Genomic DNA, 57,671 nt, shown 5'->3' on the forward strand with positions numbered 1-57,671 from the left:
AATCGCTCATGGATTGACCGTGTTCGTATATGTCCCCCCAGAGTTCGCGGGCTTCGTGTTCGGGAACTTCGAGATGGGATATAATCCTAAAAAAGTCGGAATAAAACAGAGGATTATTTTGTGATAAGGTTTCTATTCCATTTCTGAATTCTAAGAGTCCAGTCTCGTGATCGTTCAGAAGGGCGATCACTTTTGTCTTCAGATCCGGCCCGATTTTCCGGATCGATTTGAGTTGTTCGTTCATGCGGATTAGTTCCAGCCTCGCCATACCGGCGTTGTTTTCCTGAGCTTGGAGGGTTTTTTCTGCCTCTAAAAGTTCCTTTTCTCCGAGTTTGGAAATCCGCTCGTAGAGTTCGATCAATCCCTTGAGTCGTGTGATTTCGTCCTGCTGGTTCAGGTCCATTTCGGCGTACCGCCTCTTATTCACTCTCGAGCCTTAGGAGCTCGTATTTACAAAGGTATGTCTTTGTGGTTTTTTAGGTAAATCAAATTAAACCATGTCGTTTTAGAAATTGCGAATCTTTCAAATTATAAAAGTACAATTCATGCGTCTCCGATTCAAAAGCGGAAACGGCTTTTCGAATTTGCGAAACCACCTTCCGCGGATGGAAAAATCGGAACCGATCGCCGATTTTTTCCCTTGAGAACGACCGTCCTAAAGCATAAAACGGTCAGGAAGGAATAGGAATTTTATTTATATATGAAAAACGTAATGATTACTGGAGCCAGTTCGGGAATAGGAAAAGAGTTGGCGAGGATTTACGCCCTTTCCGGCGCGAACGTAGCTCTTACCGCAAGGAGAACCGACGTCTTACGGGGAATCGTCGAAGAGTTCCGAGACGCCGGCGCAAAGGGAAACGTCGTCTTCGATACTTTGGACGTTTCGGACTTCGAACGAAATTTTATCGTTCTTCCCAAATTGATCCGAGAACTCGGAGGTTTGGATACGATCGTTTTGAATGCGGGTATTTCCACAAGTTCGTCGTTCGGTGGAAGGAGTTTTGAAGCCGATAAAAAGGTAGTCGAAACCAATCTCATCGGAGCGATGGCGGGAGTGGAAGCGGTTCTCCCTTTTTTTCAAAAACAGAAATCGGGTCAGATCGTCGCGATCTCCTCGGTCGCCTCCTTCCGAGGTCTTCCCGGTTCCGGAAGTTATTCGTCTTCCAAAGCGGGTTTGTCCACGTATATGGAAGCGCTTCGTTCCGAGGTAAAAAAATTCGGCGTCAAGGTTACGGTCATTCATCCCGGATTCATCGACACTCCGATCAACAATCGGATGAAGTCCAGACCGTTCGTAATTCCGGTGGAACTCGGTGCGAGAAAAATTCATAAAAGGATTGAAAACGAAGTCCTTTCTGCTACAGTTCCTTGGTTCCCGTGGGCGATCCTCGGTTATTTGATGAAACGAATTCCGGAATTTTTATGGTCGAAGATCAATCCGAAATAAATCCTATTTCCGAACGGGAATCCCTTACCGGTCTTCCGAGGTTCCGCGTACTTTTCGTTTGTTTGGGAAACATCTGTCGTTCTCCCGCGGCGGAAGGCGCGTTTCTCGATTCGATTCGGAGACGGAATTTGGAATCTTTGTTTTTCGTGGATTCGTGCGGAACTTCCCGCTATCATATCGGTGAACTACCCGATCCGCGTACGAGACAAGCGGCCCGTAAACGGGGCATCGAACTCGTTCATCGTGCGCGTCAATTCCGCAAAGAGGATTTTCAGGAATTCGACTTCATCCTTACGATGGATAAGTCAAATCAAAAAGACGTTTTGTATCTTGCTTCCTCGGAGGAGGAAAGGAAAAAGGTGCAGCTCTTCCGCTTTTTTCAAAAGGATTCCAAAAAGGATTCGGAGGTTCCGGATCCGTATTACGGAACCCTAAAGGATTTCGACGAAGTACAAAATATCGTCTCCGAAACCGCAGAAGACTTTCTCGAATTCATCCTCTCCAAAAAACTGGATTTGAAAACGTAAATCCGGGAGGAAAATTCTCGAAATGAGCAAATCCGGAAAAAAGAAAGTTGTCGTTATCGGCGCGGGGTTCGGAGGTCTTCAGGCGGTTAAAAAGCTCTCCAAAATCGAAAACCTCGAAATTACGGTGATCGATAAAAAAAACCATCACCTCTTCCAGCCGCTTTTGTATCAAGTGGCGACCGCGGTTTTGAGCCCCGCCGACATTGCGATTCCGACGCGTTCCCTAGTAGGCGAACACGAGAACGTCACCGTGGTTTTGGGGGAAGCGACTAAAATCGACGTAACGTCCAAAACGGTTCACTACCAAAATACTTCAACGAATTATGATTTTCTAATAGTCGCCGCCGGCGCGAAATCCAGTTATTTCGGAAACGATCGTTGGGAACAACATACGATCGGACTAAAAAATTTGAAGGACGCGCTCAAAATCCGTCACAGACTTCTTATCTCCTTCGAAAAGGCGGAACTTTCGGGGGATCCCGAAGTCGTTAAATCGTTGTTAAACTATGTGATCATAGGCGGAGGTCCGACCGGCGTGGAACTTGCGGGTTCCATCGCCGAACTTTCGCATCAGATCATCCGGGACGAATTTCATCAGATCGATCCGGCTTTGTCCAAAATCACCCTGATCGAGGCAGCCCCTCGTCTGCTTATGGCGTTTCCTACGGAGTTGGGCGAATTCGCCAAAAAACGTCTGGAAAAAAGAGGCGTGGAAGTCCTCACCGGAACCAGGGTGATCGATATCGACGCAAAAGGAGTTTCCTTGGAAGGCCGACATATCGCCACGGACACGGTCATTTGGGCCGCCGGCGTTCAGGCGAACGATATCGCCGCCACGTTAGGCGTTCCTTTAGATCGCGGCGGTCGAGTGATCGTGGACGAATTCTGTAATCCGGAAGGTCATCCGGACGTTTTTGTGATCGGCGATATCGCCAATTTCGGTAAAGGTTTGGAACGTCCTCTACCCGGAGTTTCCCCCGTCGCGATGCAACAAGGAAGATATGTCGCCGCTTTGATCCGGAACGATCTGAAGAATAAAAAGCGTAAACCGTTTCGTTACATGGACAAAGGTTCGATGGCGACGATCGGAAGAACGGACGCCGTTGCTCAAATGGGTTTTTTCAAGATGAAGGGTTTTTTCGGTTGGTTGGCCTGGCTTTTCGTCCATCTTTTTTATCAGGTAGGATTTAAAAACAAGGTTACGATTCTGATCACTTGGGTTTGGTCCTACATCGCGTTTCGCGCAGAGGCGCGCGTCATCCAGGACGAGGTCAGTGCGAGTAACGGGAATCACTAAGTTTGCGGATGAAAGTACCAGGAGTTAAAAGCCTAGGTTTGCGAGCAGTAATCAGCCGAAGTTTTTATAAACGTTCAGCGAAAGTTCTGAAGTAAGAAATACGATTTTACTTTTTGAAACAAAAGGAGAATGGGGATGAGTAATCCTTTGACTGTTTTCATACGAAACGGGGATGTCCTATCGATCCGGAATTATTTAGAATCCGGAGGTTCCTTTGAAAACGTGACGGTGGTCGATCCGAAAGGTTTCGGAAGAACTCCTCTGGAATTGGCGGCGATCGTAGAGGCCGGAGGTTCGGGTTCTCCCGAAGTTACGAAGTTAATATTCGAAAAATCGAATGAAGAATCGAAGACGAGCGCGTTATACGCTTTCGCTTCCGAAGACTATAACATAAATTTTACGAAGATACTTTTGAAAACCGGAGTTGAACCCGACGGAGCGATAAAAAATCGAACCGCGCTTCAACTTGCCGTAGGAAATGGGAATCCGAAAACCGTATACGAACTTCTTCGTTACGGAGCCGATCCGGCAAAAACAGGTCAATACGGTTCTGCGATCGAAATCGCCGAAGGAAATTCCAATGAGTTATATTCGAAAATGCTAAAGTCTGCGATCGAAGGAAAGGTAAAGTCGCCTTATGATTTCGTGGATTTGGAGAGCGTAAAGGCCAAACTGAAAACCTGGGCCGATTCGATCCGAGTATTTGCGGAACAACACAAGGATCAGAAGTTTTACGTATTCGGCATCGACGCGGGTGAGTTGGTCGCTAATTCCGAAGAAGCGTTTCAAAAAACTTTGTCGAATTATTTATCCAAATACGGAGACAGATACAAGGACGAAGAAAAAGTCCGAGGACTGAAATACAATGCCGGAGATTTTTCGTTTCGCATTCCGATCGTCCAATCAGACGATATAAAGTCGGAACTTGACTTTTCGTTTTTGAATCCTCAAGAAGACGAATCTCGTATCGAAAAGGAATTGTTGCGAGACGGCTTGATTCACAACCGGGGATGGATTTTTAAGGAACTAAAAATCACGGAAGATTTTAAGATTTCCGCATTCGGTCATATTTATTGAAGTCGCGTAGACGCTACGACCTGCGTCCTGTTCGGCGTTGAAAACGGGGCATCGTCGGAGGGAAGGTGTCATCATCGACTGTTTTCTTTCCGTTCTTTCGATGTTTTATTTTTTCCTAATATGCGGATTTTATTGTGAAGATTTACGGGGTTGGTCCGGGAGGAATCGCATCTCATTTTACCGGACAATATCGATTTTATCGTATAGTTGAAGGCGATCGGTCGATGGTCGATCCTTCCGGATGCACCATCGGGACAGAGGAAAGCAGAATACGATTTGTCCTACGTCGTCTCGGGGTTTTCTTTTCTAATCTTTCGAAGAGGATTCTCCTTTGTCGGCATTCGTCGCACAAGGGGTAGTGCGGCGAATCGAGTCAGGTCAGCGGATATTGTTTTCATTTCCACGGCATCTTTCGATTGAATCGTTTCTAAAAGCCGTTTCCAACTTTTTTCTATTTCAGGGTTTGAATCCGTGCGGATACTTGTTTTGCCGTTTCAAAGCCGGTCGTTTTATTCTTTCCGGATTTTTTCTTACAAACCATCCGTTAACCGAAAGACTAAGATCGCCAAAACGGAGAAGTATGAAATTTTCGAAACGTTTCTCGTAAGAATCCGTCTCCAAAACAACTCGCTCCTCGCTTCTTTTAAAATTTTTTCGGGGGGATTGGCTGCAATTCGTTTGTCTGGCAAGAAAGCGACCATACAAAAACGAATATCGTAAACCATACGGACGTGAATATAAAAACGAGGCCCGTTTTTCCGTTTAAAAAAATTCTTGAACCTTGGCTTCCAACACACAGAATGCTCCGAAATGAATCCGGATTTTTGGAAAGGCAAGACCGTCGTGGTCACGGGCGGTTCCTCCGGAATCGGAGAGGCCGTTTTGGATCGGCTTTCCGAAATCGATTGTACTCTCATCAACTTGTCGAGGACCTATCCTCCGCTTTTTAAACGTAAAACATCCGTCGTCGCTCAGCGGGTTCATATTCCCACGGATATCGCCTCCGAAAAAGACGTCGATCACGCAGTGAAAAAAATTTCCAAAGACTTCCGAAGCGTGGACGTTTTGTTTGCGAACGCGGGTGTGACCACCCATTCCCGTTTCGACGGTACGAGGATCGACACATTCCGCAAAACGTTCGATATCAATTTTTTCGGTCCGATTCATCTGATCCAGCGTCTTCTTCCGCAGATCAAACTCGTTCGAGGTACGGTGATCGCCACTTCCACGGTAAGCGGTTTGTACGGAATTCCGGGAAGAAGCGCTTACTCTTCCTCCAAATCGGCGTTACACGCCGCGCTCGAAGCGGCGAGGATAGAACTTTCCGAACAGGGTCTTTCCTTCATCCTCTTTTGTCCTCCGTACACAAAAACCAACCTCCGCGCGAGCGGTTTGGACGGAGACGGTAAACCGTTGAACGAAGGACAACATTCTAACGCTAAGATCAAAACTCCGGAAGAAGTCGCTTTGAAAATGTTGTCGGCGGTGGAAACTCCTAATTCTAGACTCGTGATCATGGACAGCTCCGGTTTTTTTCTCAAATGGCTGCGCAATATCGCGCCCGCTTTTTTAGAGCGAACTCTATTCAAAAAACTTTATAAAGATTTTCACTAAAAGGAAACCCGTATGGAAACGAGAAGCGTAGTAAGGGAATTTCAATTCGACTATCCTTTGAGCCGCGTTTGGAGCGCGGTGACGGTTAACGAGGAATTGATCCATTGGCTCGCGGACAAAGTGACCGGTCGTCCTAAGGAAGGCGCTAACTTCGCTTGGACTTGGAAACTCGGTATGGAAGGGGATCTTACGACCAACGGCATTTATAAGAAGATCGTTCCGTTTCGGGAATTGATCCTAAGTTGGCAGGACCATCCGGCCGGGGACATCGAACTGAAGTTGGAATTCCAATCCTTAAACGATCATTCTTCCAAATTGATCGTCACGAATTCCGGTTATCCTTTGGGAGAAAAATACGACGTTTGGGTCGAAGCGGCCGCGGAAGGATGGGAAGAAGAAGGAAAACATTTGAGAGAATACTTGAAAAAATCTTGAACGGGCAGGGCCTCTAAAAAAGATGGTAAAAGGAACCTATAGGAAAGGTGATTTTACCTGTGGAACTACCGGATTTAGAAAGTTACTTTCAAACGCTCACGGATATCACCGATACCATAGCGGTCATCAATTCTCCTTACGAATCGGACTTCGACCGCGATATCGGACAACTCGAACAGTATTATTCCGATCTGACTTCCCGGCCTTGGGAATCTTCGGAGAGGGAATACTTCAATCTCTTCGCCAGCCATTTTACGTTTCATACGAAAATCGTCGAGGAGATCATCCACGAAGCGAGAAGAGTTCTTCTGCAGGAAAGAAGACAATACGTAAAACGTCTGGTCGCTTATCACAAACAAGCGGAGGAATGGTTTGCCGAGTTGCAGAGGAGACGCAGACAGTTCTCCCAGAAAGACATGGTGACGGCCTGATTTCATTTGACAGGCTTTCGCTTCCTGAAGAATCTGAGCCGGTGTCCGCATCGGCTCATTTTTTATCCGCATATTCTCCCGGGAGAATCTCTTGAAATCCAAACCCTTTCTTTGGTATCCCGTTCTTCTTTTTTTAGCGATCTTTCTTTTCGATAAACTTTTCTTTTTGGATCAAGTGCGCGATTACGTGAAACAGGAGTTCACGTACATCTACTACGACGTAAAAAAGGAACTGCTCGGCGAGATCGTTTCTAAATACGGTTCGCATGGGGAATACGCCAAAAATCCCTCCAAGAAAAAAAAGCTCATGATCCTCATGGGGTCGTCGCGTATGCTCTATTTTCAGAATTCCGAGTTGGAAGCGTTTTACCCGGAATGGGACATCTATAACCTTTCCTCCGCGGTCACGACTCCCGCGTATTATCTTTATTTTTTGGAAGGGCTCGCAAAGGGCGGAGTCGATCCGGATCTTGTGGTCGTCGAAACAGATCCGTTCCAGTTTAACAAGAACAGCACTACATTCAAAAAATCGAATTTAGCCAACAGCTTCGATCCGGTCTTCATCCTCAAATACGGTTGGATTTTAGGTAAGGAGAATTTCAATTACTACTTCGGGAATTACCTGTTCGGAGTGAGTTACAACAAACCCTACGTCGGCAACGTGATCAAACGTCTCAAAAACGAAAACCTGGAAATCGGAGAAATGCTCAAGCAGATGACGATCGCCACGTTAAAAAACGACAAAGGAAATTCCATCTCTCCGGCCGGTGCGTATGTGGAAAAGGATTTCGGCAAAATCCAGGAATCGGCGCGTAAAACCGTAGGTTGGATTTATCCTTCGTATGCTCCGTCCGAAATGCAATACGAGTTCTATCAGAAAATTCTAAATTTGCTCCAGGAAAAACGTTGGAGAGCGTTGTTCGTAAAACCGGGAGCTTCTCCTCCGATGGAAAAGGTTTTGAACGAATTGAACATTCCCGATCCTTGGTTTAAGATCGTTCGACCGATGCACGAAACCGCGGGAATTCCTCTGATAGATATGAGTCATGATTCGTATTACGCCTGCAATACGTATGCGGATAGCGGTCATATCTCCTTGGATTGTTATCGTCCTTTTATCCGGTTTATTCTGCTTCATTACTACTTGGATTCGAAGTAATTTTTACCGCCCGATTCGCCCGACCTTCGTAATTTCTTGACTTTTCGATTCGTGCCCTTATCGTTTGCGTGAAGTTTTTAATTCGTAAGGAATAATCATGAAACGAATCTTATTGGCGATGTTCGCTCTTCTTGCGGCCGCTTGTGCAAGCGCTCCCGGTGTGGAAAATAAGGGTAAGGATCAGGAGATCCAAATTCTTCCTCCCAATATCCGCGTAGAAAAATACAAGGAAACATTCAATATGAAGGCGGAAGGTCCTGTGACCACGGACTGCGCAGGCAAACCCTGTACTCCGGAACAACTCGACGGTTTAAAACCGGATCAGATCAAAAAATTCAAAAAGAACGGAGCGTGGAAGGAATACCAAGAGAAGGAAGATTCCGCGACCAAAAAGAAGATCAGCGTTCTGATCCGCACGGGCGAATACAAGGACGATAAACGCGAGGGTTCCTGGAAGACGTTATACGAAACCGGAGAGGTTCTCCGAGACACTCCATACGCGGGCGGAGTCAAGGAAGGAGAGGAGAAAAAATTCAAACGCGACGGAGTTCAAACCGAAAGCACCGTTTATAAAGCCGATAAAAAGAACGGTCCTTATTGGAAGAAAAACAACGAAGGTTTGATGGACGAGGAGGGCTCCTACAAGGACGATCAGAAAGACGGAACTTGGACGGAATACTACGCGGAACCGGGTCAGAGCGGCGCGAAAAAAAAGGTCTCCAACTATTCCAACGGTTTGAAACAAGGAGCGGAAACCTCGTATCATAAGGACGGAACCACGGTTCAGAGCGAGGGTTCGTATAAGGACGATCTAAAGACCGGTATTTGGAAAACGTATTACGACAACGGAGCGATTCAGATGGAAGGCGGTTATAAACCTAAGTTGGAACCGGGATCGGAAAAAGAGAAGGATCCCAAGGAAAAAAAGGCGCTTCGTTCCGGTTATTGGAAAGAATATTATAAAAATGGAAACATCTTTGCCGAAGGACAAAGGGAGCATACGCGTAAGGGAGTTTGGAAATTCAATTGGAGCAACGGAAATCCGGCGTATAAAGGCGATATGATGAACGAGTTCATGATGTCTTCGGCGGAAGTGTACAATAAGGAAGGTCAGTTGGTCGGGAAAGGGAAGTTGCAGTTTTCCATTCTCAATATCGACGAGGCCACGAACGAGTTGAAGGGAAGTTATAAACCCGATATTCCGTTTACCTACTACAAAAACGGAAATAAACAATTCGAAATCATAAGCGACGCCAAGGCGATCGAATACGACGAAAACGGTGTCAAGTTGGGCGAAGGTCCGATCATGCCGGGCACCAACAAGAAAACCGATTGTTGGACCGTCCGTTCCGGTAAGATATTTTACATCAACGGAAACGAAAGTAAAAAGATGGGAGAAATGCAAGGATGTAAATGATCCTGCGTCGGATCCGGTCGATCTGATTTTACTCACCGAAACGGTGCACGTAAGCGCCGGACTCGGTTTTTCGAAAAGCGGAGGTTTCTCCGCTTTTTCTTTTTCGGATGTGTGTACTTTTTTAGATTCGCCGATACTATCGGTATGAGCTCCGAAATCTTCTCCTCTCGCAAAAGGGATATCGCGATTTTCCTCCCGACCGCCGTTTTATTTTTTATTCTCGGATTTTTCGTCAAGGCGAACTGCGGTTCTTCCGGACTTCATAGAAACGCAAAAGTTACCTACAACGGTTCGTTCACACAAGGCACGCTCGTGTCGATCGATCAAAACGTGTTGAACATCGCCGATCCGAATCAGGAAATTTCCATGGACACCGTCGAGAAGATAGAATTTTTTCCGGAAGAAAAAACGTCCTCGTCCGCCGAACTTTCCGTCAACGATAAACGTTTCGCCGGAGTCTATCAACTGAACGTCGGACCGCACAAAGGTACGTTACAATTTTATGCGGGCAAAAACGGGAAGCTGCAGGGGATTTTGAAATTCTCCAATTGGGGGAAAGGTAAACCGGAGTTTCTGAGCGGAATTTCGACGAAGGAAAACCAGATCCAGTTTGTCCGGTCCTGCTCCGGAGTTCGTTGTTCGGAAATCGGAAGTAACGTTCCCTTTACTCAAAAATATACGGGAACCTTGGAAGGCCGTTCTATTTCCGGAAGTTATCGAGGCAACAATAGTTCCGGAAATTGGGACGCGAAACGTTAGTGCCGCTTCTTGGAGCGGGGAACGATCGCGGCGTTTGTAACGGGTGTTTTCGAGAACACAATCCGATTTTATAGGGAAATCCGTCGTAATTCCTACGGAAATTCTCGAAAAAGAGATGGATTATAATCCGCCGAAGTGATCGGCGATTTGAAAAACGAATTCGCTTGAAGCGGAGCGAGGGTCGTTTCATCCTTACCGTATGGAAAAAGATCCGCTTTCCGCAGAAGACGTAGAGTTTGCCAGAATCACCCTGGAAACTTTAAAAAAGGAATTGGGAAAAGAAATCACGGGACAAGACGAAGTCATCCGCAACGTTTTGGTTTGCCTCGTTTGTCAAGGTCACGTATTACTCGAAGGGATGCCCGGACTCGCCAAAACTTTACTCGCTCGCTCCCTCGCAAACGCTTTGGATCTGGATTTCAAACGGATCCAATTTACGCCGGATTTACTACCGGCCGATTTGGTCGGAACCGTCGTCTTTAATCCTAAGACGACCGAATTCGAAACAAGAAAGGGTCCCGTTTTTACGGGAGTTCTTCTCGCGGACGAAATCAATCGCGCTCCAGCCAAGGTGCAATCTGCTCTCCTTGAAAGTATGGAAGAGAAGACGATCACGATCGGCGATAAGACATATAAACTCGACAGACCGTTTCTGGTAATCGCTACGCAGAATCCGATCGACCAGGACGGCACATATCCCTTACCCGAAGCGCAGATGGACCGCTTTTTTATGAAGGTCAACGTGGGATATCCGGCTCTGGACGAAGAGATCGCGATTCTGGAACAACACGGTCGTTTGAAGCCCGACAACGGAAAAATCAAAAAGGTGGTTTCTTCGAAAGAGATACTGAGGTTGTCCGGCTTACTCGACGACGTTTTTATCGAAGATAAGATCAAATCGTATATCGTGCGTTTGGTGAGAAACACAAGACCGGAGGAAAGGACGATTCCCGAATTGATTCCCTATATACGTCACGGAGCATCTCCGCGCGCCTCTTTGAGTATATTAAAAAGTTCTAAAGCGAATGCGCTATTGAACGGAAGGACATACGTAATTCCCGAAGACGTCAAGATTTCCCTGACGGAAATTTTGAGACACAGGATTCTTTTGACCTTCGAGGCCATTTCGGAGGAATTGGACGTCGAATCGTTGATCAACACGGTTGTGGAGGCGACTCCGGTTCCCTGATCGTAACGTTATGATTCGTAAGGAATTCTTATCCATTCTTTCCAGCCTCGAACCGGGGAATAAAACCCGTTCTTTCCGTGAAAAAGCGGGAAACGCCGACAGTTCAAAACGTGGAAGAGGGTTGGATTTTAAGGATGTGCGTCTTTATGGCTTCGGAGACGATACACGCCTGATCGATTGGAACGTAACCTCCCGTTTCGGAGAATTGTACGTTAGGGAATTTTACGAGGAAAAGGAAAGACAAGCCATCCTGTTTTACGACGTGTCGGCTTCGATGGAATGGGGAGCGGGAACATATTCCAAATCGGAGAATGCATTTCAGGTTCTTGCTCTTCTTTCCCTTCTTTACGTCCAAAAAGGAAATCGAATCAAGATCGTTTCCTTTTCGGATAAGGTGGAATGGGAGACCGCGTTTCTCCGCTCCCGCGCCGAACTCCTCCCGGCTTTGAAAAAAATCGCTGGTAAAAAACTAATCGATCGCGAGTCGGATCCTCTCCTTCCGTTCCGTTATCTTAAAAATCGCGTTCATCGTCATGCGGAAGTTTATTTGTTAAGCGACTTTATCGGTTTAGGGTCTTTGAAAAAATATTCCAGTCTAAAAAAACATTATTCTCTGCACGCGATCCGTTTTCGGGATCCCTTCGAAATGAGCCCGCCTTCGGGACTTTTTTCTTTTTTTTATTCCAGGGATCCTGAAAAAAAGGAAGGCGGCCTTTTCGGTAGAACCCTTTCGCCCGAATTCGAATCCGCAAATCTGCGATCTTATTTCCAGGACGCGGTTTTGGATCTAACCGGGTTCGAGTTGGAGCCCAAAGTTTTAGTTCGGTATTTTTCGAAATGAAGAATCTCGTTAGAATATTAATATATTTTTCTATTTTAATGAGCTCATGCGGGCTGTTCGCGCAGACGGTCGAAAGTATGTCTCCGGAGCAGGTTTTTGTCGGCGAAAAATTCAGATACGAACTGCAATGGACCGAAGGGAATCCTCTCGACGTTCGGATTCCGGAGCCCGGTCTCCACTATTCCGATTCGGATCCGGATTTCCCCAGTTTTGAGGTCCTATTTTCGGAAAAAAAATCGACTTCTTTTGCGGCGGATTTTTCGTTTTACGTCACCGGCGAATATTCGATCCCCGTACATTGGGTCGATAAAAACGGAAAAATGGAATATTCAAAAAAAAGAATTTTGGTGAAAACGGCGATCACCGACAACGATCTGGGTCCTGCGGACATTCTTCCTCCGCTCGTTTTTTCGGGGCCGTATTGGTTCCGTCTGGGCGTATTCGTCGCGTTATGCGTTCTTTTGATCTCGTTCGTAATTTATTGTTACAGGATTTATTCCTCGCGCCGTTCTCCTTTGGACGCGATCGTTCAGGCGGAACCGATGCTTGAACGTCTGGAAATCTACGAAATACGGCTGATCGAACTTCTGAAAAAAAGTCCGATTCCGGCACGCGATTTCGCCAGAGCTTTGTCGGGTTATATCCGCGAAAAATCCGCTTCGCTTTCCGGAAAACGGACTTCCTCTTTTACGGAAGGAGAGCTGTTCCGATTTTTATACGATCAGTTCCCGTTCGAAGAAAAGGACCTTCAATCCTGGAAACGATTCTTAACGGAAAAAAAATTCAAACCCGGCGATGATTTACTTTCGAAAGAGGACGCGGAAGAAAAGTTCCTGTATTGGAAGGGGGTATGGGATAAACGATGAATCTGGAATACCCTTACGCGCTTTTGTTATTGCTTCCGACTTGGATTTGGACGGTAATATATTATAAAAATAGAATGTATCTTCGGAGATTGGAGATACGTCTTCCGGGAAGACGCGTCGGTTCGTTTTCTTTGTTCGAACGTTTCGGAAAGTTTTTGCCGCTCTTACGTCCGATCGCGATCAGCTTCCTCGTCGTTGCGCTCGCGGGTCCGGGCAAAAAGGTTACCTTTTTACCAGAGGAAACGGAAGGTGTGGACATCATGATCGCTTTGGACGTATCGGGTTCGATGTCCCGCAGCCGAGATTTCCTACCCGATACAAGACTGGGTGTCTCTAAAAAATTACTGCGGAAATTCATCGAAAAAAGGAATCAGGACCGCCTCGGTCTCGTTGTTTTTGCGGGTGCGGCGTATCTGCAAGCCCCTTTGACCGGAGATCGGGAATCGTTGAACGAAATTTTGAATACGATCGAAGAGGAGACCGTCGCGGAACAGGGCACCGCGATCGGAGACGCGATCATTCTCTCCACGTATCGGCTTCGTTCTTCGCGTGCGAGGTCCAAGCTCATCGTTCTGATCACCGACGGCGTTTCCAATACCGGTAAGATCGATCCCGTCACGGCGACGGATCTCGCGGAGCATATCGGCGCTAAGATTTATTCCATCGGAATCGGTAAGGAGGAGAGTTCCTATGAAATCAATTTCGAAATCCTACAGGAACTTTCCGCGAATACGGGCGGACGTTTTTTTCGAGCGGAAGATCCGGAGGAGTTGAAAACAGTCCTTTCTTCGATCGATTCGCTTGAGAAAGATCCGCTCCAAAAACCACCTCGAGAGGTCCGAGAAACCGAATACGAACTGTGGATTTATCGGGCTCTTGCGGTCCTGCTTTTGGACCTTGCGCTTAGGACTTTCGTTTTGCGGTATTACGTATGATCCAGAATACCTCTTCCGTTTTTCAAAACGTATTCTTCGTCTTATGTATTCTAATTTTTATATATTCAATTTCAAGAATATATATTCTGCGTAAAATTTCCGTATGGAAACGCGAATATCCGGGTCTGGAACGTTCCGCTTCTTTTCCGCGCGCAGGAGTTGCGGCGGTTAGAATTCTGTTTTTGTCCGCCTCTCTCGTTTGTATTTTTTTTACGGGTTGGAAAACGGATTATACGGACGAAAAAAAGGAGGAATCTTTCCGAGGAGTGGATATACTCTTTCTCGTAGACGTGAGTTTGTCCATGCAGGCGATAGATTCGCAGCCGAATCGGCTCGCAAAATTTAAAGCGACATTGCTCCGCATGTTGCCCGCCTTGTCGGGCAATCGTTTCGGAATGATCGTTTTTGCAGGCAGTCCTTTTTTGTATTGCCCGATGACTTCCGATGTCGCCGCGTTTTCGGATTACGTACGAGGTTTGGATGCTGACATGATCGGGGACCGCGGAACGGACTTGGCGAAAGCCTTTCAGAAAGCGGAAGATCTTCTCAATTCGGATAAGGTGTTTCGAAATAGAATCTTGATTTTGGTCACGGACGGAGAAGACATCGGAGATCCGGAAACGGTGAAATTTCCGGCGTCGTTCCAGATTTGGGGGGCGGGCACTTCTACGGGCGGGCCGATCGTTTATAACGACGACGATTCCGGTCTAAGCGGTTATCTGATGAAGGACGGAAGTTTAAGTCCCAATGAAAGTCTTCCGAGTGTGATTCGTTCCAAGATGAATGCGGAGTTTTTGAATGACTTGGCCGACAAAAACGGAGGGAAGTTTTTTCCGTTGGAGACCAATTCTCCTGACGGGGAATCCCTAAAAAAAGAAATCCGCTCCTTGGAGGAGAATTTATATTCGCGTAAAAAAAATCTGAAACGCGCGGAAGGCTCGGGTAAATTCATATTGGCCGCCGTTTTATTTCTGCTTTTGGATTGGATCCTGGTCGAAAGCGCGCTTTTCCCTTCGGCGAAGAAGAGGTCGCATCTTGATAAACTTTAGAATTTTTGTATATTCTACTATACTTTTGTTTTCTTTATCGAATCGATCCTTGTCCGCGTTCGATCTTGATCCTGGCGGCGTCCGTGTGGAAGAGGGAGCCGAACGATACGAACAGGGGGATTTTAAGGATTCACTGAAAAAATATCAGGAAGCGGAAACTTATTTTCCGGAGGACGCCCGTTTGGAATTCAATCGAGGTGCGGCCGAATTCAAAGCAGGCAATGTCGCCAAGGCGATTCGACATTTCGAAAAATCCGCCTCATCCTCCGATCCGGAACTTCAGTGGAGATCCAGATATAATCTGGGAAACAGTTATAAGAAAGTCGGAGATAGAAAACGTGCCGCGGAAGAATACATCAAAGCCTTAAAACTCAATCCTAACCTGAAAGAAGCGCGAAAAAATTTGGAATATCTCAGGCACAATCCGCCTTCCTCCGATCCTAAGTCGGATCGGCAAAAGCAGGAACAAGGGAACGGATCTTCGCCTAACGGTAGTTTGCCGCAAGAGCGCGGGGATCGCACCTCCGCCGGTTCCGATACCGATCCGCGTTCCGGCTCGGAGCGCGGAGGAAAACTTTCTGAAGAGGAGGCCAAACGTATTTTGGATTCCTTGGATCTCAATAAAGTCCGTAGAAAAAGCAAAAGAAGTAAGGATAGGGAGGTCTTTTGGTGAAGAGTCGTCTTTATCGTCTTATTCTTTTTCTATTCTGTTCGGCGTTGAACGCGGAGGAGACGAAGTTCTACGTTACGCGTAACATCTTCCCAATGGGAGAAGAATCTCTTGCAGTGTTCGAACTTGATATGAATTCCAAATTCTCCATTCCGAATTCCTCCTTTAGCAACGGGGATATAACGTTGGTTTACGCAGGCGTCGAAGAGAACACGACCATCGTCAATTTTCAAGTCTTCCGTAAGAGGCTTTTAAAATTCAGAATCCGCGCTTCGAAGGAAGGTTCGTTTACTCTGCCGTCCGTCGCGATCGACGTGGACGGCAAACGTTTCACTCCAGAGCCGATTCGCATTCAGGTTCTTTCCGGATCCAAAACCGCGAAGTCCAAAGGAGCACGCTCTTTTTTCGATCGGTTTTTTCAATTCGAAGGAGAGGAGCTTCCCGAAAACGCGGATCTTAAGGTAATCTTTCAGACGAGTAAAAAAGAAACATGGGTGGGAGAACCGATCATAGGTTATTTCACGTTATACTATAAGGACGTGCGTAAGCCGTATTTCGATCGTAATCCGGCTGATTCGATTCAATTTCCGTATTTTCGAAGCGAGGTTCTTTCCGGAGTCGCGGTTAAGGTTCCGGATCAGGTGCTTTACGAAGGCAAAGTCTACGACATAGCGGTTTACAATAAAGAGATTTATTCGCTTGTGCCTCTTCGTCCGGGAGAATTCCATTTGGGAAAGACCACTTTTTCCCTCGAGGGACAACTACAATCCTATTTTAACGTTAAGACGATCGAAACCGTCCCCAATCGGATCACGGTCAAAGCGCTTCCTAAATTTTCGGGAGTTTTTAGCGGAGCTGTAGGTAATTTCCGGACGCAGGTAAAACTCAAAAACGATCCCGACGATATCGCGTTAGGCGACACTCTTTATTTCACTTTGATCGTGGAAGGCGAAGGTAATCTTTCGGCGGTTGCCGATCCCTGGGGCGCGTCCTGTTTGTCGGGGAAAGGATGTTCCGTAAAATCGACGTTATATGATACCTTTCGCTCGTGGAAGTTTACGGAATTGGAAAATTCCGGTTACGGATTCTATTCGATCGCACGATTCGAATACGGCCTTCCCGCGGAAAAGTCCGGCGTCTGGAAGCCGGAAAATCGGGAGTTCGTTTTTTTCGATCCTATATCGGGAAGTTATCGGGCTTCGGTATTCGAGTTCCCTTCCGTCGCGGTCTCCTCCGTTTCCAAAAGACGCGACGATACGATTCCGGAAACGAACCGTTATGCGGGCGATTCGTATAGTCCGCTTCGAAATCCGTCCGTTATCGCTGCGGTTTTTTTGACGGCTTCGTTTTTGGGTTTGTTGATCTGGGGGGCGGGACGGGGATCCTTAAATCGGAAATACTTTCGATGGATATCCGGCTTGTTCCCGATCTTAGGTCTTCCCGTTTTAAAAGAGCTTGACGCGCTCGTAGGAAACAAAAGAGGCTTTGTCTTAAAACAGTTTCTTTTGTCGAAAGGAACTTCCGAACCCGAGGCCTCTTTTTTGGCGGGCCTTTCGCGGACAACGGCGAGCTTTACGGAACTTTCCAAAGATATGAACTCCGCCGAAAGGAAGGGGTTATTCACGGTAGCTTCCAAAGTCGTCGAAAAATTAAAGGAGGATAAGTTATGAGCGAAGAAATCAAAGGCAGAATTTCCGTAGAAACGGAAAACATATTTCCGATCATTAAGAAATGGTTATATTCGGAAAAGGACATATTTATCAGAGAACTCGTTTCCAACGCGAGCGACGCGATCACAAAGCTGAAAAAAATTTCCTTATCCGAGGAATTCGAAGGCGGTACGGATTATAGGATCGACCTGGATTTCGATCAGGAAAAAAGAATCCTCGTCGTGGAAGACAACGGAATCGGAATGAGTTCCGAAGAAGTTCAGAAATACATCAACCAAATCGCGTTTTCGAGCGCGGAAGAATTCGTCAAAAAGTTCCAAGGTGAGGGCGGTAAACCTGAGATCATCGGTCACTTCGGTCTCGGTTTTTATTCCTGTTTTATGGTTTCTAACCGTGTGGTCATCGAGACCAAATCCTATAAAGCGGGTTCTACTGCGGTTCTTTGGGAAAGTGAATCCGGCACCGAGTTTTCCTTGCGATCCTCCGATAAAACTTCGAGAGGAACCAAGATTACGCTTTATTTGGATTCCGATTCGGGAGAATATCTAGACCAGTGGAAACTCAAGGAATTGATCCGTAAATACTGCGATTTTCTTCCGGTCGCGATTCACGTCAAAGGCGAGAAGGCGAATCGTCAAACTCCTCTTTGGTCTGAAACTCCATCTTCCGTTACGAAGGAAAAATACGACGAGTTCTACAACTATCTTTTCCCTTTTTCGGGAGAACCTCTCTTTCACGTCCACCTCAACGTGGATCATCCGTTTCGTCTTCAGGGAATATTATATTTTCCTAAACTAAAACACGAACTCGACGTAAATCAATCGGGAATCAAACTCTATTGTAATCACGTTTTCGTAGGCGACGACGCGAACGAACTCGTTCCCAAGTTTTTGACCGTTCTTAAGGGAACGATCGACATCCCCGATCTCCCGCTGAACGTCTCGCGCTCTTATCTCCAGACCGATCCTTTGGTTAAAAAAATCTCCGCTCATATCGTCAAAAAGATCGCGGATCGCCTCAACGAGGAATTCAAAAAGAACGAGGAGCAGTTTCTTAAAAATTGGGAAGAGATTTCCATATTCGTAAAGTATGGAATGCTAACGGACGAAAAATTCTACGACGCCGCCAAGGATTTGATCTTTTTTAAAACATCTTCCGGGGAGGTAGTCCGCCTCGACGATTATTGGATTCGGAACAAGGATAAAAACGGAGGTAAGGTGTTTTATGCAAACGAATCCGAAACTTCCTCCGTTTATATGGATCTTCTGAAGTCCCAAGGTTTGGAGGCGATTCTTGTCGATTCGAGGATCGATTCCCACTTCGTCCAATTTTTGGAATCCAAAAACCCGGATATGAAATTTCAAAGGGTGGATTCCGAGCTCGCCGACGGAGTGGTGGATCGCGAGAATTCTTCTTCGATCGTGGACGGGGAGAATAAGACGGAAGCGGATCGGACTCGCGAATTTTTCGAGTCCGTCCTGAAACGGGACGGTCTGGAAATCAAGGCGGAAGCGCTCAAGTCGGAAGGAGTTCCCGCCGTCGTACTTCTTCCGGAACATCTGCGTAGACTCAGCGAGATGAATCTGATGGGCGGGCAAAAGCCTACGGATCTTCTGAAAAATCATACCCTCGTGGTAAATATCCGCTCCGGTTTGGTGAAAAACGCAGTGGCGCTTTCGCGGGGAATCGACTCTGAAAAGGCGGAGAAACTGGCCAGGACGGTCTACGATCTGGCTCTGTTGTCCTCCAAACTTTTCGACGAATCTGAATTTGCCGATTCGTTAAAACGAACGGTGGAAACTTTAGAGCGTTTGAGCGGTTAATTTCCCGGAAAAAAGACTTGGAAATCCGGAGTCGGTCCGATACATAAAATGAACGTTTTATGGACCATCTCCGGATTCGATCGATCATCGTTTTACTTGTGTTAGCCGCCTGCTCGTTGTTAGCCGAGGAGCAGGCCTCTCCGATTTCTCCTCCGCCGGTCAACAATCGTGAGGAAAACGGCGAGGTTCATAAGGACAAAGACGCCGCTTCCCTCGACAAAGAATACTACGAATATTATTTTCGTACGGTTCCGGATGCCGGAGCGCTCGAAAAGGCCAAGTTGGAATATAATCTGATCCGTTCCTTCAAACTCGAATTGAGGAAACGGGAATCCTCCACGCCGCAGGAATATCTCAAAAACATTAACGCCTCTTCGATCCGTTACGAAAGGGTGTACGGAGACTCCATTTGGATGAGAGGAATCAAGGGGCAACTTCAGCACATTAAGTTTCAGGAATATATGTATATTGTAATATACGACAAATATTTCTGTTATATTTCGTACGAGTTGAACCCGTATAAATACGTCATGGAACCTTTTCAGGTTCAGCTGATCTTTAAGAAGGAAAATCCTTTCTATATCAAGCTGCCCGACCCTTGAATATACGGTAATAAAATCCGGTCAGGACCAATATTCCCGAAAAACAAAGTCCGATCAGGGAAAAAGTTTCCATAAAGTCGAAATCGTTTACGAAGAGTGAATTTTTTTTGATTCGAGCGAGCACCCGGATCTTTCCGAACGTTTCAAACGTACGTCGTCTCACCTCGATGCTGTCTCCCACACGAAGTCTTTGGTACAAATTTCCGTCCACTTGTTCGGTGATCTCGTGCAGTTTTCCGGTTTCGTCCGGGACGCGATACGACACGACGTAGGCCCGTCTTCCCGATTTTTCCACTCGTACGGATTCGGTTAGGGTTCCGAATACTGTTTCGCCCGGTTCGCGGAGTTTGTGATAGACTTCGTCCAAGTGTCGATTTTCGGAAGAGATTCTTAGATAGAAGGGAAAAAAGAACAGAAGCGCGCTGCACCCGAGTATCAGAAGAATCTTGTAAAACGGAGTGGAGTATTCTGAATTCATGCAGATCGAACGTCTATCGTTCTTAACGTGATAGTTTTCCATCGCTTCGGATTATTACAACCAGATAAAATGGGTTCCGTTCGGGAATTTCAGGATGGCGATCGGAGGCACGTCCGGAAATAATCGACTCTATGACATTGTCGCGCTCCCGATTTCTAACGTATTTAGGCAAAGGTGCCGCCGCTTTGGCTCTTGCCAAGTCCGGCGTATCCTCGGTTTCCGCTTCCGCAAAAAAAAATCTCCGCTCCGACGGCAAACTCCGTGTTACGGGAGGTTTTCCCGATTTCAAACCCGTCCTTCCGAACGAGTCGGATTCCCTCGTTCTTCCTTCCGGGTATCGTTATGATACGATCGCTCTTTACGGAGACAGAATCAACCGTGCCGGAGATACGTTCGGTTTTAATTCCGATTTCAACTGTTATCTTCCTTTCTCGAATAAAAAGGACAACGGTCTTCTTTGGAACAACCACGAAACGTTAGGCGTCTTGGAATACTACGTGAACGGTTACGATCCGAGGAAGTCCGCATCGAATACGAGAACCGACAAACAGATCGAACAATATCTTTATTCCCTCGGAGGATCGATCGTGCGTATTTCCAAACGGGACGGCGTTTGGAAAGCGGATCCCGATTCCAAATACGGGAGAAGAATTCACGGAACGACGGAATTCCGCCTAACGGGTCCGGCCGCGGGAAGTCCGGCGATGAACGGCAAAAACCGGGTCTACGGCACGTTCGCCAATTGCGCCGGAGGTCTTACGTTTTGGAACACGGTTCTTTCCTGCGAGGAAAACGTGGAATGGGTTGTGGAGGCCTGTAAACTTCCAGACGAAACACATTACGGTTGGGTAATAGAGGTCGATCCGTTCCGTCCGGATTCCGTTCCGGTCAAACACACGGCTTTGGGGCGTTTCTCGCATGAAAACGCGGCCACCGTACTTTCACCTAACGGTAAATTGACGGTATACATGGGAGACGACGCCAAAGATCAGTTCGTTTATAAGTTCGTCTCGAAAGGTTCGTTCGACTCGAACGCCGGTCCGGCGAATTCCCGCCTTTTGGAGGAGGGAACTCTTTACGCCGCGAATTTCGAAAAGGGCACGTGGATTCCGGTCGATTTCGAATCCTCGGACAAACTCAAAAACGCGAAGAAAGAAAACGGAGAGACGATGTTTTCCTCGCAAGCGGACGTTCTCGTGGAATGTAGGGCGGCCGCCAAACTCCTCGGCGCCACTCCTATGGATCGTCCCGAGGATATCGAGATTCATCCTTTGGACGGCACGGTTTTTATCGCGATGACGAATAACGACAAACACGGAAATCTTTTCGGCCAGATCGTTCGAATTATCGAAAAAAACGGGGATCATTCCTCGCTCGAATTCGACTACGAAGTATTCGCCGCCGGAGGAAGCGGTTCCGGTTTTGCCGCTCCGGACAATATGGCTTTCGATAAAAACGGGAATCTCTGGATGGTGACGGACATTTCTGCGGCGAACTTAAATAAATCCGTATATAAGAAATACGGCAACAACGGTATGTTCGTGATTCCGACCGCCGGTCCCCAAAGCGGTAAGGCGTTCCAATTCGCGTCTTCTCCGGTCGGAGCGGAATTAACGGGACTTTGGTTTACACCCGACGAAACGGAACTTTTCGTTTCCGTACAACATCCCGGGGAAACGACTTCGGATTTCCGCAAACCCACGAGCCGCTGGCCCTACGGTGGCGACTCCGATCCGAGACCGGGAGTGGTCGCCATACATCTTCGAGGATAGGGTTATTTGCCTGCGACTTGGATCGCTTCGGCTTCCGTTTCCAAGTGGGTGAATGGTTTCCACAATCCGAGCAGATTGAAAATTTGGATCACCTTTTCGGACGCTTCGGTGAGTAAAAGTTTTTTACCTTCGTTGGTTAGTTTGTTCCGTAGTTCGAATATCGCACGGATTCCGGAACTGGATACGTATTTCAGCTCCGCAAGATTGAGGATTACGACGTCCGGATGCGGAGGATCGATGATTTCCTTTTTGAAATCCGTGAAGCTGCTTTCATCCAATCTTCCGTCCAAAGCGTAGACGAAAATTCCCGCAGATGTTTCCTTTGTTTTTATGTTTAATTGACTCATACGTTACGAACCACTACGTGTAATTTTTTTTCCGAAAGACTAAACTCAGCTTTTGCGCCGGGCGGAAAATCGTAAATCGTTTCCGCAAGCGAGTCTATAGAAATTCCGCCTTTCATCTCCGAGATCAGACTGAAACGATCCGTAACCGTGAAATGATCCAGGGTATAACGGGTATGTTCCTTTTTTCGGAGTTCCCTACAATAGACTTTAAAAAAAGGAGATTGTTTGTCAAAACTTGTATCCGTATTTTCACAGGACATAACCCAACCCGTGGAACCGGCTCCGGTATAAACCAAAAGTCCCGAACATTTCTGTTCCTCCATTTCGTCTCCGTGACAGATCAAAAACCGACTCGTGAGATCGGGGCTATTGTTGCGGATGGAAATTTCGCTGATACCCTGTAAGGTATTGACCATTCTTCCGTCGGGATAATCGATCTTTACCGAAATCAGAGGCCATTCCTCGATCCGAGCGTTTGCCCAATCCGTTTCCAAGGCGTTCTTTAAATCCTCGACGCGAAAAGAGAGGAGCGCCCCCACGGAAGTAGGCGGATCGGAATTACAACCCAATACGAGCGTGTCCACGGCGTGGTGGGCCACGTACGTGAAATGATTGTCCCCTCCGAGAGAGATCACGAGATCGAAATCGGCGGGGGGATGTTCGTCCATCGATTTTCGGAAGATGAATGTGCCGTTCGGAAAAAGTCGTTTGAGAGTTTCGCGATTGGAGATTTGTCGCAGATGCGATTCGTGGATGCGCGCGAAGGAATCGTTCTGAATCTTATAGATTTTTCGGATTTGCTCCAAAGAACCCCATTCTTCCAGATCGAGTTCGAACTTGGTGCGTTTTCCCAAAATGAGAACCCGTTTGATGGATTTCAATCTTTCCGACGGCATGGAAAGATCCAAAAATACGATCCTTGAAAAAACAAAAAACCCATTTTTCTATTTAAGAAACCGTTTCCTGTTCTTAAATTCGGATCTTTTTTTCGGGCTTTTTCGGTGCGGGAACTTTCTGCGTTCCTCCGACGTACGTTTACGCGAGAATCGGCTCGGAGGAAACGTCTTCGTCGCGATCCTCTTCCTTTGTTTCCTTTTCCGCGATTAGGGTTTTGAGGAGCGACATGATCGATCTGAATTTGGATCTGTTCCCGACGAGTCTATACAATTCCACGAGGTGTTTCAGATTACGCAGGTTTGCCGGTTCCCGGGAACGGAGCCGTTCCGCATATTCGATCGCCTTGGGATATTCCTTTGTCTTTCTCAAACTGAAGGAAGTGTAATACAGAAATTCGTTGTCGAACGGAAATCTGGCAACGTAGTTTTCCGCATAACCGGCCGCAGACGGAAAATCCTTTTGGTGGATGCAAATTCTTGCAAGTTGTTTGAACAATCCGGGATCGGCGTCGCTGATCGAGAGGGCCTGTTCGAAAAGAACTCGGGTGCGCTTGAGATTCTTTTTCCGTATCTCCTGGATTCCTTCCTTGACGAGCGAATTGTATTCGTCTCCGGCGGACGGGATTTTTTGGAAGGCCGTTTCGGTTTCGGTCTTATATGCAATTCTCATAATGGACAAATCGTCGGTAACCTCTCCCGTGCTGAAGAGTAGTTTTTCCAGATCGGAAAGTTCTCCGTTGGACAATTCTACGAGACGCAAAAACAACGTTTCGTCCTCGTTCATGAACGTTTCGGAAGAATCGGGTTTTTTCAGAAGGAGGTCGTCCCTTCCGTCGGATCCGATGAACAATACGTCGTCCGGTTCGAGACGAAACAATCGTATCACCGGTTCGGCGGCGTTTTCGGTGAATCCTATTTTTCGCAGAAGCAGTTCGTGGTCTAAGAACGTCGCTTTGCCGTCGCGATACAACACCATCCAAGGATGTTCCGCGTTTATGGAATACAACGCACCCGTTTCCCGGTCGAACAATGCGATCACCGCGGAGACGAGCATACTTCCGTCGAAGGTTACGAACACGTTCTGTAACTCGGTGTAACAATCCTTGAGCCATTTCTCGGGGGTTTTCTTTTGATTGGAACGGGAAAGTTGCGTTCGCGTTATGATAGCTTTGAAAACGGTCCCCATGACGAGGGCTCCTCCCGCGCCTTGGATGGATTTTCCCATCGCGTCCGCGTTGAGAATCGCGAGGTAATTTTTTCCCATCAGGGTGATTTCCTGGATGGAACAAAGATCGCCTCCTATTTCCGAATTTTTGGTACGGAATCGGAATTCCTTTTTCTGTTTGAGGACGGATTCGATCTTAGTGTTATCGTCCGAGTAACGGAGCGAAGTGAGCGGTTGAATGAGCAGAGATGTGAGATAATAATCCCCGTCCTGTTTTTCTTTAAGCGCCTGAACTTCGTTTAACGTTTCTTGCAATTCCTGGGTTTTCTCCTCCACCTTCCTTTCGAGATACAACTGGTGTTCGAGGAGTTCCTTTTTCATACTTACGAAAACCTCTCCCATTTGACCGAGTTCGTCCGTTCGGTCCAAATCGATGATCGTGGTTTCGTCTTCTCCGGGATTTTTCATCGCGAAATTGAGCGCCTTGACCGCGTTGATGATGTCCCTGGAAAAAAGATAGGATACGAGAAGAATTCCTACGAAGATGGACAAGGCCAAAAGCCCGCAATAGATCCATAAGTTTCTGGTCGTGGAATACAATTCGGTTTCGTCGATCAGAAGTACGAATTCCAAATCGAGATCGGTGAGTCCCCTGTTGGCGTAGGGGATCCGCGTGAGATAAAAATGTTTTCCGGAAAAGAAAAATCGAGAGCCGCTTTTGAGAGAGGAGGGGTTTTTGTTTTCGAGATAATTTTCGATGATCGGTCCGGATACGGAGATCCGTTTGTCTTTTTCGTAAATCGCCATGTGGACGTCGTTCGAACCGGTGATGTTCTCGGTGAATTTCTGATCCACTACCTGTCCCACCAAAACGACTGCTCCATTCCTCAAGGGAGACGTTACGCGCAATCCTAAGCCGCTGTGCCCGAGTTCGAGGGTGGACGCTATTTTTCCTTGGAACGCCTCCTGCACGATCTTTTGTTTGGATTTATCGTCACCGAAATCGCCCGGTCTGTGGAATCTATATATCACTTTTCCGGAAGGGGAGATCACTTCGAAAATGGAAAGATCGTACTGTTTCATGATTCCCGAAAAGTAATCGCGCTGAGAATCTAGAATCGAACGGTTGTTCGATCCGCTTTCTAAAATCGAAACGGTTTTCGAATTCCTCTCCAACTCCTTGAGCATAAAACGGATCGTCTCCTCCTTATGCCGTAGTTCTTTTTGAAAATCCACGGATTTGTCGAAGGCCCGTTTGTCCTGCGGTTCGTTTTTGACCCGGTCGATCATTTGAATGAAAGTGATCGCAAGAATCAAAACGAGGAACAACTGACTTGCGCTTAAGATTAAAAATATTTTTTGGCGGAAACTCATAGTAAAAAGTGAATTATCACTTGAACCCATAACCACGAACGTTAGTTTAGAAATCCACCGGTTTGGATATCGGGAATGTGAAAATCTCGTTACAGAAATAAAGGCTTTATGTCCCCAGAAGAGAAACGAATTCAAGAATTAGAAGATGAAAATAGGAAACTCAAACGACAGATAGAAAACACGGCCCAATCCCCGTATCTCAAAAAAGGGATGGCTAACGTGCGTTATTACGCCCGGATCTTCCGGGAAGAGATCGTCGAAAACGAGATCCGGGGAAGGATCGACGAAAGTTTGGGAACCCTCTACGAAATCAAAAACTTCGTCCACCGTTATTCGTCTTTGGCGGGTTTGGATCCGGATACGATCCGCATCATCGCCACCGAGGCCACACAAAACATTGTCGAACACGGTCAGGGAAAATACGCGGAAATCGAATTAGAATTACATAATGAAGTCGTGAATCCCTTTTTCAAGATGTCCTTTAAACACGAGATGAAACCGGGCATGAAATACACTCTTTCCCAGATCAACGAAAACGTAAAACGGGGGGATTTCTCTTCCGAATTGTTCGACATCGAAAGTTCGCGGGGAAGGGGAGAGTTCCTGATGAAGGAACTCGCGGACGAACGCCGCGTTTTAAACGGGGTCGAAATCACTCCGGAAGGCGACAAGGTTCATTACTTCAAACGGGTTCTGATCAATTACCGCGACCCCAAAGGACCTCGCGACGTTACGAGTTTCGACGAGATCAAAGAGGAAATCGACCGTTTGGATCCGGAAGAAGCCCTTTGTTATTTTCATATCGATCATCGTAAAAGTAAACTTTCCTCCGTGACCATCGTGGTAACCGCGGCGAGGGAAACCAAACTCAGAAATCTCATGGAAGAATCCGGATTTTATCTGGTTCATAAGGACAAATATTACCGAGCGGTTTTTTGTTCCTTCGAACCTACGAAGGAGTTCACTCCCGCGGAATTGGAAAGTCTTTTCGAAAAAGTCCGCAAGCAGGTGGAGATCGAAAAGGAATGAGTTCCGAATCCTCTTCGGGTTCCGGGTTTCCGTTTCATCCGTTTCGCGATTTTTTATTGGGCGAAGTGCTTTTGAAAACTTTGCAGGAGAACGGAATTGCCGCCGATGAAGCCGAATCCGCAGCTTTGTCGCATCTTCCCGAAGGTTCACAACGATACGTATTCACTTCCAACGCAAAAAAGCAGACGCTTCTCAATCTTTATCCCGAGAAAATTCGCGGGCTTTTGAAATCGGGAAGACGCGCGGAGATACGAAAGGAATTTTCTGATATGATCGCGGTGGAAGGTCGGATGGATCTCGCTCTGGAACTTCTCGAGTGGTTGTTTACAGGTTTCGACGAACCGGAATTGTTAAACGAATTGATTTCCCTGATTCTGAACGATAAAATTCCGCTTCCTGATAACTTTTTGGATCTTTTGAAGAAGAATTACGAAGAGGAGATCTTAAAGGACTTGGAAAATTTGGAATAACGGAACGGTTCGAAAATTTCTACGTTAGTCGATCTTGATCGAAGGCGAAACTTAAAACCCGCTTGTCGAAGCGGGTTTTTTTATTTAGGAGTTTCGATTCCTTAGGCGGCTACGCCGGAAGCTGGTTCGACGCGAACGTCCGAGCCTGAGAGCACCTTTTTGCCTTTTTCGGTCCATACGGCCCTTTGTATCTTGATGATCCCCAATTTATGGAGAACTTTCATCACCTGATACGTAAGATCCAATTCGAACCAACGGAACGCGAAGTTCGGAGAATTGGGATGAGCGTGGTGGTTGTTTTGATACAATTCTCCCGCGATCAATACGTCCACGAATAGTGTGTTTTTGGAATTGTCCGGATTTTCCTTATGGTTTCTATATCCGTACATATGTCCGCACCAGTTTACGATTGCTCCGTGTAACGGTCCCATCAACCAATGGATCGGAAGGAGAAGATACCATCCGTATTGTCCTTCGGGAACGAAGTAAAGATAGAATAACGTATAAAGAGTTCCGCAAGTCAAGCGGAAGGTCCAGGAATCGCTCAGACGATCTAAGGCCGGCCATTCCGGATAATTTCCTTTGAATTCCTTTTCCACATCGGCCTTTCTGTCCAAGATCGCTTCGTAGTTGACCGCGGTTTTCCACATCATATCCAAAAAACCTTCGGAAGCAACGGGAGAATGCGGATCTTTTCCTGTGTCGCTGTACGCGTGGTGTTGTCTGTGCATGATCGCGTATGCGCGCGGGTTCAGAAAGGAGGAACCTTGAGCGACACAAGTGAATATATAAAAAAACTTCTCCCAGAACTTGTTCAGTTTGAACATCGCGTGTGCCGCGTATCTGTGAAGAAAAAACGATTGGGAGAACGCAGATAAAAACCAGTGTCCTATAAAAAACGAGAGGATAATAGCCATTGAATTTCAGCTCCTATTTGTTTAGATAGAGCGGTTTTCGAGGAGCTTGTTGCGGAAAAAGGAGGATTTTTTCGAAAAAAAATCGGCGAAAAATCGATTCGGTTCCGGGGATTTTTCCGTTTAGGATCCGAATTCCGCGTTTGGAGAGGGCCCTTTTCGAAAAAGGATCGATGGATTTTCGTTTTTATCCGAGTGTGAATCGGGAGTTTTTATGAAAGGTAAAAAAATCGGCATTTTAGGTTCCGGGGTCGTGGGTCAAACGCTTGCGTCCGGTTTTTTAAAACACGGAGCGGATGTGAAAGTGGGAACGCGGGATCCGGAAAAATTAAAGGATTGGTTGTCTTCCGCGGGAGCCGGCGCTTCGGTCGGTTCGTTTGCGGAAGCAGCTTCTTTCGGCGACGTGCTCGTTCTCGCGGTGAAGGGAAGCGCGGCCTCGCAGGCGCTTCGGTTGATTCCGGCGGATTCTCTTCGGGGTAAAACCATTCTCGACACGACCAACCCTATCTCGAACGATCCTCCCGTTCACGGAGTGCTTCGTTTTTTTACGAGCCTTGAGGATTCTCTTATGGAACGGCTTCAAAAGGAATTTCCTTCGGCCAATTTCGTTAAGTGTTTCAGTTCCGTCGGAAGCGGCAAGATGGTCAATCCGGTTTTTCAGGAAGGTAAGCCGAGTATGTTCATCTGCGGCAACGACGATTCCGCCAAACGCGTAGTAGGCGAGATTTTGGATCGTTTCGGTTGGAATACGGAGGATATGGGTAAGGTCGAAGCCGCGCGTGCGATCGAACCGCTTTGTATATTGTGGTGTATTCCCGGTTTTCTTTCCCAGTCCTGGTCACACGCGTTCAAACTTTTGAAATGATTCTTTTGGTCGTTTTCGCAAAAACCGTTTGAAGGAATGAAATTTTCCGTTTTTCTTCCGTCGCCGTTTTTGATCGTTTCGTTCGTCCGCTAAGGTTTCTCCGGTTTCGGTTTGATCGATGCGGACCTCGATCTGATTCCTCCCGCAGCTTCCAAAAGCGGTACGATCGAACTTCGTTCGTATGCGTTTGCCAAAGATAACGCGGTGTATCCGTCTACCGGATGATTCGGATCCGCTTTTTTGTCCAAAAGAAGTTTCACAAGTTCGGGAAGATCGAAATAAACCGCTAAATGAAGGATCCTCCATCCTTTCGTTTCCGTATTCGGGTTTGCGCCTTCGTTTAACAATTTCGCGGCCGTTTTTACGTCTTTCTTATACGTTGCTTTGACGAGAGCTTCGTTTTTCGCGGTTTGTTCTTCTTGAGACAAAGTCGTCTGCGTATTGTTAGTGTTAGATGGAGAGTTGGGTTCTTCCTTGGCGGGAGTTGACGCGGGGTTAAGTTTCGCGTTCGGATTTCCCGCAAACGCGTAGTCGAATACGGTTTTAGATTCCTGTCTGCCTTTGTGATAGTAAAGTTTTGCGTTCGGATACGTCGGGTGATCGATCCTGGTGACTTCGTTCGTTTTCGTCTGGGATTCGTATATGGTTCCGAAATTTTTGTCCGTAAAAAGTTCGGCGACGATAGTTTGTGCGGTCCAAGGCGCCCACGTCGCGTAATATCCTTGAAAGCCGGCTTTTAAAAAGGGCGCGGAATACATCGAGATTCGATGTTTGGTTTCTTCCGCATCGATGACTCCCATGTCGTAGGCCATGTTGCCCGCGGTAAAACAAGCGCCTAAAAAAAGTACGATCGCCCCCGGCGCGGGATGGAAGCGGGTTTCCACGTCGTCGTTCGAAACGAATTTTCCCTTCAACGCGAATCCTCCGACGTATTTTTGATGATACGGAGAATCGGTTAAGTTGCTTCCCACTCCGTGCCCCGCATACAATAACAAGTTCGCGCCTTGGACCGATTGTCGGATTTGATCCCAGGAGTTTTTCGGACTGTAGTATTCCGTTACGGAAACGCCTCTTTCTCTGAGAATTTTCGCGATCGCTCGCATGTTCTTACTGTATCCCAAGGTTCCGGGTCCGTCGTCTCCGTCCACGTCGCCGACTATCAATACTGCTTTTATGCCCGATCCGCTTACACTCGCTTCGGGCAGGTTCGCTCGTTTGGCGATTTTCAAAAGAGATTCTCCGATCGCGTGTTCGGGATGTTCCCCCGTTTCCGCAAAAATGGATACGGATAGAATGATTAAAGATAAAATCGTTTTGGTCGGTTTCATAGGGGAAATAGGTTAGGAAATAAATTTCTTGTGTCAAGGAGAAGCGAGATTTATTTCGCCACGTTGTTGTGAAAATTTTTTCCGGTGATCGTTCCGCGGTGCGTTTGTTCGGAACCGTCTTCGGTATGGAAATTCTTTCGTTTGCTTCCGATCGTAGAATTGAGTCGGTTTTGTTCGAGGGTCCGTTGGAGACGGATTCTTTGTTGGTTCCCGAATCGTATTGGTACGGTTTGGGTTTGAAGGAGAGAAAATTTCTTCCGAAAAGACTTCCTTTTCTGTTGAGGAAATACGGTAAATATCTCTCGTCGATGGAGCGTCTTCATTTTCAAGCGGATAGGATTAAATACAATCGTGCTGTCGGTAAAATGAAGAAGTTTAGTATTCATGTGAACAAGGGGGCTTGGACGGTTTTGGGTGTGTTGGCCGCGACGCATGGAGTTTCTCGGTGTTATCTTTTTAATTATATGTTATGGTTGGAAGACGTCGGGGTCGGGGATTCCATCGTGAATGTTTTGAATCGAGGAGTTCCTAGTTTACACGGGATTTACAGAATGATATGGACCCTCGACCTAAGACAAAACACAGTTTCAAGGGATCTCGAATTCGAACCAAATCCGATGATCGCCCGAAATCCATACAATCTGCCAAGAAAATCCCCGCCCCAAGGCTGACCGCGTCCGTCCGGCCCAGGCGTATTCTTTGCAAACACCACTCAGTTGTGCGAGATTAAGAATTCAAATTCCTACGAATCGCTTCGAGAGCTTTTCCCTCCAGAACTTCGAAACTGGAAGACGAGGAGTAGGAGAGGTTTTCCAAAATTTTTAGACCGAAGTTGCCGTACTCGTTTTTGATCCACTTCTTCAGTTGAAGGTCCGTTTCTTTGGAACGATCGCCGACCGGCTTCGCATTTCTGATAAAATCAAAAAGTTCGGAAATGCCCTGTTTCGTTTTGGTGGAAGTTTTAAAAACGGGAGGAAGTTCCTTCCCAGGTAGGATATCTTTCAGAAACTCCAGAGTCGTGATCAACATGTGATAACTGGAATTCGCGAGGACTTCTTCGTCGCATTTGTTTAGAATGAACGAATCCGGAACCTCCATGATTCCGCTTTTCATGAATTGAACCTGATCTCCGCCTAACGGCTGCAATACGAGAAAGGAAAGGTCTGTCAACTTGGAGACTTCGATCTCGTTTTGACCGATCCCGACGGTTTCGATAAAAACGTAGCGAAAAAAACAACGAAGCAACCGGATGACGTGATACGTATACGGATTGACACCTCCGAGTTCCAACTGACTCGGTTGGGAACGAAAGTAGATTCTCTTTTCCCGTGCGGGAAGGGAAAGACGGGTTCGATCGCCGAGCAGCGAACCGCCCGAAATATGACTGGAAGGATCGATCGCTACGATGGCCATCGTTTCACCGTCGTCGGCTTTGAGAAATTGAGTCGCAAGTTCTCCGAGCAAAGAGGATTTTCCCGCGCCCGGAGTACCGGTAAATCCCACCGTCAACGAATTCTGTCCGTTCAGCCCTCGCTGCGCGAGGGCTCCAAACAACTCTTTCCGAAACTCGAACGAATCCGGTCTTTCCACACCGGAGATCAGTTTCGCGAGAGGAAATTTTTCCCCCTCCCGCGCACCTTCGATGAGTTCGGCGAGATCTTCTTTGTGATGTTTCACAACCGTGCCCGAAACGAAAACAAATCCGCGTTAGGCGGCTTTAACGGTTTTGGAAATGATGTCGATGATTCTTTCCATCACGTCCATCAGATCGTAATCCTTCGGCGTGAAGATCGCCTTCACTCCGAGTTTCGTCAAAGCGTCAAAGTCGCTTGGAGGAATGATTCCACCGAATACGACCGGGATATCGGCTTTGTAGTGTTTCAATTCCGAGAAGATTTGTTCCGCGAGTTCCAAATGAGAACCGGAAAGAATGGAAACTCCGATCACGTCCGCGTTTTCTTCCACCGCGGTTTGAACGATTTCTTCCGGTGTTAAACGAATTCCGGAATAGATCACGTCGAATCCCGCGTGTTTCGCGGACACGGCGATCATCTCCGCTCCGTTGGAATGTCCGTCTAACCCGGGTTTGCCGACCACGATCTTCGGTCTGGAGCCGCTCGCTTTTAGGAAGGCTTCTACCTTCCCGCGAACGCGAACGACTTTTTCGGTTTCCAGATTGAGTTTTTGTCCTTCGACTCCGGTCGCAGGTCTGTATTCTCCGAAAACGGATCGAAGAACGTCCGCCCATTCTCCCGTGGAGATTCCGGCTTTCGCACACTCGATGGATGCGTACATCAGATTCTTACCCGCTTTTGCGTCGGCTTCGAGAGTTTCCAGCGCCGCTTTGACGACGTTCGGATCGCGTTTCGATTTTACTTTCGCGAGAACTTCGAGGGTTTCTTCCGCGGACTTAGGATCCACTTTGAAAACGCCCCCGTCCTGATCGGTCATCAATGGAGAAGGGGTTCCCTCGGTCCATTTGTTCTTACCGACGATGATGAGTTCGTTATTGTTGATCTTTGCGAGACGTTCCGCTTGCGACTTGACAAGCTGGGATTTCATATAACCGTTCTCGATCGCTTTGATCGCTCCACCCATGTCGAGAATTTTCTGAATCTCTTTGTAAGCTTCTTCCTTGAGTTCTTTTACTTTGCTTTCGACTACTTTAGAACCTTCGAATAGATCCGGATACTCGAGAAGATCCGTTTCATACGCAAGAACCTGCTGCAATCGCAAAGACCACTGTTGATCCCAAGGTCTTGGAAGGGAAAGGGCTTCGTTCCAAGCGGGAAGCTGAAGCGCTCTGCAACGAGCGTCGCGGCTCATGGTGACGCCTAACGCTTCGATGAGAATTCTCCACGCGTTGTTTTCGGGCTGTTCTTCGGTAAGACCGAGCGAGTTCACCTGAACCCCGTAACGGAAACGGCGGTATTTTTCCTGTTTCACTCCGTAACGATCTCTCGTGATCTCGTCCCACATATCGGTGAAAGCCCGCATCTTGCACATCTCTTCCACGAAACGGATTCCCGCGTTTACGAAGAACGAAATTCTCCCCACACACTGCTCGAACTCGTCCGGCGTAAAACAGTTTCTTTCCTTGATCGCGTCGAGGATCGCCATTGCAGTTGCGAGCGCGAATGCGAGTTCCTGAACCGGAGTCGCTCCCGCTTCCTGCAAGTGATACGAACAGATGTTAGACGGGTTCCATTTCGGAATATTCTTCAGACAGTATTCGTACATATCCACGATGACTCGGATGGATTGAGCCGGAGGAAAGATGTAAGTTCCTCGGGCGAGATATTCTTTGATGATGTCGTTTTGTGTGGTTCCCTGGAGAAGTCCGATGTCCACGCCTCGTTCCTGGGCGAGGGCGACGTAAAGGGACAAAAGATACATCGAAGTCCCGTTGATCGTCATCGAAGTGTTCATTTCCTCGATGGGAATCTGGTGAAAAAGAATTCTAAAATCCTCCAAGGTGTTGATCGGAACTCCCACTTTCCCGATTTCGGGTCTTGCGATCGCGTGATCGGAGCTGTAACCGCACTGGGTCGCGAGGTCGAAGGCGATGGAAAGACCGGTTTGTCCCTTAGAAAGATTCTTTCTAAAAAGTTCGTTCGATTCCCTGGCATTCGTATGACCCGCGTAGGTTCGGAAGATCCAGGCTGGTTCTTTTGTCGGTTTTCCGGCTTTGTCGTAAAGGAGATGATCTTTATTTTCCATGAATTCTGTCCCGATTCGAGGTTCTCATTGTTACTTCAAAATGTGTTGGTAGAATTTCACCCAAATTTTTATCCTTGCTCTGATTTCCGCAAAAACCCGACGACTCTCATGGACTTAGAAAGAAACAACAAAGCCAATCCGATCCTCCTTTTTCTTTCCGCAATCGGTCTCGCGATCGTACTTTCCGCGCTTTATACTTGGTTCGGAGAACCGTTAAATCCGGAGGCGATGGAAATTCTCGCCAATCTTCGTTCTCTGACGGAGGAGGGAAAATTTTTCAACGACCAGGCTCCTTTGCCGTTTTTGATTCTGGACGTTTGGAAATCGATTACCGGGCTCAATTATACCACCGCCTTTTATTCCTTGTCCGCGTTCGTTTTTTCGATTTGTATCCATCTCATCGGATTCGGATTGCAGAGGGAAACGTGGAAGCCCAATCATTATCTACTCGCGTATTTCTCCGCGATCACTCCTCTTACGTTTTCGATGCCTTCGTTTTTTTATCCGGAATTGTTCTCCGCAGCGTTTTTGATCGTTTTGTTTTTGGCGTTTCGAATGGAGACGTTGGGGGACATATTCCTGTTGGTGTTCTGTGTTCTCGCGTCTTTGTTTTCACACTTTACGGTCTTTTTCACCGGAATGACGATTTTCGTCATCAAGGCGGGGACGGTGGGGATTCGAGAAAGAAAAAAAAACCAATCGGTGTTTTTTAAACGAAGAAATATTCCGCAGTTGGTTCTGCTCGTGTATCTGGGGATTTTTTTGACTTTGTTGATCGTTCTTGTCAACGTGGAATTTTACGGACCTAAATCCTTCGAAACGTTCTATAAAACCGTTTGGAAATATATTCTTAACTTCGGTCCTTTGTTTCTCATCCTCTATGCGGGGAATTTTCTTCTTAAGTCCGAAAAGGAACTGAATACGATCGCGGCCAGCGCGGTATTGTTCGTCGCCCTTCTTGTTTCCGCGTATTTTTCGGTGAAGCCGACGACGGGCATCAACGCGGCGAAGCTGAATTCCTTCGTCAAGGATCTGACACAACTGAAAGGCAGGGAAGTGATTCGCACCGACGAAACGATTTACGCTGCCCCCGCGGTTTCGTCTTACGTGTATTTTCATACGAAACAAAGATTACAAAGTTTTAGACCGAAGGATTGGAAGAATCGGGATTACCTTTTTTTGGAAGAAGTCTGGCTCGCGGACAAACGCGAGATGCTCAGGCGTTATAAGTTCCGGACGCCGCAATTTCTTTTTCTTTCCGGAGAGCAGATTTTAATCACCGGATTTTTGGCGAAGACGATCGCGGCCGAAAAAGAGAATACTCAGATCAAAATTCAAGTGGAAAAGGCCAACCTTCAGCTTACGGAAAAAAACGGAGAACAAGGATTGAATCGTCTTTTAACGAGTATTCTTTCCTCGGGAGCTTTGCGTCCCGTTCCGGAAACGAACCCTTGAATCCTCTTTGGAAACGAGGTTCGTCGGATTCTCGTCCGTTTAAGGCCGAGTCCGCCGAGGAAGAAGAGGGAACCATCCTCGGAGCCAACGGTCTTCCGTTTGAGACGGCGTATTGGAGGGATATCTACGGCTCCGGAACGGACGTAGACGCCACCTTCAACGCAAAAGAACACGCACGTTATGCGAAATCGATTTTGAATCTGATGGAAATCAACGTGAACTCCGTAGCGGACTTCGGTTTCGGTAAGGGAATTTTGCTGAAGGAAATGGTTAAGATTTTCAAACCGGGCCGCGTCTTAGCCATCGATCCTTCCGAACAAATGCTCGACGAACTTCTCGCACAAAAATGGATTCGGGCTTGGAATATGTCCGTGTTGAATACTACGGTTCAGGATCTGGATCTTTCCTATTTCGTCCATCTTCCTTTCGATCTCGGGATCTGCAATTCCGTGGTTCAATATATTCGGGGAGATCTGAAACCGGTCTTCGAGAAACTTCATAAAATCGTAAAATACTTATACTTTTCCGTTCCTACGAAGAACGATTATATCCGGATGAAAAAGGAAATCTTTTTCGAAGATCCGTATGCGTATGTGCGGACCAAACGACAATATCTCAAAATGATCGAGCCGTATTTCAGAAGGGTGGGGTTTAATCTTTTGGAAAGCCGGATGGTGGGCGATTCGAGATTTACGGACGAGTTGTTCAAAGACGAATAACGTGCCCGATCCATTCCCGCCCATCCCCACCGGGGTAGGGGAGCGAAAATTTTTAAGAGTTTCTTCCGATCGTTAGTCCCCAGTGAATCGAAACCTGAGTTGCGATCCGTTGAAAGCAACTCGCCGAGTTATGTGTATTCCTCAAGAAACTGAATTCATCCAAATACAACTGACTAAATTCAGGTCGAATATAACCGCAGAGAAAGCGGCTTTAACCAACCGATGATTTCCTTCAGCAACTTGATCGCGAATTCCGTCTTTACGTCAACGATTCTTCGCAAGCATGTATAACTGTCCTTGGATTTTGCGCTGTGATTTACACAACGAAGAGAGAACTTTTGTTTACTGCTCTGAAGAAGGTTCACGTTCTTTGAAGTACTGAAAGACTTACCGGATATCTCGGAAAAGGGCGGTCGGTGAGAAACGGCGCGAGGAGATCGTGCCTAAATTCGACCAAGTTGTATTAGTGCCTTTGGTTTCTACGGAAGAAGAAAAATTTGCGGATTTGGAGCAAGTTATTGATTCAAAGTGAGATTCGCTGTCGGTTCCGAGAAGGCTCTTTTGTATACACGGATGGAGGTAAATGTCAAGCAGAAATTTGCTAAAGAGCGGAGTGTATTCTACAGCCATGGTGAAATTTAAAGAAAAGTGTATTTGAAAAAATTCTTTGCCTGGAAATCGATGAATAAGGTATAAGTTTTGTTAGACGGCAACTGACAGAAATATTGGAGAAATAATGAAAAAACTCGCTCTGCTACTTATCTTATTGATATCGATTGATCTCTTTTCCGAAGACCTGATTTCGTTCTCGCGTTTTCGACAAGCCATTCCTTTAGAAAATTCCCCTGACTCAGATTTTAATACGGATGGGAGATTTCCTAAATTTGATGTGTTGGTTAGGGCAGTAGGTCCCGCAATCGAAATTCCTAATAATGAGAAATGGGTTATCGATTCCTATGGCAATTCACGAATCGAAAAATTCAAATTCAGCGATTACAAATACGAGATCCCACTTCGAAATCGTAAAGAAACGCAAAAAATTTGGATAACTCAATCTCAACTCTCGGAACTACAAAGTGAAATAAATACTAACGTTCAATTTCAAGTTTCCTTATTTTTTTACGGAGCCTTCAAAAATAAAAAGCGGGTATTTTTTCTTGGATCTCTAAAAAAATCGAATGCACCATTGGATCAAACTGCGTGTTTTTCCGATTCCTTAATGGGGATTAAACTCGGCTCAAATTATAAGGAGACTATTGATTTGATCGAGGATAAATACGGTCCCGCTTATGATACTATGAAGCATAGAAATCAAAATGCGAAAGTATATATAATAGATAAGGATACAAAAACGGTCCTTTACATTTATGACGGGGGAGAAGAGGATTCTGATCAAGTTTATTCTCTTCAATTAAGTAGTTACGGGAATTCCAATCAAGAACTTTTCAAGTCGGTCGCTTTTGGGGATGATATTCAAGTCGCTTCAAAGAAATTAGGCGTTAAGTTGAAAGAACGTAAGCAGTCATCAGAAACCGATTTGTTATATTCCGACATTTCGCAATGTTCATTTGAAACTAAGAACAAAAAGATATTCTCCGTTTTTATTACGGAAGAATAACGTCGAGCGTTCAAGGCATTCGTTGTGACTTTTCACTTGAGAAATCAACGAAAGTTGCCCCAAAATATTTTCGGGACAGGAAAGCGGGGAAGTCTATTTCGTTAATTCGGGAGGATTCAAACACGCTTATGAGAAAAATTATTTTCGTTACTCTATTTTTAATTTTAATAAAGTGTACTGGGGATTCGAAAAAGAAAGAAATCAATTCATCGATTCCATCCGCGAATGAATTGAGGAAGATATTAGAAAAACCGAAATATTGGGAAAATGATTATAGTTATATTAGTTTTAGCGATGGCAAGGCAGAACTTATTTTCTGGGGTGATCCACCTTTACGCGGCGATGCTACATTTACGATTAATAAAAACAGAATTAGTATGAATATTACTAATTTAAGCTATAAAGAATCTAAGTTCCCCGATAAACAATTTACTTGTGAATATTATTTTAGAGATCATGAGTATTTACCCGAGAAAACCATAGAATGTTGTTTTGAAAAAGAGAGCTGTAAAGAATCGATCGTTCATTTCGACATCGCTTCTCACAAACCTAAGGGACGTCTGATTAGCGTTCAGGGCTTTTCCCTGAAAACAGATGATTATGAAGAATATCAGATAACGAAAGATGCCTATTTTAGGTCAAAGCCAATCGTTGACAAAGGGAACGTAATTCGTTTCGACTCTTTGGTCAATGTCGATTGTATAAACCTGTTAGGTGTCAATCTTCCTTCGGAAGATTACGTTCGAATTCCTAAGAACTCGCCTATTTCGTTAATTGGTCATTTGACAGAGAAAGAAATAATTTCAAATCAAGAATCTTATTGGTACTATGTAAAATTATATCCCCCTTGTCCTGGGGGATATCCGACAAAGAGCGTAGAAGGTTGGATTTTCGGTTCGTTGATTGAAAAACGTCGGAAATAAATTCTTATACTATTGTAATGGTTTTCATTACGTCCAGGAGAGGGTTAGAAGTCTGGATCATTTGCTTAAACTGAAATATGGAACAAAGGCAGGAGAAAGGTAAATTGAATTGTCCTAGATGCGCGAATCAACTTGATAATTTAAAAACAGAATACGGATATTTTTGGATTTGCCAGAGCTGTTTCGGGCACTTTATAAGTGAAAAAAATATTATTAAATTCTACTCCGAGCCAATCTGGACGCAGATTAAAGCTACTTCGAAATCAAAGAAAAATAAAAGATTAATTTCCTGTCCATCCTGTAAATCGCAGATGAAGAATATCATTCTGCCCGATGCACAAAACGAAGTTGAAATAGATTTGTGTGATAGTTGCGAAATAATTTGGTTCGATAAGAACGAAATTGAGGATTTGAGATTAAAAGATTATGTGAATCAAAAAGCAAAAGATATGAAAGGGGAAGTCTTCAATTTAACCACACGTAAAAACGCTAACATTTCAGAAGAAGCTAAGATTCAGTATTTATTAGCAAATGTGAAATTAGATCACTATCACAAAAATCTGAAGAGAAAAAATATTATTTTAGACGCTTTAACAAAAAGGAACCATTATTATTTAGATACGTATCAGTTCGATTATATTTTATACGATTATAATTATGAGGATAACTAAATCTATCCTTATTCAAATAAGGTAATTTCGCTATCGATCTTTGTTATTCGTTCGGAACCCGTGCGAATTCGGTAATACAAAGGTGAGAAGATTTTTTAGTTCGATTTCACGGGTAAATAAGTATCATATCAAAAGGAATAGAATGTTTTACTTTATTAAGATTGCTTTTTTGGGTGCACTAATCAAAATTTTAATTCAAACTCGCAATCCTCGAATATGCGCGGCTATTTATGCAAGCATTTATTTTATCTTGAGCTTTCTCTTTATGGATGAATTTTCGTTTGCGATATTTATTGCAGTCGCAATTGTCTTTGGCCTTTCCTATGTATATTACTGGTTTCTGAATAAGTTTTACGATACTTCGATGATTTCCTTTTGGATAGTGCTTTTGACGGGAGCGCTCATTGGATTTATCTAAGGTTTTCCGGTAACGGTAATCACATTACACTTCTTCTGAAAGAAATTTACTGATTTTCAGAAACGTTTTCTTTAGTTTCGATTCCGCGAGTGCGCTCCAACGAAACGTCTCATATATCGGTACCGTTGACGCAAGGTCGCGAATTGGGCTGGGATAAAAATATTTAAATTAAAATAAGATTCTTGACTGTAATACCATATTGTGATACAGTAAAATTATGATTAGCTTGCGTTTACCGCCTGAATTAGAAAGAAAGCTGGATTCCTTTGCAAAATCTGAAGGTAAAAGTCGTTCGGAAATTGTTAAAGATTCTATTCTAGAATATATCAAAAATCACGGTAATATAAAGACTCCATTTGAATTAGGAGAAGATTTATTTGGGAAACACGCAGCCAATGTTTCGGATTTAGCACAAAATAGAAAAGAATATCTTCATCAATCAATTAAGGGTAAGAATGCAAAACGTAGCTCTAATTGACTCCGGTCCGATTGTTGCATTATTTAATTCTAACGATAAATTTCACAAATCGACTTACAAATTTATTAAGGCTTATAAAGGTTCTTTATTTTCAACTTGGCCAGTTGTGGCTGAAGTAATCTATTTACTTTCATTTTCGATTGATGCCCAGTCCGATTTTCTGGAATGGATTGAAAGAGGAAGCATACATGTCTTAGATATAAGTTTAGAAGATCTTCGATACATTAAAAATCGTATGAAGAAGTATTCAGACTTACCAATGGATTTAGCAGATGCATCATTAATGTGTATCGCCGAGAAGGAAGGGATCGAGCGAATTATTAGTATTGATTCTGATTTCTCAATTTATAAGACATTAAAAGGTAAGTTTTTACGAAATATATTAAAAATATAAATACGACCCAGCGCCTAACTGCGGCTTTTCGCTTCGTTCGCCACTCGCGGCTTCCACTCAGGCTCGCTTCGGGCTAAAGTCACATCGTTTCGCTCACGGAATTAAATCGTAATAGGGGAGTAATTCAGAGAATACGTTTCGCTTCCCTTCGGGATCGGCGACTTCGGAAAACCTGGATCGTTATTTGAAACGACGAGCCCAGCTTTTAGGAAGACCGCGCGGATAGTGTGCGGCAAAGAAATTTATTTCGTTCACTAAGATTATTATACTAAAATTCAGATTAACTAAAAATCGAAATAAAGGAGTTTAATTTGGGAAATTATAAAAATGAAATATTATCCAAAATTAAAAATATTGAAATAGAATTAGAAAAAATCCAATGATTGTTCTTGAAAGAATCAAAGATTATGAATGTACAATGACAGTATTCCCCTTACACTTCTGAAAGTAATTCCCTATTTTTTTAGAATATTTTTCTCGTCCTCTTTAAATTTGATTCCTTCAGTGAAAACTTGAAATGGAGTTCTTCCGTTCATGTTTCTTCCCTGATGAGCTCGTTCGTAATTGTATTCTTCAAAGAAGATCTCCAAATCGATCTGCATTTCTTCAATGGACTCGTAGAATTTAGTTCGCTCCGAGATTCTGAAATGTTCATCGAGTAAGGTTTGGTGGAGGCGCTCAACGTATCCGTTGTTTTGAGGTCCTCCAACCTTGGTAGTTCGATGTTCGATTTCTTCGAGCTGAAGAAATAATTCAAAGGGGTGCTGATCTTCTCTTCCGCAATACTCACGGCCGTTGTCGGTAAGAATTGTTCGAACTTTAACGTTATGTTCTTCCAAGGAGGGAAGAACATCGTTATCGAGAGTTTGGACTGCTGTGATTGGAACCTTTGTATTAAAAAATCTTCCCCAAGCGAATCGGCTGTGGCAATCGATATCGGTTTGCAAGTAGATTCTCCCAACTCCTTTTTATGAGCCGACCATGAAAGCGTCCATAGAGACCAATTCCCCGGTAGAATCGGCTTGTATGCGCCTTTCTCCGTATTCCGGATCGATTCTTTCGAAGAGCTTGACCTGCTCCTCACGGCTAACAAGCATTATGCGAAGGTTTCATTTTTGTCTCGGAATGGTAGTAAACGGAATGTAATCCTTCAAGAACTTGTCGTTCGATTTCCTTGTCGCTTTGTTCGAGAATTCTATTATCCGATCTCCAACAATAATTTATCAAGTTCCAAACAGAGCGGAATCCAACCTTCGGCCGCGCCGGACTCGAGTTCGCGTATTTCGGCCGAAGCATATTTGAACACGTGGGTCAATAGTGTTCCGTCGCCTTCCGTTGTAAAGGTCCGTGATTCGACGGTCGCATCCGGGTTTTCCGGGCCGTCCGGTTTGAACGACGACATATCCGTGGCATAATTCTCGTCGTTCGTCACTTTCTCAGGTACGATCACCTCTAGAAATTTTCCGTAAATCCCCATTCTATTGCCCTTTGTGTCTGCAAACACATACAGATATTTGCCGCCGACTTTAAGATCGTTCTCGCAAGTTTCCAGCTTCCACCCCTCGGGTCCGGTGAGCCATCTAAGTATCAATTCTGGTTTCGTGAAACAATCGAAAACCAATGTACGGGGCGCCGCGAAATACCGCGTGAGGACTACTTCGGTTTCGCCTCTCAGTTCTATCTTCACTTCTTTTTGATCTGCTTTCATCTTTTTCATTCTCCTTTCGTTTGTATCGTCTTCAATTCTTCGAGAAGCCCGTCGAGTGCTCGGTAACGCTTTTCACAGAGTAAACGGTATTTCTCAATCCAATCCGTTGCCTGTTTGAGCGGCGCGGTCTCAAGTTTGCGCGGTCGTGCTTGGGCGCGGACCGTCGTTGAAATTAGGCCGGCTTGTTCCAATACCCTGAGATGTCGCGAAACCGCGGGTTGACTCATTTTGAAAGGTTTGGCGAGCTCCATTACCGTCGTTTCGCCTTTTGCGAGACGCATCAGGATCGCGCGGCGGGTGGAATCGGCGAGCGCCGCAAAGGTGGCATCTAGATTTTGCATAGATATATACTTATATAAACATGCTGCTATATAACAAATATGTCAATTATTTTATTTTTTTTCGAAGTTTATCCGCACGGAATTTTCCGATTTAGAAAATCTCGGGCTTTCGATTTTCCGTTTTGTTCGGTTTTCGGTTCTGCTCGGTTTTTTGGGCGTTCATTGTTTGAAAGTCTACTTCTTTCGCCAAAGGAGGATCGTTAAAATCAGATTGAGGATCGATACGCCGGCAAGAAGCGAGAGGGCCGTACGATACATCCCTTCTTTTGAGGTTTCGGTTTGGCCTTCTCGGTCGTTTGTTTTCGTTCGTAAAAGAGCGGGTTTAACTTCTTTTTCGGTATCCGAAATCGTCGAATGGAACTCCGGATCCGGATATTGGGCTTGATTCGGATCGGGATTGGCCCTTCGGTCGATAGACGGTCGTTTTATTTTTTTCGGTTCGATTTCTTTGTCGATGTCGCCCAGTTCGGATTTTAGTTCCTGATTGAACGGCCATTTGTGATACGCCTTTCTAAAGTAGCGTTTCGCTCGTTCGAGGTTTCCTTTTTTCTTTTCTTCTCTCGCGATCCCGATCCAAGCCCTTGTGAGTAGGAATTCCGCTTTCGGATCAGAGGGTTCAACGTTCAAAAGGGATTCCGCAATTTTTTCCGCTTTCGCAAATCGACCGACGCTCAAGAATCTTTCTCCACGTTCGTAACCTTCCGCGGAGCCGGTCGTAGGCGGCTCTTCCGGATATACTTCCCCGTTGTTCACAACGAATAGTAGGATCGAAACGACGTTTATCAGTACGGGAAGTGCGGTCTTCATTCGTTTACCGATCGATCCGAACGACTTTGTGTGCGTAACGAGGAACGGGCATTTTTTGTGATTCCGGATTCCAAGCTCCTGCGATCGGATTTTGCAGATTGATCGAGTAGACGACGTCGCTCGGAACGTTGAGCGAGGACGCCCCGCCCATCACATAGAGTTTTCTTGTTTCATACGAAGCCTGTGCTCCGGGATAATAAAGCGACGCGGGTAAGACAGGTCCGCCGACAAACCCGGCTGTTCCGATTTGATAAAAATCGGTTCGATTGGAAGGAACGAGGAACGCCGCGGGCTGTGTCGTTGCGGTTCCCGTCGATCCTCCCAATACGGTAAACCATTCCGGATCCGTCGGATACGCATCCGTCGGTTTCGGTCGGATACATACTCCCGCGGCCCCGTGTCTTCCGGGATTGATCGCAGGTTCGCCCGCACTCGTCGTAGAGTTTACCGAAGGAACATACGCGTCGGACGTGGATTGTGGAGTTCCGTCCAAGTAAAATCTTCCTCCGGAAATCAGGATGGAACCTCCCAATCCGCAACCCGTCATGTCCACGCGCGCGAATACGGGAGTAGGGCTCGTATAGTTGTTCCAAACTCCCGACTCGGGCACCATTCCCACTACTGAATTTAGAACCGTCCCCGTGGTCATATCGGTCGTGGTCGTTCCCGAGACGATATAGATCGCGTCTTCTATGGAAGCTACGACTCCGCCTTGGTTGGCTACGGGCAGGCCCGCGAATTCGATCCATACATCGGCGTATGGATCGTATACTTCCACCTTGCGCGACGCAACCCAAGCGGCTCCTTGTCTTTCCAAACCTCCGATGATATAAATTTTTTCCTTGTGCGATACCACGTTCGCATAGGCTCTCGGTGTCGGTTGCGTCGTTACGGACGGATACCAAGTAGACGTCACCGGATCGTATAAATCGATTTGTGGTACCGGATGCGAATCGGTTCCGATTCCTCCGATTAGCCAAAGCCCCCGCGTCCGATTCGGAAAATCGCTTACCCACGTTTTAAATGCCAGAGGAATTCCCTCCAAGGATTCGATTTGATCCGTACAGAACACGGAGGCGACGTAGTCGGTGTCGGATTGCAAATTCCGTAAGGTCATCGTATGAATTTTAGAATCTTGTAAACTGAATGCCGCCGCTTCGATTCCCGCTTTTCCGTAGAGGACCGCTCCGGGTCGGGAGGAAGTACATTCCCAGGTAAGCGTCGCGGTTCCGGAGCTTAGTGCCGATACGTAGGCGAGTTTTATTTTGGCGGTTTCGGCGTCCCTTCCTTGCGTCAACGGGGATCCGTTGCAGTATGAAAATAATAATAATATAATATACAATATTATATTATATAAATTTAGATTCGTATTTTTTAGGACCGGGTCGGGTTTCGGCGATTCGATCGTCCGAGCCTTGAATTCGTCGTCGTTCATAATAATATCCCCCAGGAAATCCTGATTCCGCTTCTACATAAGGAGGTTTCGGTTTCGAACGTACACTGGGAACGAACTCCGGCCCTCATTCGAGTTCCTTCCGTTACGTTCCAGGACCAGCCGATTTCCCCCATGAATTCGGGATCCATTCCTCCGGTTTGATTCGTTTCCCCTTTCCAGCGAACGGATGTGATGCCTCCTCCTAGGAGGAAATACGGGGAATTTTTTCCCCATTGTTTTCCCAGATAGACGGTTTGATTCCATAGGTAGAGATTTCCGTTCGTTCCGGGTGATGCCGATCCTTCCGATACGATTCCGATAAACCAATATGAGGTATTCGTTATATTCTTTTCCAAGAACAATCCTCCTCCGTACGTCACGGGATGGGATCGACTCCAGATTCCCAGATTTGCGGCTCCGATTATACTTCCTCCTACGTATATTTGTCCGCTTCCGAACGGATCGATTCTATATTTCTCGGGTACTTCGGGATTTTGTTCTTCGATTTTGTCCGTTTCGAAAATTTGAAATTTGGTTTTGTCGAGTTCCAGGAATCCCAAGTCGGTTTTGACTACGATTCTTTTTCCTTTTTCGACCACGATGCCGCGTATCACGCTTCCGTCCGTTAGACGAAATTCCCGGTATTTGTAGGAAACGTCGGCCCCTCTTTTGGTCGGATCGATCCTTTGGATTTCCTCGTTGGGTATTTGATAGAGTTTCGATTTCCAACGGAATTTTACGGCGTCGGTTCCTTCTTCTACGTTTTCGGAGAAATAGGATTCTCCGTTTTTTAATAGTATTTCCGTTCCGAAAAGCGAAGGAGTCGTTACGACGAAGAGGTATAATATCGGAATTGTTTTTTTCACTGAGCTTGCGTTTCCTATCGGGCTTCTTTTCACCAATCGGTCGAGTGCCGGATTTGTAAACGAGAAACGCGTTTTTCGGATCCATGTAAGATCGTTCGATACTGTTTGTTTATAAAAAGAACAATGGGATTTCGTTTTGTTTCCTTTTCTTATACAATAAGATTATAATTTAAAATTTTTTTTATATATAGAATTCTAAATTTTTCTTTTCTATTTTCGTTGGTTTCTCTATATGTTCGTTCTCATTCCATTTTTTCGGGAAACGTCTCCGGCTTTTTTATCCGATTCGTTTCGGGGACAAACATGACGCGGCGTTCATTTCATTTTTTTTTGCTTTCGGGTTTCTGTTTCGTTTTTATTTCCTGGAATCCTTTGACTCCGATCAAAAACTTTTTGTTTCGTTCCCTTCCGCTTGTTGAATCTTCCATTCCTCAGACGCTTCCTAAGCCGAACGTGGATTCTTCGGGTAAGGTTTCGTTTTCGATTCCGATTTCCGTTCCTCCGGGCGCGGGTGATGTGGTTCCGAATCTTTCCTTGTCGTATCATTCGTCGCAAGGGAATTCGTTTTTGGGTAAGGGGTTTTCGCTCGGCGGTATTCCTTCGATTCGTTTGAATTCGGCTTTCGGTTTTTTGGGCAACACGGATCGGTTTGTGTCCGATTTGGGCGGAGAACTTTTACCTTTGTCCGGTGGGAATTTCGCTTTTAAGTCGGATTCTTCCCTGCGGGTTCGTAAGGTTGCGGACGGTTCTTGGACGATCGAGGATAAAAACGGGGTGCAGTTTCGTTTCGGAACGAGCAGCAATTCCAAGTTATTCGCTTCGGCTCCGGATGCGGCGGTCGTTACCACGTGGGGTTTGAGTCAGGTTCGAGACAGGTTCGGTAACGGGTACGACGTCGTTTACGATGCGACCGGTCTTTCTTTCGGTGTTCTTTTGCCTTCTTCGATTTCGTACGCGAGAGGGAATGCGCGCATCGCTTTTTCGTATTCGTCGCAATACGCCGGTTATATTTCTCTTTTTTTCCAATCCGCTTCCAAATCGACGTTCAACCGTTTTTTGTCGGGAATCGACGTGTTCGCTTTGGACGCGGACGGTTCGGAGGTTTTAACGGATGAATATTCGTTTTCTTTTGTGCGTGATAACGGTTCGTTTTTGCTCAGTCGTTTGGATCGGGATCATTACGATCCGATCTCCTTCGATTACACGGCGAATTCGAACGGCGTTTTGGCCTCCGCTTCTATGATTCGTTCCGCTACGGACGTGTTCGCTCTGACGTTTCGCTCGATTCAGGAAGGTTTGCAAGGAGCGTATGACGCGGGTGTTCTGGCTTGCGCCTGCACCGCCGATGCGGGTTGTATGGCGACGGTCGGTCCGTCGGCGATCGCTTTGTGTAATTCTTCTATCGAGAACGTTTGGGACACCCACGTGAACGGTGTGGAAACTTCCTTTGCGGGTGCGTTGGATTTAAACGGTGACGGCATCGTCGAATACGTTCGTATTTTGGGTTCGAAAGACGATCAAAGATTTTACGTCACGAATTTAAAAAACGCGGCGAATGCTTCTTCTTCTTCGATTCCTTCTTCTTCGGTCGCGGTCGGTCCGGTTTTGAATCTTACCACTCAAGGTAGAATTTTTCCGGGCGACTTTAACGGGGACGGAGCCGCCGATTTTTTGTATTTCGAAAAACCGGGTAATCCTCTGCGCGTTTTGTGGGGCCCGAATTTGAATTCCACGTTTGTGAACGGCGTTAACGGTGTCGTTTCGAATAACGCGGATCGCAGAGGCAGACATTTTGTCGCGGACATGAACGGGGACGGTAGAAGCGATTTCATCCAGGCCGATGCTGCTTTGGGTTTGGACGTTTACTTGTCCACGGGTTCCAATTTCGTTTATTCGCAAAAACTTTTATTCAGCGATTTCGGTTTGGAGTTTCAGTTGTTTGCCGATTTGGATCGGAACGGTGTTCCCGATTTTATCCGCATCGACGGGCTGCCCGGTTCGAGACGTTTGATCGTTACGTTTTTGAAAGTCAATCCTTCCACGCAGTTGGTTTCGGAATCGGGTGAAGACGTTTACGTTTACGAACATTCCGGCGTTTTGATCGGCAATAGTTTCGGTTCGAGCGGGAATCAGTTTTTGAGCGATTTGAACGGTGACGGTTACTTGGATTTTTCGACGATCAGTAATTCCGGTACTCCGTTCACCGGTTCGTATTTTCATTCATTCTTTTTCAACGGTAAAAATTTTGTCGCGGGGAATTCGAACGTTTCGATCGGAGACGTCGTTCCTCAGGAAGAAGCCGCGTTTCCGTTTCTTCCCGGTTCCTACGGTTATGCGGATTACGATATCAATCAAGACGGTCGTATGGATCGTGTTTCCCGTTTTAACGAAGTGGGTTATCTCGTGGAACTGAAAGAAGCGGACGGTAGTTTTTCCGCTCCTATTTCGGTTTATCCCGATTTCGATACTTTGATCGATTTGAACGAAGACGGAGTCGCCGACAAAATCAGGGTTGGTACGTTTTTATTTATCGTTCAGATTCAGGTCCGTTTCGGTCCGGATGATTCGTTGATTTGGACGGATATGGATAACAATCGTATGACCATTCCTCCACCTTGGCCTTGGGAAGTGACGGCTCTTTCGGAAAAGGCGTATCGCAATTGGAAGAATAAAAAGGATTTTGTGGATTTGAACGGTGACGGTAGGCCGGACTTTGTTTATTTTCAAGACAACTCGGTCCGCGTTCTTTTTTCCAAGTTGGATGCGAACGGTAGGCCTTTCTTTTCTTCGAGTCCGGATCGTGTTTGGCCTTCCAACGGTTTTTTACAAGCGGCTGATTTGAACGGCGACGGTAGACCCGAATTGATCGGCGTTCATTCTTCTCCGCAGAGTTATTCCGGTTCGGTTCCTAGTCCGGTTCCGGGTGTTTTTTCCAAACTGATCCGTCAGGTTCCGTATGCGAGCGCTTCGACCTTGGAAATTTTACGTTTTGACGAAAGTATTCCCCAAGGTTTGGTGGCCGCCATTCATCAAGGTTCTAGTTCGAGTCGTTTTCAATCGATCCGTTTCGAGTATGAATCCAAACTTTCGAATTTAAATTCGCAACCGGCCGCTCAAAGGATCAAATCGTCGGCGGTTTCCCCGGCGGTCGCGAACGTGTTTCCGTTTTTGGCTCCGGACTTTGTAGTTAAATCGATCGGGGTTTCCGGTTTTGCCGCCGGGGTGGAGTTTCCTCTTTCCAATACTTCGTATTCGTTTTCCACTCCTAGATATGTCCGAGGCGGTTACAAAAAATCGGCGATGCTCGGTTTTGAATCGATGAGAGCTTACGATTCGATGACGGATACTACGACGGTGCAAGAGTTCGGTTCCGCCGATCCGGATTTGGCGGGTTCCGCGACTTCGACGCTTGTGAGTAAGTCGGGAGTTCCGATTCATCTTACGACTCAAAATTTTTTGAAATCCACTTTGGCTTCTGGTTCGGTTTGGGTGAGACTGGGTTCGAGCGTGGAAACTTTTTATCGTTCCGGTTCCGCGTTTCAATCGGTTTCCTCTATTTTTTCGTATGACGCGAATCGGAATCCTACGGGCAAGTCAACTTCGATCGGTGGTTCCACGGTTGTCGATTGGACTTCGTTTCAAGAGGACGATCCGTTTCTTTTTAAACCGAAAACGGTTTTGAGAACTAGGGACGGGGTCGTTACTTCGAGAAAGGAATTCGATTTTAACGGGGATTCGGTTTCTAAGGTCCGGGAAAAGTTGGACGCTACCTCGGGCGTTTTTTCGGAGTCGGAGTTTCTTTTGTATGACTCGTTCGGTAATCCTACGATGGTGAAGGATATTCAAGGGAATGTGACTACGATCGAATACGATCCGGTCGTGCACAAGTTTCCGATTCGATCCGTGAATTCCTTGGGTCACGTGACCGAAAAAAAATTCGACCTGGCCCGCGGGTTGGAGATTGAAAGTAAGGATGTCAACGGTAATATTACGTTTACTAAATATGATTCGTTCGGTAGGGTAATTGCGGTGAGACTTCCCGGCGCGGATGATTGGAACAAGACGATCGAATATTTTAACACGGGTAGTTTGGTCGATGCGAGGGTGAAGACGTTTTTCGATGCGGATGATAATTCGTCCTCCTGGTCGGAGGAAATTTTGAACTTGAAGGACGGTTTGACTACGAAAAGGGGTTCGCTTTCGGGCGGTGTCGTTTTGTCCGAATCGACTTACAAGGATAAGGCGGGCAAGGTTTTACGGAAGATCGCCCCGCATATCGAGGGTGGGGAAGTTTTAGAAGAAACCACTTTTACCTACGACGATAATCAGGATTTAATTTTAGAATCTTCGAATACGGGGATCGAGTCGAGTTACGTTTACGGTGCGAATTCGACGACAAAGGTCACGAAGTCGGGTTCGACGACGATCGCGACGCTTGTGGAGCTTAAAAATTCACTCGGCCAGACGATTTCTAAAACGATGAACGGTAAAACGACACAATACGAATACGACGATTACGGGAACGTTTCGAAGGTGATCGATTTTGAAAACGGGACGACCCATATCAGTTCCAATTTGGCCGGCAAACAGACCGGCGTTTCGAATCCGAATACGGGCACGATCGCCTATTCTTATGACGCTTCCGGTAGGTTGGTTCGGGAATCGTATGCGAACGGTTCGAGGGTGGATTTTGTCTACGACGTTTTGGGCAGGATGACTACCAAAACCGCTACGAAATCGGACGGTAGTTTTCATATTCAATCTTTTGAATATGACGGATCCGTTTATCCGAACGGTAAGGGCCGGCTTACTAAGGTGACGGACGAGCTGGGAACCACCGAGTTCGGTTACGACGAGAGGGGAAATCAGACGATCCTCAAAAAAACTTTGATCCAGGACGAGGGTTTGGTTTTGATCGTGGAGAAAAAATTCAACCTTTTGAACAAGTTGACGGAGATCACGTATCCGGAAGGGACGAAGGTTCATAATCATTATTCGGAAAGCGGCTATTTGGCGGGAGTTTCTTTGACTCCGAACGACGGAAGCAGCAGCGACCACGGGCTTGTTCAATACCGAGGGCCGATCGTGGAAGGTGGACGGGTGAAGGTTCTCCGAGAACTTGGGAACGGAGTTTGGACGGATATTTATATAGACAAGATTTCGAAACGTCCTCTTCAGACAGTCACGAAAAAGACGGATCAAGTATATGAGAATATTACGTATTTGTATGATTTGAAGGGTAATATTTCGAACCTTACGGACGAACTGACTTCCGCTCGGTCGCAAAGTTTTACATACGACGATTTGAATCGACTTGTGACCGCGACGGGTAAGTACGGAACGGAAACGTATGTTTACAGCGATTCTGGTAGATTGATTCAGAAAGGAGACAAAACGTTTACGTACGGAGACAGCGGCCATCGCAATGCAGTAACCCACGTGTCCAGCCCGGGTTATGTAGGAGACTATGCGTATGACGCCTCTGGTAATATGATTTCACGAAACGGAAGCGTGCTTGTGTATGATGGATTTCAGAAGTTGAAACAGATGGTAACAACGGAGCAGGGCACGATCGACTACGGCTATGATTTTACGGGGACACGTATCAAGAAGACGAAGAGCGTGGATGGCTCGAAAGTGATTACACTTGGTGGATTGTATGAGATATCGTATCAACCTGGGTTTCCGGTTCAACATACCCTTTCCTTTTATGGAGCAGGGGGAGAGAGATTGGGTCAGTGGTCGAGCACGACTGCTGTATTGCGGAGTGAAGTAAGTAACACAGGATCGATTTGGAGAATCCGGGATTGGAACTCTAAGAATTTCCAAAACTGGAAGACATCGTTGTATGGTGCAAGCAACGGAATGTATTACAAAACGATTCACAAGGCGTTGGAGATCCGAACGTATCTTCGCTCGGAACCGATGTCGATATTGTATTTAGTTTCCATTTTACTTTTATTAGGAATTTGTTTAGCGTTTTTACAAAAAGGAACGTTGACAAAAGCGATTCAAACACAACTGTTCACACCGTTGACTTTAACCGCGATGCTTACGTTAGTAACGAATTGCAATGGCTTTTTACCGAATGAAGACGGAGAGGCACCTTGGGCGATGGCGCCACTTCTGATTCCCCCGGGGACACCGAGTGTGATCGGAACACCGGCAAGTCCGGGAAGCGGAGTGCCGACACCCGGAACACCGATCACGGGATTTCTCTTTTTCATCAATGATCATCTTGGATCTGTAACGATGGCGTTAGACGGACAGGGGAATCGGATTGGCGGAGGAGAGTGGGGCGGCGTGTCAAGAGTTGCTTACAAACCGTATGGAGAAATCAACCGCTCCGACTCGGGAGGACCGGATGTATTTCGATACAAATACACGGGCCAAGAGGAAGACAGAGAGACTGGCCTTTACTACTACAAATCAAGATACTATGATCCGATGATTGGAAGGTTTACACAAGCGGATTCGATCTTCGATGCGAGTAGACCGAACTCGCAAGACTTGTATATGTATGTGGAAGGGAATCCGATCAACCATACGGATCCGAGTGGTCACAGCGTGAGTTGGGGAGCGATTGCGGCGATGGCTTTACCGATGTTTACGTTACCTGCGATTGCCGCCGCAGCTGTAATCGGAGCGGTTGTTGCGACTGCTGCGATTTTGGCGTTCACTGCTGCGCTTGGTGCTGTTTCGATGATCGCGGCTGTGGCTGCGGCGGGAGTGATTGGTGTTGGGATTGCGGTTCTTGGTCTTTCGAGTTATATCGGTACGACGTTGGCTGCGAGTTCTTTGTTCGTGATTCCTGCTGCTGTTGCGACCGTGGGTTTTGCTGCTTCGGTTGCTTTGATGACTGTGAGTAGTGCGGGAGTGACGTTGTTGGCTGCGGGCACTGTTGCGTTAGGTGCTGCTACGTTTGCTCTGATGCAGGTTGGAGCTGTTGGTATGGGGGCGCTATTATTAAGTACGTTAGTCGCTTCTGCTGCTTTATTTCCAATCCTTGGAGCGGCGATCTTTGTACTTGGGATCGCGAGTTTTGTCAGCATTCAGGTATTCGCGAGTTTGGGTTATATAGCTGCAACAACGTTAGGCTCGGTACTTTCTCCGTATGCTCTGCAAGGTTACATCGCTGGAGGTTTATCTAAATCAAGTTTCAATAACATTCACTGGAATGAAAAGAGTGCAAGAATTGGAGCTTGTTATGGAACAGGGATATCGTTTGTTGGATTACAAATTGGTGCTGTTACAAATGGAGCTTTGGGATTTGCAAGAATGTATGGATTATTAGAAGAGGGTTCCTTATTAGTAGATGCTTGGGGGAAATTAAATGCTTCTTTGTTTACTGCTAATGGCACTTCAGTTATAAATTTAATTAGTTATGAATTAACTTTATTGTCGATACTAAGGGGTGATTTTCAAGGAGCAGGAATTGATATGGTCGGATATGCGGCGGAATCACTAGGATCACCATTGCCGGTAGGACTGATAATTAAGGCAGGGCTATTTGGTGCTAATCAAGCGAAACAGTATTGCGGAGCATTATAGATGAGATTATATTTGATAGCAGCTTTTATCTTAATCGTTTTTTTAATGATCTCTTGTGCTGGCTATGTTTATGAACCTTTTCGTCCGCTTGCTGTGACAACAAGTCAAAACACATATGTTAGATTTAAATTTGAAAATAAAAGAAACGATTCCGAAAAAGCAATTCTTCAAGATAAAGATCGGATTGCGAAATTCTTTACTTATAGCTTCCGAGTAAGTATTTGGGATCACCAAGAACTTTTTACTAAAGTAAAAGATTTTCGAACAATTAATCCTTATTTCGAGTATTGGCAGCGATACTATAATCAGACGCGGATGCTACGATATGGAATACATTCTCTTTCTTTCGTAGAAAACTGTGAATATAAAATGCCGATTCCAGTAGGAATCAATAAATATAAATTCGATTTTAGTGCTAACGACCCTCGAAGATTAGCTAAAATTGTAAAGACATTGAATGTTCCTCCTAATCATTCAATAAGGATTATATTTGATATAGATGGACCACCTCAAGTAGGTGATGAAGTAGAATCGGATGAGGGCACTTATTTTAAATCGCATCAAATCCCCATCAGTTTAGAAATAATACCGAACCCGGAGCCAGACATAGACAAACCGTGCGAAATCCCGGAGCCAAAGTAAAACCCCACCGCGTAAGGGATCGATGCGTGGTCAAGTTATTGCACCCAAGATGAAAGTGGCGACTAACGTTGAAATATACCAATAACTTGACCGAAGCGGAGAGCCCGCCCCGCGTAGCGGGAACGCCCGAAGGAGACAAAACGTTTACGTACGGAGACAGCGTTCCTCGCAATGCAGTAACCCACGTGTCCAGCCCGGGTTATGTAGGAGACTACGGGTATGACGCTTCTGGTAATATGATCTCACGAAACGGAAGCGTGCTTGTGTATGATGGATTTCAGAAGTTGAAACGGATGGTGACAACGGAGCAGGGCACGATCGACTACGGCTATGATTTTACGGGAACGCGTATCAAGAAGACGAAGAGCGTGGATGGCTCGAAAGTGATCAGCTTGGGAGGATTGTATGAGATATCGTATCAACCTGGGTTTCCGGTTCAACATACCCTTTCCTTTTATGGAGCAGGGGGAGAGAGATTGGGTCAGTGGTCGAGCACGACTGCTGTATTGCGGAATGAAGTAAGTAACACAGGATCGATTTGGAGAATCCGGGATTGGAACTCGGAGAATTTCCAAGAGTGGAAGACATCGTTGTTAGGTGCGAGCAACGGAATGTATTACAAAACGATTCACCAGGCGTTGGAGATCCGAACGTATCTTCGCTCGGAACCGATGTCTGTCTTGTATTTAGTTTCCATTTTACTTTTATTAGGAATTTGTTTAGCGCTTTTACAAACAGGAACGTTTTTGCATGCGATTCAAACACAACTGTTCACACCGTTGACTTTAATGGCAATGCTTACGTTAGTAACGAATTGCAATGGCTTTTTACCAAATGAAGACGGAGAGGCACCTTGGGCGATGGCACCGTTGTTGATTCCCCCGGGGACACCGAGTGTGATCGGAACACCGGCAAGTCCGGGAAGTGGAGTGCCGACACCGGGAACACCGATTACGGGATTTCTGTTTTTCATCAACGATCATCTTGGGTCCGTAACGATGGCGTTAGACGGACAGGGGAATCGGATTGGAGGAGGAGAGTGGGGCGGCGTGTCACGAGTTGCTTACAAACCATATGGGGAAATCAACCGCTCCGACTCGGGAGGACCGGATGTATTTCGATACAAATACACGGGCCAAGAAGAAGACAGAGAGACGGGATTGTATTACTACAAATCAAGATACTATGATCCAATGATTGGAAGATTCACGCAAGCGGATTCGATCTTCGATGCATCCCGTCCGAACTCGCAAGACTTGTATATGTATGTGGAAGGAAATCCGATCAACCATACGGATCCGAGTGGTCACAGCGTGAGTTGGGGAGCGATTGCGGCGATGGCTTTGCCGATGTTTACGTTACCTGCGATTGCGGCTGCTGCTGTAATCGGAGCGGTTGTTGCGACTGCGGCGATTTTGGCGTTTACTGCTGCGCTTGGTGCTGTTTCGATGATCGCGGCTGTGGCTGCGGCGGGAGTGATTGGTGTTGGTATTGCGGTTCTTGGTCTTTCGAGTTATATCGGTACGACGTTGGCTGCGAGTTCTTTGTTCGTGATTCCTGCTGCTGTTGCGACCGTGGGTTTTGCTGCGAGCACGGCGATGATGGTTGTGAGTAGTGCGGGTGTGACGTTGTTGGCTGCGGGTGCTGTTGCGTTAGGTGCTGCTACGTTTGCTCTGATGCAGGTTGGAGCTGTTGGTATGGGGGCGACTGTGTTAGCAGCGTTGGCGGGGAGTACTTTAATTTACACTGTGATTGGTATGGCTGCAATTCCCGTATCGATTGCAATTGTGATTGGAATACCGATTGTGACGACGGCTGTTGCGACTGCGGCTTTTGCGTTGGGCCATGTTTTAACCCCGTTGACAACACAAGCGTATATAGCCGGCGGTTATTCTAAATCGAGTTGGAACAAAATTCGTTGGGACGAGAAGGCCGCAAGAAAGTGGGCTTGTTATGCTTCGTTCGGGCAGATGGCGGCTGTAACAGCTTATGCGATAATTTATGGCTTACCTGGATTAGGAGTTGGAGCAAATGCAGCGGGTGGGTCTGCCCACACTCTTACTAAACCTTTTATTGGATCTTTATTAGCTAACGAGATTCCATTTGTTGGATTGGCTTTTAAAGACGTATTACTATTTCAAACGATAGTCTCATTTCATTATTATCTACTGACGGGAAATTTTGAACAAGCCATTTACGCATTTGGAGATTTAGTTAGTCCAATTCCAGTAAGTACTCCTGTTCAAGCTGGAAAATTTGTTGGGAAAACATGTGAAGGAGACTTATGATATGAAAAAAAATACTAAATATTTTTTGTTTATACTTTTGCATTTAATTTTTCTCAATTGTTGGGGAGGAATAATTTATTGGAAACACTTCGCACATGAATATCCAGATAAAACTGGGACTTATATTATTTTTTCGGTACCAAGTAAATTTATGTTTGAAGATCAAAAGTTTGATATTTCGAAATTCGATGGCAGATTATATTACGAAGATAAAGAGAGATTATTTAGTCCTTTAATATTGATAAACCCAGTACGCAATTTTGACTTTTTTCAGCAATGGTATGGCGGAAACCAATTTTTATTTTTTGCAAATTGCATATATAAAATTTCTGTTCCAGCCGGGGAAAGTTCATATGAATTTGAGTTTGATTTTGGTAAGGAAACTTATGGTTCATTAAGGAAAAAAATATTAATTCCCTCTGATCATAGTGTAATTTTGAAATTTAATCCAAAAGTAGTTGAGGTGCCATTTATACATCCCTTTGATCAAGCCTCAGGAAATAGAAATGCCGAACCGATAATCAAAAAATGGAAAATTGTTGAAATAGATTTCGATATTTATCCATCTTCACAAGTTAAATTAGATTCGGAATGTTTGAATAGGTAATTATCTAATTGTTGAGGTAAAAGAATTAGAAATCACTGCGACCGTAGAACCAAACCCGGAGCCAGACATAGACAAACCGTGTGAAATCCCGGAGCCAAAGTAAAACCATTTCCGCGTAAGGGATCGATGCGTGGTCAAGTTATTGCACCAAAGATGAAAGCGGCGACTAACGTTGAAATATACCAATAACTTGACCGAAGCGGAGAGCCCGACCCGCGCAGCGGGAACGCCCAAAGGAGATGGAGCAGTCTGGTTCTATGATCGATATAAATTTATAAAATTATAATTTACTAAATATGTTTCTAAGGTAATTCGAAAGTAGAGGCGTATTTTTGTTCGTAGCAATTTTTGTCAAACCACTCACGGCCACTTCAAGTTGGCTTGAATATAAATTGTGTTTCGATTATTTTTTCCTTTAATTCGAACGGATCGATAGGAAGACGATTTTTCGTGCAAGCGAGTCGGGTTCTTTTGTTGATTGATTCGGAAGTAAGGACGTCGTTTCAAAACTGTCGTCTGGGCGGATCCGTTTTTCTTCTATATCTTCGTTTTAATATCTTTCCTAAAGGATCTTTTTATGGAAG

Annotated in this window: 51 protein-coding genes and 2 pseudogenes (2 of these 53 cut by a window edge); 36 read left to right on the plus strand and 17 right to left on the minus strand. The window is 45.8% G+C overall.

Going from position 1 to position 57,671, the window contains the following annotated elements; genetic code table 11:
• Nucleotides 1-403, minus strand: partial view of a GGDEF domain-containing protein gene (locus tag EHQ17_RS01740; RefSeq protein WP_135591802.1) — the start only. It extends 614 nt beyond the left edge of the window; only the first 403 of its 1,017 coding nucleotides appear in the window; it begins with the start codon at nucleotides 401-403; the stop codon falls past the left edge of the window.
• 297 nt (nucleotides 404-700) lie between these two features.
• On the opposite strand from EHQ17_RS01740, the gene EHQ17_RS01745 reads away from it, so the two are divergent.
• The 19 genes from EHQ17_RS01745 to EHQ17_RS01840 all read left to right on the plus strand — a co-directional run bounded on the left by EHQ17_RS01745 (nucleotide 701) and on the right by EHQ17_RS01840 (nucleotide 19,808).
• Entirely contained in the window at nucleotides 701-1,447 is a 747-nt protein-coding gene (locus tag EHQ17_RS01745) for an SDR family oxidoreductase (RefSeq protein ID WP_135591800.1), read from the plus strand.
• Nucleotides 1,423-1,974 (plus strand): low molecular weight protein-tyrosine-phosphatase, encoded by a 552-nt coding sequence (locus EHQ17_RS01750; RefSeq protein WP_135591798.1) that lies wholly within the window; start codon nucleotides 1,423-1,425, stop codon nucleotides 1,972-1,974. The genes EHQ17_RS01745 and EHQ17_RS01750 overlap by 25 nt, the downstream gene beginning before the upstream one ends.
• Nucleotides 1,975-1,996: 22 nt before the next feature.
• The gene (locus tag EHQ17_RS01755; RefSeq protein ID WP_135591796.1) at nucleotides 1,997-3,271 is read left to right on the plus strand and encodes an NAD(P)/FAD-dependent oxidoreductase; all 1,275 of its coding nucleotides are present in this window, start codon (nucleotides 1,997-1,999) and stop codon (nucleotides 3,269-3,271) included.
• A 135-nt stretch (nucleotides 3,272-3,406) separates the two neighbouring features.
• The gene (locus EHQ17_RS01760) at nucleotides 3,407-4,348 is read left to right on the plus strand and encodes an ankyrin repeat domain-containing protein (protein ID WP_135591794.1); all 942 of its coding nucleotides are present in this window, start codon (nucleotides 3,407-3,409) and stop codon (nucleotides 4,346-4,348) included.
• A gap of 810 nt (nucleotides 4,349-5,158) precedes the next feature.
• Entirely contained in the window at nucleotides 5,159-5,962 is an 804-nt protein-coding gene (locus tag EHQ17_RS01765) for an SDR family NAD(P)-dependent oxidoreductase (protein WP_135591792.1), read from the plus strand.
• A 12-nt stretch (nucleotides 5,963-5,974) separates the two neighbouring features.
• Complete coding sequence (locus EHQ17_RS01770) at nucleotides 5,975-6,397, plus strand: SRPBCC family protein (RefSeq protein WP_135591790.1); 423 nt, start codon at nucleotides 5,975-5,977, stop codon at nucleotides 6,395-6,397.
• 59 nt (nucleotides 6,398-6,456) lie between these two features.
• Complete coding sequence (locus EHQ17_RS01775; protein WP_135591941.1) at nucleotides 6,457-6,828, plus strand: hypothetical protein; 372 nt, start codon at nucleotides 6,457-6,459, stop codon at nucleotides 6,826-6,828.
• Between the two features lie 91 nt (nucleotides 6,829-6,919).
• Nucleotides 6,920-7,987 carry a DUF1574 domain-containing protein gene (locus tag EHQ17_RS01780; RefSeq protein WP_135591788.1) on the plus strand — a complete coding sequence of 356 codons (1,068 nt, stop codon included), beginning with the start codon at nucleotides 6,920-6,922 and terminating at the stop codon, nucleotides 7,985-7,987.
• A gap of 97 nt (nucleotides 7,988-8,084) precedes the next feature.
• A complete protein-coding gene (locus tag EHQ17_RS01785) occupies nucleotides 8,085-9,404 on the plus strand; it encodes an LIC20035 family adhesin (protein WP_135591786.1) in 1,320 nt (439 codons plus the stop codon).
• A 144-nt stretch (nucleotides 9,405-9,548) separates the two neighbouring features.
• Nucleotides 9,549-10,163 (plus strand): LIC20036 family protein, encoded by a 615-nt coding sequence (locus EHQ17_RS20045; RefSeq protein WP_246057320.1) that lies wholly within the window; start codon nucleotides 9,549-9,551, stop codon nucleotides 10,161-10,163.
• Between the two features lie 199 nt (nucleotides 10,164-10,362).
• Nucleotides 10,363-11,352: an AAA family ATPase gene (locus EHQ17_RS01800; protein ID WP_135736122.1), complete on the plus strand. Its 990-nt coding sequence runs from the start codon at nucleotides 10,363-10,365 to the stop codon at nucleotides 11,350-11,352.
• 10 nt (nucleotides 11,353-11,362) lie between these two features.
• Nucleotides 11,363-12,193, plus strand: a complete 831-nt coding sequence (locus EHQ17_RS01805; protein WP_135595188.1) for a DUF58 domain-containing protein — start codon at nucleotides 11,363-11,365, stop codon at nucleotides 12,191-12,193.
• Nucleotides 12,190-13,059, plus strand: coding sequence for an LB_053 family protein (locus tag EHQ17_RS01810; protein WP_135595186.1), 870 nt, complete (start codon nucleotides 12,190-12,192; stop codon nucleotides 13,057-13,059). The genes EHQ17_RS01805 and EHQ17_RS01810 overlap by 4 nt, the downstream gene beginning before the upstream one ends.
• Nucleotides 13,056-13,994, plus strand: coding sequence for a VWA domain-containing protein BatA (gene batA, locus EHQ17_RS01815; protein WP_135595184.1), 939 nt, complete (start codon nucleotides 13,056-13,058; stop codon nucleotides 13,992-13,994). Before EHQ17_RS01810 ends, batA begins: the two co-directional genes overlap by 4 nt.
• Nucleotides 13,991-15,043 (plus strand): VWA domain-containing protein BatB, encoded by a 1,053-nt coding sequence (gene batB / locus EHQ17_RS01820; RefSeq protein ID WP_135595182.1) that lies wholly within the window; start codon nucleotides 13,991-13,993, stop codon nucleotides 15,041-15,043. Before batA ends, batB begins: the two co-directional genes overlap by 4 nt.
• Entirely contained in the window at nucleotides 15,030-15,716 is a 687-nt protein-coding gene (gene batC, locus EHQ17_RS01825) for a TPR repeat-containing protein BatC (protein WP_135595180.1), read from the plus strand. The genes batB and batC overlap by 14 nt, the downstream gene beginning before the upstream one ends.
• Nucleotides 15,713-17,383: a BatD family protein gene (locus EHQ17_RS01830; RefSeq protein ID WP_246057337.1), complete on the plus strand. Its 1,671-nt coding sequence runs from the start codon at nucleotides 15,713-15,715 to the stop codon at nucleotides 17,381-17,383. The genes batC and EHQ17_RS01830 overlap by 4 nt, the downstream gene beginning before the upstream one ends.
• Entirely contained in the window at nucleotides 17,380-19,206 is a 1,827-nt protein-coding gene (gene htpG / locus EHQ17_RS01835) for a molecular chaperone HtpG (protein WP_135595176.1), read from the plus strand. The genes EHQ17_RS01830 and htpG overlap by 4 nt, the downstream gene beginning before the upstream one ends.
• 59 nt (nucleotides 19,207-19,265) lie before the next feature.
• Nucleotides 19,266-19,808: a hypothetical protein gene (locus EHQ17_RS01840; protein ID WP_135595174.1), complete on the plus strand. Its 543-nt coding sequence runs from the start codon at nucleotides 19,266-19,268 to the stop codon at nucleotides 19,806-19,808.
• On the opposite strand, the gene EHQ17_RS01845 is transcribed toward EHQ17_RS01840, so the two are convergent.
• Nucleotides 19,789-20,286: a hypothetical protein gene (locus tag EHQ17_RS01845; RefSeq protein ID WP_135595172.1), complete on the minus strand. Its 498-nt coding sequence runs from the start codon at nucleotides 20,284-20,286 to the stop codon at nucleotides 19,789-19,791. The genes EHQ17_RS01840 and EHQ17_RS01845 overlap by 20 nt on opposite strands.
• A gap of 131 nt (nucleotides 20,287-20,417) precedes the next feature.
• Between EHQ17_RS01845 and EHQ17_RS01850 the strand changes: the two genes are divergently transcribed.
• Complete coding sequence (locus tag EHQ17_RS01850; protein ID WP_135595171.1) at nucleotides 20,418-22,058, plus strand: PhoX family protein; 1,641 nt, start codon at nucleotides 20,418-20,420, stop codon at nucleotides 22,056-22,058.
• Nucleotides 22,059-22,060: 2 nt separating this feature from the next.
• Here EHQ17_RS01850 and EHQ17_RS01855 read toward each other — a convergent pair whose 3' ends face one another.
• From EHQ17_RS01855 to EHQ17_RS01865, 3 genes are all read right to left on the minus strand, one after another.
• Nucleotides 22,061-22,405, minus strand: a complete 345-nt coding sequence (locus tag EHQ17_RS01855; RefSeq protein ID WP_135595169.1) for an STAS domain-containing protein — start codon at nucleotides 22,403-22,405, stop codon at nucleotides 22,061-22,063.
• Complete coding sequence (locus tag EHQ17_RS01860; RefSeq protein WP_135595196.1) at nucleotides 22,402-23,301, minus strand: NAD(+)/NADH kinase; 900 nt, start codon at nucleotides 23,299-23,301, stop codon at nucleotides 22,402-22,404. Before EHQ17_RS01860 ends, EHQ17_RS01855 begins: the two co-directional genes overlap by 4 nt.
• 139 nt (nucleotides 23,302-23,440) lie before the next feature.
• Nucleotides 23,441-25,840, minus strand: a complete 2,400-nt coding sequence (locus tag EHQ17_RS01865; RefSeq protein ID WP_135595167.1) for a PP2C family protein-serine/threonine phosphatase — start codon at nucleotides 25,838-25,840, stop codon at nucleotides 23,441-23,443.
• Between the two features lie 108 nt (nucleotides 25,841-25,948).
• On the opposite strand from EHQ17_RS01865, the gene EHQ17_RS01870 reads away from it, so the two are divergent.
• Together EHQ17_RS01870 and EHQ17_RS01875 are read left to right on the plus strand one after the other, a co-directional pair.
• Nucleotides 25,949-26,869: an ATP-binding protein gene (locus EHQ17_RS01870; RefSeq protein WP_135595165.1), complete on the plus strand. Its 921-nt coding sequence runs from the start codon at nucleotides 25,949-25,951 to the stop codon at nucleotides 26,867-26,869.
• On the plus strand, nucleotides 26,866-27,339 hold the full coding sequence (locus EHQ17_RS01875) for a hypothetical protein (RefSeq protein ID WP_135595163.1): 474 nt from the start codon (nucleotides 26,866-26,868) through the stop codon (nucleotides 27,337-27,339). The genes EHQ17_RS01870 and EHQ17_RS01875 overlap by 4 nt, the downstream gene beginning before the upstream one ends.
• Nucleotides 27,340-27,440: 101 nt before the next feature.
• Here EHQ17_RS01875 and EHQ17_RS01880 read toward each other — a convergent pair whose 3' ends face one another.
• Nucleotides 27,441-28,256 carry an acyl-CoA desaturase gene (locus tag EHQ17_RS01880; RefSeq protein ID WP_135595162.1) on the minus strand — a complete coding sequence of 272 codons (816 nt, stop codon included), beginning with the start codon at nucleotides 28,254-28,256 and terminating at the stop codon, nucleotides 27,441-27,443.
• A 211-nt stretch (nucleotides 28,257-28,467) separates the two neighbouring features.
• Between EHQ17_RS01880 and EHQ17_RS01885 the strand changes: the two genes are divergently transcribed.
• On the plus strand, nucleotides 28,468-29,118 hold the full coding sequence (locus tag EHQ17_RS01885) for an NADPH-dependent F420 reductase (protein WP_135595160.1): 651 nt from the start codon (nucleotides 28,468-28,470) through the stop codon (nucleotides 29,116-29,118).
• Nucleotides 29,119-29,207: 89 nt separating this feature from the next.
• Here EHQ17_RS01885 and EHQ17_RS01890 read toward each other — a convergent pair whose 3' ends face one another.
• A complete protein-coding gene (locus EHQ17_RS01890) occupies nucleotides 29,208-30,446 on the minus strand; it encodes an ankyrin repeat domain-containing protein (RefSeq protein ID WP_135595158.1) in 1,239 nt (412 codons plus the stop codon).
• A 125-nt stretch (nucleotides 30,447-30,571) separates the two neighbouring features.
• Here EHQ17_RS01890 and EHQ17_RS01895 point away from each other — a divergent pair, with 125 nt between their 5' ends.
• Complete coding sequence (locus EHQ17_RS01895) at nucleotides 30,572-31,117, plus strand: DUF1564 domain-containing protein (protein WP_135595194.1); 546 nt, start codon at nucleotides 30,572-30,574, stop codon at nucleotides 31,115-31,117.
• Nucleotides 31,118-31,172: 55 nt separating this feature from the next.
• Here EHQ17_RS01895 and EHQ17_RS01900 read toward each other — a convergent pair whose 3' ends face one another.
• Nucleotides 31,173-32,123 (minus strand): P-loop NTPase family protein, encoded by a 951-nt coding sequence (locus tag EHQ17_RS01900; protein ID WP_135595156.1) that lies wholly within the window; start codon nucleotides 32,121-32,123, stop codon nucleotides 31,173-31,175.
• A gap of 30 nt (nucleotides 32,124-32,153) precedes the next feature.
• Nucleotides 32,154-34,166: a protein meaA gene (locus EHQ17_RS01905; RefSeq protein ID WP_135595154.1), complete on the minus strand. Its 2,013-nt coding sequence runs from the start codon at nucleotides 34,164-34,166 to the stop codon at nucleotides 32,154-32,156.
• A 108-nt stretch (nucleotides 34,167-34,274) separates the two neighbouring features.
• Here EHQ17_RS01905 and EHQ17_RS01910 point away from each other — a divergent pair, with 108 nt between their 5' ends.
• Nucleotides 34,275-35,621 carry a hypothetical protein gene (locus tag EHQ17_RS01910; RefSeq protein WP_135595152.1) on the plus strand — a complete coding sequence of 449 codons (1,347 nt, stop codon included), beginning with the start codon at nucleotides 34,275-34,277 and terminating at the stop codon, nucleotides 35,619-35,621.
• Between the two features lie 74 nt (nucleotides 35,622-35,695).
• Nucleotides 35,696-36,340 (plus strand): class I SAM-dependent methyltransferase, encoded by a 645-nt coding sequence (locus tag EHQ17_RS01915; RefSeq protein WP_135595192.1) that lies wholly within the window; start codon nucleotides 35,696-35,698, stop codon nucleotides 36,338-36,340.
• Between the two features lie 133 nt (nucleotides 36,341-36,473).
• Here EHQ17_RS01915 and EHQ17_RS20050 read toward each other — a convergent pair.
• Nucleotides 36,474-36,666, minus strand: a pseudogene (locus EHQ17_RS20050) (transposase); the annotation flags it as partial.
• Nucleotides 36,667-37,076: 410 nt separating this feature from the next.
• On the opposite strand from EHQ17_RS20050, the gene EHQ17_RS01925 reads away from it, so the two are divergent.
• The 5 genes from EHQ17_RS01925 (at nucleotide 37,077) to EHQ17_RS01950 (ending at nucleotide 40,842) form a co-directional block, all read left to right on the plus strand.
• The gene (locus EHQ17_RS01925) at nucleotides 37,077-37,958 is read left to right on the plus strand and encodes a hypothetical protein (protein WP_135595150.1); all 882 of its coding nucleotides are present in this window, start codon (nucleotides 37,077-37,079) and stop codon (nucleotides 37,956-37,958) included.
• Between the two features lie 128 nt (nucleotides 37,959-38,086).
• A complete protein-coding gene (locus tag EHQ17_RS19915) occupies nucleotides 38,087-38,881 on the plus strand; it encodes a hypothetical protein (protein WP_210412870.1) in 795 nt (264 codons plus the stop codon).
• A 77-nt stretch (nucleotides 38,882-38,958) separates the two neighbouring features.
• A complete protein-coding gene (locus EHQ17_RS20240) occupies nucleotides 38,959-39,552 on the plus strand; it encodes a TFIIB-type zinc ribbon-containing protein (protein ID WP_135595148.1) in 594 nt (197 codons plus the stop codon).
• 635 nt (nucleotides 39,553-40,187) lie between these two features.
• The gene (locus EHQ17_RS01945; RefSeq protein ID WP_135595146.1) at nucleotides 40,188-40,448 is read left to right on the plus strand and encodes a ribbon-helix-helix protein, CopG family; all 261 of its coding nucleotides are present in this window, start codon (nucleotides 40,188-40,190) and stop codon (nucleotides 40,446-40,448) included.
• The gene (locus tag EHQ17_RS01950) at nucleotides 40,426-40,842 is read left to right on the plus strand and encodes a type II toxin-antitoxin system VapC family toxin (RefSeq protein ID WP_135595144.1); all 417 of its coding nucleotides are present in this window, start codon (nucleotides 40,426-40,428) and stop codon (nucleotides 40,840-40,842) included. The genes EHQ17_RS01945 and EHQ17_RS01950 overlap by 23 nt, the downstream gene beginning before the upstream one ends.
• Before the next feature lie 455 nt (nucleotides 40,843-41,297).
• Here the strand turns inward: EHQ17_RS01950 and EHQ17_RS01955 are convergent.
• The 6 genes and pseudogenes from EHQ17_RS01955 to EHQ17_RS01980 form a co-directional block, all read right to left on the minus strand.
• A pseudogene (locus EHQ17_RS01955) lies at nucleotides 41,298-41,924 on the minus strand (integrase core domain-containing protein); the annotation flags it as partial.
• 116 nt (nucleotides 41,925-42,040) lie between these two features.
• Nucleotides 42,041-42,550: an SRPBCC domain-containing protein gene (locus tag EHQ17_RS01960; protein ID WP_135595142.1), complete on the minus strand. Its 510-nt coding sequence runs from the start codon at nucleotides 42,548-42,550 to the stop codon at nucleotides 42,041-42,043.
• Nucleotides 42,551-42,555: 5 nt separating this feature from the next.
• The gene (locus tag EHQ17_RS01965; protein WP_135595140.1) at nucleotides 42,556-42,891 is read right to left on the minus strand and encodes an ArsR/SmtB family transcription factor; all 336 of its coding nucleotides are present in this window, start codon (nucleotides 42,889-42,891) and stop codon (nucleotides 42,556-42,558) included.
• Between the two features lie 174 nt (nucleotides 42,892-43,065).
• Complete coding sequence (locus EHQ17_RS01970; protein WP_135595138.1) at nucleotides 43,066-43,698, minus strand: tetratricopeptide repeat protein; 633 nt, start codon at nucleotides 43,696-43,698, stop codon at nucleotides 43,066-43,068.
• Nucleotides 43,699-43,702: 4 nt separating this feature from the next.
• Complete coding sequence (locus EHQ17_RS01975) at nucleotides 43,703-45,133, minus strand: Kelch repeat-containing protein (protein WP_135595136.1); 1,431 nt, start codon at nucleotides 45,131-45,133, stop codon at nucleotides 43,703-43,705.
• Nucleotides 45,130-45,999 carry an LA_3334 family protein gene (locus tag EHQ17_RS01980; RefSeq protein ID WP_135595134.1) on the minus strand — a complete coding sequence of 290 codons (870 nt, stop codon included), beginning with the start codon at nucleotides 45,997-45,999 and terminating at the stop codon, nucleotides 45,130-45,132. Before EHQ17_RS01980 ends, EHQ17_RS01975 begins: the two co-directional genes overlap by 4 nt.
• A 303-nt stretch (nucleotides 46,000-46,302) precedes the next feature.
• On the opposite strand from EHQ17_RS01980, the gene EHQ17_RS01985 reads away from it, so the two are divergent.
• On the plus strand, nucleotides 46,303-53,550 hold the full coding sequence (locus EHQ17_RS01985; RefSeq protein ID WP_135736123.1) for an RHS repeat-associated core domain-containing protein: 7,248 nt from the start codon (nucleotides 46,303-46,305) through the stop codon (nucleotides 53,548-53,550).
• Nucleotides 53,551-54,192, plus strand: a complete 642-nt coding sequence (locus EHQ17_RS01990; RefSeq protein WP_135590237.1) for a hypothetical protein — start codon at nucleotides 53,551-53,553, stop codon at nucleotides 54,190-54,192.
• Between the two features lie 242 nt (nucleotides 54,193-54,434).
• On the opposite strand, the gene EHQ17_RS19695 is transcribed toward EHQ17_RS01990, so the two are convergent.
• Nucleotides 54,435-54,635 (minus strand): hypothetical protein, encoded by a 201-nt coding sequence (locus EHQ17_RS19695; protein ID WP_167882471.1) that lies wholly within the window; start codon nucleotides 54,633-54,635, stop codon nucleotides 54,435-54,437.
• Between the two features lie 168 nt (nucleotides 54,636-54,803).
• Here EHQ17_RS19695 and EHQ17_RS01995 point away from each other — a divergent pair, with 168 nt between their 5' ends.
• The 3 genes from EHQ17_RS01995 to EHQ17_RS02005 all read left to right on the plus strand — a co-directional run.
• Nucleotides 54,804-56,480 (plus strand): RHS repeat-associated core domain-containing protein, encoded by a 1,677-nt coding sequence (locus tag EHQ17_RS01995; protein ID WP_135743156.1) that lies wholly within the window; start codon nucleotides 54,804-54,806, stop codon nucleotides 56,478-56,480.
• Between the two features lies 1 nt (nucleotide 56,481).
• On the plus strand, nucleotides 56,482-57,087 hold the full coding sequence (locus tag EHQ17_RS02000; protein ID WP_135594984.1) for a hypothetical protein: 606 nt from the start codon (nucleotides 56,482-56,484) through the stop codon (nucleotides 57,085-57,087).
• 577 nt (nucleotides 57,088-57,664) lie between these two features.
• Nucleotides 57,665-57,671 carry the start of a hypothetical protein gene (locus EHQ17_RS02005; protein WP_135594986.1) on the plus strand. Its footprint extends 353 nt past the window's final position, so the window shows 7 of its 360 coding nt (coding positions 1-7); it begins with the start codon at nucleotides 57,665-57,667; the stop codon falls past the right edge of the window.

Origin of the sequence: Leptospira gomenensis, assembly GCF_004770155.1 — a bacterium.
GTDB classification, from domain to species: Bacteria; Spirochaetota; Leptospiria; order Leptospirales; family Leptospiraceae; genus Leptospira; species Leptospira gomenensis.

Bases quoted from the DNA above. Each gene is read 5' to 3' on its own strand.
- EHQ17_RS01950 (WP_135595144.1), top strand. From the start codon at position 40,426: ATGCAAAACGTAGCTCTAATTGACTCCGGTCCGATTGTTGCATTATTT.
- EHQ17_RS01905 (WP_135595154.1), bottom strand. From the start codon at position 34,166: ATGGAAAATAAAGATCATCTCCTTTACGACAAAGCCGGAAAACCGACA.
- EHQ17_RS01990 (WP_135590237.1), top strand. From the start codon at position 53,551: ATGAGATTATATTTGATAGCAGCTTTTATCTTAATCGTTTTTTTAATG.
- EHQ17_RS02000 (WP_135594984.1), top strand. From the start codon at position 56,482: ATGAAAAAAAATACTAAATATTTTTTGTTTATACTTTTGCATTTAATT.
- EHQ17_RS01965 (WP_135595140.1), bottom strand. From the start codon at position 42,891: ATGCAAAATCTAGATGCCACCTTTGCGGCGCTCGCCGATTCCACCCGC.
- EHQ17_RS01995 (WP_135743156.1), top strand. From the start codon at position 54,804: ATGTATTACAAAACGATTCACCAGGCGTTGGAGATCCGAACGTATCTT.
- EHQ17_RS01765 (WP_135591792.1), top strand. From the start codon at position 5,159: ATGAATCCGGATTTTTGGAAAGGCAAGACCGTCGTGGTCACGGGCGGT.
- EHQ17_RS01975 (WP_135595136.1), bottom strand. From the start codon at position 45,133: ATGAACGACGACGAATTCAAGGCTCGGACGATCGAATCGCCGAAACCC.
- EHQ17_RS01885 (WP_135595160.1), top strand. From the start codon at position 28,468: ATGAAAGGTAAAAAAATCGGCATTTTAGGTTCCGGGGTCGTGGGTCAA.
- EHQ17_RS19915 (WP_210412870.1), top strand. From the start codon at position 38,087: ATGAGAAAAATTATTTTCGTTACTCTATTTTTAATTTTAATAAAGTGT.
- EHQ17_RS01970 (WP_135595138.1), bottom strand. From the start codon at position 43,698: ATGAAGACCGCACTTCCCGTACTGATAAACGTCGTTTCGATCCTACTA.
- EHQ17_RS01925 (WP_135595150.1), top strand. From the start codon at position 37,077: ATGAAAAAACTCGCTCTGCTACTTATCTTATTGATATCGATTGATCTC.
- htpG (WP_135595176.1), top strand. From the start codon at position 17,380: ATGAGCGAAGAAATCAAAGGCAGAATTTCCGTAGAAACGGAAAACATA.
- EHQ17_RS01945 (WP_135595146.1), top strand. From the start codon at position 40,188: ATGATTAGCTTGCGTTTACCGCCTGAATTAGAAAGAAAGCTGGATTCC.
- batA (WP_135595184.1), top strand. From the start codon at position 13,056: ATGAATCTGGAATACCCTTACGCGCTTTTGTTATTGCTTCCGACTTGG.
- EHQ17_RS01845 (WP_135595172.1), bottom strand. From the start codon at position 20,286: ATGAATTCAGAATACTCCACTCCGTTTTACAAGATTCTTCTGATACTC.
- EHQ17_RS01960 (WP_135595142.1), bottom strand. From the start codon at position 42,550: ATGAAAGCAGATCAAAAAGAAGTGAAGATAGAACTGAGAGGCGAAACC.
- EHQ17_RS20045 (WP_246057320.1), top strand. From the start codon at position 9,549: ATGAGCTCCGAAATCTTCTCCTCTCGCAAAAGGGATATCGCGATTTTC.
- EHQ17_RS01755 (WP_135591796.1), top strand. From the start codon at position 1,997: ATGAGCAAATCCGGAAAAAAGAAAGTTGTCGTTATCGGCGCGGGGTTC.
- EHQ17_RS01895 (WP_135595194.1), top strand. From the start codon at position 30,572: ATGGAAATTCTTTCGTTTGCTTCCGATCGTAGAATTGAGTCGGTTTTG.
- EHQ17_RS01850 (WP_135595171.1), top strand. From the start codon at position 20,418: ATGACATTGTCGCGCTCCCGATTTCTAACGTATTTAGGCAAAGGTGCC.
- EHQ17_RS01800 (WP_135736122.1), top strand. From the start codon at position 10,363: ATGGAAAAAGATCCGCTTTCCGCAGAAGACGTAGAGTTTGCCAGAATC.
- EHQ17_RS01855 (WP_135595169.1), bottom strand. From the start codon at position 22,405: ATGAGTCAATTAAACATAAAAACAAAGGAAACATCTGCGGGAATTTTC.
- EHQ17_RS01985 (WP_135736123.1), top strand. From the start codon at position 46,303: ATGACGCGGCGTTCATTTCATTTTTTTTTGCTTTCGGGTTTCTGTTTC.
- EHQ17_RS01840 (WP_135595174.1), top strand. From the start codon at position 19,266: ATGGACCATCTCCGGATTCGATCGATCATCGTTTTACTTGTGTTAGCC.
- batB (WP_135595182.1), top strand. From the start codon at position 13,991: ATGATCCAGAATACCTCTTCCGTTTTTCAAAACGTATTCTTCGTCTTA.
- EHQ17_RS01865 (WP_135595167.1), bottom strand. From the start codon at position 25,840: ATGAGTTTCCGCCAAAAAATATTTTTAATCTTAAGCGCAAGTCAGTTG.
- EHQ17_RS01745 (WP_135591800.1), top strand. From the start codon at position 701: ATGAAAAACGTAATGATTACTGGAGCCAGTTCGGGAATAGGAAAAGAG.
- EHQ17_RS01750 (WP_135591798.1), top strand. From the start codon at position 1,423: ATGGTCGAAGATCAATCCGAAATAAATCCTATTTCCGAACGGGAATCC.
- EHQ17_RS01860 (WP_135595196.1), bottom strand. From the start codon at position 23,301: ATGCCGTCGGAAAGATTGAAATCCATCAAACGGGTTCTCATTTTGGGA.
- EHQ17_RS01890 (WP_135595158.1), bottom strand. From the start codon at position 30,446: ATGAAACCGACCAAAACGATTTTATCTTTAATCATTCTATCCGTATCC.
- EHQ17_RS01770 (WP_135591790.1), top strand. From the start codon at position 5,975: ATGGAAACGAGAAGCGTAGTAAGGGAATTTCAATTCGACTATCCTTTG.
- EHQ17_RS19695 (WP_167882471.1), bottom strand. From the start codon at position 54,635: ATGTTGAACCGGAAACCCAGGTTGATACGATATCTCATACAATCCTCC.
- EHQ17_RS01880 (WP_135595162.1), bottom strand. From the start codon at position 28,256: ATGGCTATTATCCTCTCGTTTTTTATAGGACACTGGTTTTTATCTGCG.
- EHQ17_RS01910 (WP_135595152.1), top strand. From the start codon at position 34,275: ATGGACTTAGAAAGAAACAACAAAGCCAATCCGATCCTCCTTTTTCTT.
- EHQ17_RS01870 (WP_135595165.1), top strand. From the start codon at position 25,949: ATGTCCCCAGAAGAGAAACGAATTCAAGAATTAGAAGATGAAAATAGG.
- EHQ17_RS01810 (WP_135595186.1), top strand. From the start codon at position 12,190: ATGAAGAATCTCGTTAGAATATTAATATATTTTTCTATTTTAATGAGC.
- EHQ17_RS01805 (WP_135595188.1), top strand. From the start codon at position 11,363: ATGATTCGTAAGGAATTCTTATCCATTCTTTCCAGCCTCGAACCGGGG.
- EHQ17_RS20240 (WP_135595148.1), top strand. From the start codon at position 38,959: ATGGAACAAAGGCAGGAGAAAGGTAAATTGAATTGTCCTAGATGCGCG.
- EHQ17_RS01875 (WP_135595163.1), top strand. From the start codon at position 26,866: ATGAGTTCCGAATCCTCTTCGGGTTCCGGGTTTCCGTTTCATCCGTTT.
- EHQ17_RS01760 (WP_135591794.1), top strand. From the start codon at position 3,407: ATGAGTAATCCTTTGACTGTTTTCATACGAAACGGGGATGTCCTATCG.
- EHQ17_RS01785 (WP_135591786.1), top strand. From the start codon at position 8,085: ATGAAACGAATCTTATTGGCGATGTTCGCTCTTCTTGCGGCCGCTTGT.